The following is a 56435-nucleotide window of genomic DNA, read 5'->3' on the forward strand; positions in this document are numbered from 1 at the left end:
TACCACGCCGTGGCGGCCAAAGCTCGATGATCTCGACATGATCGTGGCCCATGCCCTGGCGTGGGAGCGCAAGCTGGCAAATCTTAGATGAGCTCTCAAACGCCGGGGCGCAGCGCGTCCGCCCTGCTTGGCTTTGCGCCAATAGGGCGCGGCGGCCGTTCGGCCGCTACTCGGCTGCGCCTCGCCGGCACGAAGCCAGAGGAGTTCGAACAGACAAGCGCGTGCAGCGCGTCCGACCCCGGACTCGATCCGGGGGAGGAAGCCAAGACCAGCGAATGCTGGCCGCCCAGGGTTTGAGGGCTAGCAAACGGCTTAAAATTCGGCGTCGAGTTCTTCGACTTCTTCGGGTTCGGCCAGCGCCGCCTTGGTCCATTCGCGCATCAGCTGCCACTCGCTGATGGTCGCGCAATAGCCACGGCAGACGGGATCGAGCGGGATTGCATAGGTGATGAAGCGGGTGGCGACCGGCGCGAACATCGCGTCGGCAACGCCGGGTTTGTCGCCGAACAGCCACGGCCCGCCATAGCGCTGGAGGCAGTCGCGCCAGATCGCCTGGATGCGTTCGATGTCAGGCCGCGCCCCGGCGAACAGGCGGAAGCTGTCGTGACGCGCCCGCAGGTTCATGGGCAAGGCCGAGCGAAGATTTTGGAAGCCGGAGTGAATCTCTCCGGAAACCGAGCGGCAGTGCGCCCGGGCAAGCTTGTCCGCCGGATACAGGCCCGCGCCGGGAAAGCTCTCATGGAGATATTCGGCGATCGCCAGCGTGTCCCATACGCTGGCGCCCTGGTGGGTCAGCCGGGGTACGAGGACGGAGGGCGAGAGCAGCAGCAGTTCGGCCCGTTGCCCAGGGGCGTCGATCGGCACTGCTTCCTCGACGAGTTCGAGGCCCGCCAGCTTGCAGAGAAGCCAGCCGCGCAGCGACCAGGATGAGTAGTTGCGGCTCGAAATCGTCAGGATCGCTTCGGGCATCAATGTCCCCCTTCGGCACGATGATGACATTAATTCAAGCAAAGCGTCAAAATTTTATGGCGGCGCAGCATAAGGCCGCTAACATATGTGAAGTGAGCAGATTATCTTCCACTGCTCGGGGGACAAGTCGGTCATGCTGTATCAGTTTTATCAAACGATGACTGACCTGGGCGAACCCTTCCGCATGCTTGCGAGCGCAGGGCTGAGCGCCCGGCCGCTGATGGGCGGATTCGGCCGGGCGCCGCTCGCCAATAGCATGTTCGCCGCGCTCGACATGGTCGCTCACACCAAGCTCATCGCCGAGCGGCCGGCCTATCGAATCGACAATGTGCTGTCGGGCAACATGGAGGTGGCGGTGCGCGAGGAACTGATCGCCGCCACGCCATTCGCCGATCTGCTCCGTTTCGCCAAGGTCGAAGGCTCGGTCGCCCAGCCCAAGATCCTTCTGGTCGCGCCGATCTCCGGCCATTTCGCGACCTTGCTACGCAACACGGTGCAGACGCTGCTGCGCGATCATGACGTCTATATCACCGACTGGAAGAACGCTCGCGACATACCGGTATCGGCCGGTCGCTTCGGGTTCGACGATTATGTCGATCACGTCATTCACTTTCTCGAGGAGATTGGTCCTCCGGTCCACCTAATGGCGGTGTGCCAGCCTTGCGTGCCGGCGCTGGCCGCCGTCGCGCTGATGTCGAAGGGGGACAACCCGGCAACGCCACTGAGCCTGACGCTGATGGGCGGTCCGGTGGACGTCCGGATCAATCCCACCGCGGTCAATGATCTGGCCAACCAGCACGATTTCAAATGGTTCGAGCAGAATCTCATCTCGTCGGTGCCGTGGCGCTACGAAGGGCGTGCGCGGCGGGTCTATCCAGGGTTCCTCCAGCTGACCGCCTTCATGGCGATGAACGCGGCGCGCCACCAGGAGCAGCACCGCGCGCTGTACCAGCATCTCGCCGATGGCGAGGAGGAACAGGCCAAGGTGATCCGCGATTTCTATGACGAATATTTCGCGGTGCTCGACCTTACCGCCGAATTCTACCTCGAGACGATCGATCGGGTGTTCCAGCGCGCATTGCTCGCCAAAGGCGAACTCGATTATCGCGGAGAGCGGGTCGACTGCGCCGCCATCAAGCGCACTGCGCTGCTCACCATCGAGGGCGAGCGCGACGATATCTGCGCGGTGGGGCAGACCTCTGCAGCGCATGATCTGTGCTCGGGACTGAGACCGCACATGAAGCGCCACTATCTCCAGGCGGGTGTCGGCCATTACGGCGTGTTCAGCGGGAGCAAGTGGGACAACCAGATCTACCCGCAGGTCCGGAACTTCATTCTCGGCGCGAGCTGAGTTCCTCGACCAGCCGCCGAGCCTGCTACGGCCGTCATCACCCGGCCGCCGGCCAAACCCGATTTGCGATCAGATTGATCTGCTCCGCCTGGCTACAGGCCGAGTTCGGGGGGATACCCGCGGCACCAGCTGGGAGCGCCATCGAAAATCCACAAAAAAAGGGGCCGGTCCACTGGGGGCCGGCCCTTAAAGTTTTAGGAGAGGATGCCTGAAAGGCCCATTCTTTGTGCATGTGCGAACAAAAAAATGCAAGAGAAAAAACGGTCGCCCTCAAAAAAAATCTTCAAGCTCTTGGAAATGCATAGAATATTACATTCATCGATGTAAGCCTGTTGCAACTGCGCCCAATGTGCTTCGCACCTGCAAGATCGCAGCTGCGATGGATTGCCAGGGCCGGCTGCGGGGGCCAAGCTGATGGTTCGGCGGCGAGGAAACGGAAATGGCGGAAAAGGGCGCAACCGGTCCGAACGTGCGGGAGCTTACGGTCCGAGGGCTGTTGCTCGGCACACTGATCACCGTCGTCTTCACTTCGGCTAACGTCTATCTTGGCCTCAAGGTCGGCCTCACCTTCGCGACGTCGATTCCCGCGGCAGTGATCTCCATGGCGATCCTGCGACTCGTGCGCACCAGCAACATCTTCGAAAACAACATCGTCCAGACGGTCGCTTCGGCGGCGGGCTGCATCGCCTCGATCATCTTCGTGCTGCCGGGCCTCGTCATGGTCGGCTGGTGGCAGGGCTTTCCCTTCTGGCAGAGCTTCCTGCTGTGCGCATCGGGCGGGATGATGGGTGTGGTGCTGTCGGTGCCGTTGCGCCGTGCGCTGGTGACCGGATCGGACCTGCCCTATCCCGAGGGTGTCGCGGCCGCCGAGGTGCTGCGTGTCGGCACCGGGACGCGCGAGGGCGCCGCCGAAGCGGGAGCGGGGCTCAGGATCATCCTCGGCGGCTCGGTCGCCTCGATGGGTTTCGCGCTGCTTGCGGCGACTCGCCTGGTCGCGGCCGAGGCGTCGACCTGGTTCCGCATCGGCACCAGCTATGCCGCGACCGGATTGTGGACCTCGCTGTCCTTCGCGCTGCTCGGAGCGGGGCATCTGGTCGGCCTTTCGGTGGGGCTGGCGATGGGCCTCGGCCTGGTCATCGCCTTCGGCATCGCGGTACCGGTGCTGAGCGCGCTGGCGGCGGTACCCGGATCGGCCGAGGACGCCGCGCTGTCCGTCTTCGGCAGCGACGTGCGTTTTCTGGGCGCCGGTGTGATCGGTGCGGCCGCGATCTGGACGATGGGCAAGCTCGCGCGCCCGCTATGGCGCCGCATGGCCGGTGCGATGGCGGCCTCGAAGGCGCGCAAGGCGTCCGCCGAACTGCTGCCGGTCGAGGAGCGCGACATCCCGGTTGCATGGCTCGCGCTGATCGTCGTGGCGATGGCGCCGCCGATCATCGGCCTGCTGTGGTACTTCGCCGGCGAAGGCCCGCTCGCCGCTTTCGCACTGCCGCTGTCGCTCGGCTTTTATGTCTATGTGCTGGTCATGGGTGCGTTCGTAGCCGCGATCTGCGGCTATATGGCGGGCCTGATCGGCTCGTCGAACAGCCCGGTATCGGGGCTGGCCATCCTTGCGGTGCTGGGATCGGCGCTGCTGCTGGCGCTCGCGGTCAAGCCGCTCGCCGGCTCGGGCGCGGCGCCGCAGCTGGTGGCCTTCGCGCTGTTCGTTACCGGGCTGGTGCTCGCCTGCGCGGTGATCGCCAATGACAATCTCCAGGATCTCAAGACGGGGCAGCTGATCGGCGCGACGCCGTGGAAGCAGCAGGTCGCGTTGATGGTCGGCGTGCTCGCCGGCTCGGCGGTGATCCCGCCGATCCTCGATCTGCTCAACGCTGCCTATGGCTTCGCGCCGCTGCCGGGCATCGGCCTGCCGACGCCCCAGGCGCCGCTGCCCGCCCCGCAGGCGACGCTGATTGCGACGCTGGCGCGGGGCATATTGGGCGAGGGGCTCGATTGGCGGATGATCTTCATGGGCGTCGGGGTGGGGCTGCTGCTGGTCGCGCTGGACGCCTGGCTGGGGCGGCGAGGCTGGCTGCGACTGCCGCCGCTCGCGGTGGGCATCGGCATTTACCTGCCGATGTCGGCGACGCTGCCGGTCGTGATCGGCGCGGTGATCGGCTATTATTACGATCGCCGCCGCCCCGATCCGGTATCGCAGCGCATGGGCGTGCTGCTCGCCTCGGGTTTCATCGTCGGCGAAAGCCTGTTCGGCGTGCTGCTCGCAGGCCTCATCGTCGCGACCGGCAGCGGGGCCCCGCTCGCGCTGATCGGCGAGGGGCATGAGCGCGTGGCGATGGCGGCCGGCACCGCGCTGGTGATCGCGATGCTGGTCTGGCTGTACGGTTGGACGGCCAGAACGGCGGCTGCGGTCGGATAGCCGTTCCCCGGCGAGATTGCCAATCCGGTCGGGTGCCGCTATGGCCCGCGCCGGCTCTTTCAAAACCTCATCACCAGGTGACACCCATGAAGATCAGCGGCGTGGACATTCGTCCCGGCAATATCATCGAATATGAAGGCGGCATCTGGCGCGCGGTCAAGATCCAGCACACGCAGCCCGGCAAGGGCGGCGCCTATATGCAAGTCGAGCTGAAGAACCTGATCGACGGGCGCAAGAACAATGTCCGCTTCCGCTCCGCCGAGAGCGTCGAGCGCGTCCGCCTCGACACCACCGATTTCCAGTTCCTGTTTGCCGATGGCGAGTCCCTGACCTTCATGGACAAGGCGACCTACGAGCAGATCACCCTGCCGCGCGACCTGCTCGGTGATGCTGCCGCCTTCCTGCAGGACGGCATGGACGTGGTGATGGAGCTTTATGACGAGCGCCCCATCTCGGTGCAGCTGCCCGACACCGTCGAGGCGACCGTGGTCGAGGCCGACGCCGTGGTGAAGGGCCAGACCGCTTCTTCGAGCTACAAGCCTGCGATCCTCGACAATGGCGTGCGCGTCATGGTGCCGCCGTTCATCGGCTCGGGTACCAGGATCGTCGTCGACGTCTACAGCCAGGAATATGTCCGCCGCGCGGACTGAGATCTTTAGCCCCTCCCTGCCAAGGGAGGGGTTGGGGTGGGTCACGCCGGTTGCTGGAGCAACCCCGTTTGCCACCTCTAGCGGACTGACCCACCCCCCAGCCCCCTCCCTTGGCAGGGAGGGGGGGAGAAGAACATGGTAGCCCATTCAGGCCTCATCACCGTCATGGACCGCGCGGCGCGCAAGGCGGCGCCGCGGCTGCGGCGTGACTTCAACGAGGTCCAGCAGCTCCAGGTGAGCCGCAAGGGACCCGCCGATTTCGTGTCCATGGCCGACCGGCGCGCCGAGGAGACGCTTTATGAGGAACTCAAGCGGGCGCGGCCCGACTGGGGCTTCGTGATGGAGGAGGCCGGCATCGTCGAAGGTGATCCGTCGAAGCCGCGCTGGATCGTCGATCCGCTCGACGGCACCTCGAACTTTCTCCACGGCCTGCCCCATTTCGCGATCTCGATCGCGGTCGAGGAGCCGCGACCCGGGCAGGTGCGGGGCGAGGTGACGCAGGGGCTGATCTACCAGCCGCTCACCGATGAGAGTTTCTGGGCGGAAAAGGGCCGCGGCGCCTGGCTGCAGGACCGACGCCTGCGCGTCTCGGCACGGCGCGACCTCAGCGAGGCGCTGGTCGCGACCGGCATTCCTTTCCTAGGCCATGGCGATTTCCGTGAGTGGACCTCGATCTTCGCCTCGGTCGCACCCGAGGTGGCAGGAATCCGGCGTTTTGGCTCGGCTGCGCTCGATCTCGCCTGGGTCGCGGCGGGGCGCTACGATGCCTTCTGGGAAGCCGATCTGCAGATCTGGGACGTGGCGGCGGGAATATTGCTGGTGCGCGAGGCCGGCGGCTTCGTCAGCGATTTCCGCGGCGGCGACCGGATGCACGAACGCAACGAATATCTGGTGACCAACGACGGGCTGGCTACCAAGCTGCACAAGCTGGTGGCGCAGGGGCTGAAGGGGCTTTGAGAGGCGCTTCGCCGACCCCCTTCGTCATTCCAGCGAAAGCTGGAATCTCGTGAGACAGGGGCTCGCGCTAGCCGCCTGAGATTCCAGCTCTCGCTGGAATGATGGACCAGATAGAAGCCGGCAAACTCCACCCCTTATTGCGATTCATTCTCACCGATCCGCTGTCTTGCTTAGCAGGTGCAGCGGGCCTAAACGTCCCGCCAAAGGCCGCATTTCCCGGCCCGTTGCTCGGAGCTTCCTCATGGCGACAGTCGCCGCCGGATATTTGCCGATCCTGCTGTTCCTGGGCGTGGCGCTCGTCCTATCGAGCGCCTTCGTGTTCCTGCCGATGGCGGTTGGCCGGCTGACCGGCGCGCACAAGCCGAACCCCGAGAAGCTGACCGAATATGAATGCGGCTTTCCCGCCTTCGAGGATAGCCGCGCTCAGTTCGACGTGCGCTTCTATCTCATCGCGATCCTGTTCATCGTCTTCGATCTCGAAGCCGCCTTCCTATATCCGTGGGCGGTATCGCTCGGCGGGATCGGGTTCGTCGGCTGGCTGTCGATGATGATCTTCCTGGTCGAGCTGCTGATCGGCTACATCTACGCATGGAAGAAGGGAGCGCTGGAATGGGAGTGATCCTCGATCCGGCTCGGAATCCGCACCCGACCGAGAATTCTGACGTCAGTATCGCGCCCGACGCCGATTATTTCAAGGCGCTCCAGTCGGAGGTCAACGACAAGGGTTTCCTGGTCACCTCGACCGAGGAGCTGTTCCAGTGGGCGCGCACCGGTTCGCTATGGTGGATGACCTTCGGCCTCGCCTGCTGCGCGGTCGAGATGATCCACGTCAACATGCCGCGCTACGATCTCGAGCGCTTCGGCGCCGCGCCGCGCGCCTCACCGCGCCAGTCCGACGTGATGATCGTGGCCGGTACGCTGTGCAACAAGATGGCGCCGGCGCTGCGCCGGGTCTACGACCAGATGTCCGAGCCCAAATATGTGATCTCGATGGGCAGCTGCGCCAATGGAGGCGGCTATTACCACTATAGCTACTCGGTGGTGCGCGGCTGCGACCGGATCGTGCCGGTAGACATCTATGTGCCCGGCTGCCCGCCGACCGCCGAAGCGCTGCTCTATGGCATCATGCAGCTGCAGCGGAAGATCCGCCGGGTCGGGACGCTCGAACGGTGAGGGGTTATTGATGGCGACCTCGCTCACCTTTCCCCGTTACGCGTCCGGCGAGGGCGTGGTCGAAGCCGCCACCGCCGCGCTCGGCGACCGGCTGCTCGACGTCCGCACCTGTGTCGGCGAGATCGCGCTGCATGTCCGCCGCGACAGCGTCGCCGACGTGCTCAGGATCCTGCGCGACGAGTTGGAATATCAGCAGCTGATGGAGATCGCCGGGGTCGACTATCCTGATCGTCCCGAGCGGTTCGAAGTGGTCTATTGCCTGCTCAGCCTCACCAAGAACCACCGCATCCGCGTCCATGTCGGCACCGACGAGACGACGCCGGTGCCGTCGGTGACCGGGCTGTGGCCGGTCGCGGGCTGGCTCGAACGCGAAGTGTTCGACATGTATGGCGTGCTGTTCGACGGCAATCCCGACCTGCGCCGCATCCTCACCGATTACGGCTTTCGCGGCCATCCGCAGCGCAAGGATTTCCCGCTGACGGGCTATGTCGAACTGCGCTATTCCGAAGTCCACAAGCGCGTCGTCTATGAGCCGGTCAAGCTGGCCCAGGATTTCCGCAGCTTCGACTTCATGAGCCCGTGGGAAGGAGCGGACTATATCCTGCCGGGCGACGAGAAGGTCTCGGCGACCCAGCCCGGCGCGCCGACGCCTGCACCGGCGCCGGCCGGCACGGCGCCGCAGCCGGTGGCCGCCACGCCGCCGCCCGGAACGCCGAAGACGACCGACAGCGTCGCCCAGACCGGCGAGGGCAAGGCCGATCCCAAGGGCGACGGGGCGAAGAAATGATGGTGAACCTTACCTCCTTCTCCGTCATCCCAGCGAAAGCTGGGATCTCTCTTTTCTTCGGCGCTGGCAAAGGCAATGAGATCCCAGCTTTCGCTGGGATGACGTGTCTTGATGGAGCGAGCGCATGAGCGATCTCCGCGCCTATCCCGAAGCGGGTACGAACGTGCCGCCGTCGCAGGGCGTCACCGACGCGCCGGCGTCGCCTGACGTTCAGATCCAGAACTACACGATCAACTTCGGCCCCCAGCATCCGGCCGCGCACGGCGTGCTGCGGATGGTGATGGAGCTCGACGGCGAGATCGTCGAGCGGGTCGATCCGCATGTCGGGCTGCTCCATCGCGGCACCGAGAAGCTGATCGAGTACAAAACCTATCTCCAGGCGCTGCCCTATTTCGACCGGCTCGATTATTGCTCGCCGCTGGCGATGGAGCACAGCTATGTGCTCGCGATCGAGAAGCTGCTCCAGCTCGAAGTGCCGCTGCGCGCGCAATATCTGCGGGTGCTGTTCGCCGAGCTGACCCGCATTTGTAACCACATGCTCAACCTCGGCAGCCACGTCATGGACGTCGGCGCGATGACGCCGAACCTGTGGTTGTTCGAAGTCCGCGAGGATTGCCTCAACTTCTTCGAGCGCGCGTCCGGCGCGCGCATGCACGCGGCCTGGTTCCGCCCCGGCGGCGTCCACCAGGATGTGCCGCTCAAGCTGCTGACCGACATGGCCGACTGGCTCGACACCCGCCTGCCGCGGCTGTTCGAGGACGCGATCAGCCTGGTCGCCGACAATCGCATCTTCAAGCAGCGGAATGTCGACATCGGCGTGGTCAGCCGCGACGATGCGATCGCCTGGGGCTTTTCCGGCCCGATGATCCGCGCCGCCGGCATCCCCTGGGATATTCGCAAGAGCCAGCCCTATGACGTCTATGACCGGATGGACTTCGAGATTCCGGTCGGCACCCGTGGCGACTGTTACGACCGCTTCATGGTCCGGGTCGAGGAAGTGCGGCAGTCGGCGCGCATCATGAAACAGTGCCTGACCGAAATGCCCGAGGGCCCGGTCGCCAGCCTCGACCGTAAGGTCGTGCCGCCCAAGCGCGGCGAGATGAAGCGCTCGATGGAAGCGCTGATCCACCATTTCAAGCTCTACACCGAGGGCTTCCACGTGCCCGAAGGCGATGTCTATGTCGCGACGGAAAGCCCCAAGGGCGAGTTCGGCGTCTATCTCGTCTCCGACGGCAGCAACAAACCCTATCGCTGCAAGATCCGCCCGACCGGCTTCAGTCATTTGCAGGCGATGGACTTCATGATGAAGGGTCACATGCTCGCCGACACTACCGCGGTTCTGTCCGCGATCGATATCGTGTTCGGGGAGGTCGACCGGTGAGCAAGCTCAAGACCGCCGAGCAGATGATCGCGCATTACAACGCGCAGGACGCTGACGCCTATGTCGCGCTGATGACCGACGATGCGGCCGAGGCTGGCTATCGCGGGGCTGTGGTGCGCGACGGCAAGGAGGGTGTGCGCTCGGGCCTGAAGGCGATGTTCGCGCAATTCCCGGAGAACCGCGCCGACATTCTGACCGGCTATGAGCTCGGCGACTATGTCGTGCTGCACGAGAAGGTGTTCCGTTCGAACGACGCCGAGCCGTTTGAGGTGATGAGCATCTACAGTTTCGAGGGCGACAAGGTGTCGCGCGTGGAGTTCGTGCGCTAATGTCCGACGCAGCCCATATCCCTGACGAGGCCGAGACCCGCGCGCGCTGGGGCGGGTTCGCCTGGACGGCCGAGAACGCCGAGCAGGCGCAGAAGATCATCGCGCGCTATCCGCCCGGGCGGCAGCAGTCGGCGGTGATGCCTTTGCTCGATCTGGCGCAGCGCCAGGTCGGCGTCGAGACCGATACGCAGGGCTGGCTGCCGATCCCGGTGATGGAATATATCGGCAAGCAGCTCGGCATGGCCTATATCCGCGTGCTCGAGGTCGCCAGCTTCTACACCATGTATAATCTCGGGCCGGTTGGCCGCTACCATGTCCAGGTGTGCGGCACGACGCCGTGCATGCTGCGCGGCTCGGACGACGTGCTCGACGCCTGTTACAGGAAGGGCCTGAAGAAGGGCGCGACTACGCCCGACGGGTTGTTCACGCTCACCGAGGTCGAGTGCCTCGGCGCCTGCGCCAATGCGCCGATGGTCCAGATCAACGACGATAATTACGAAGACCTGACCTTCGAGACGACGACCGCGATCCTCGAGGCGCTGGCCAAGGGCGAGCAGCCGAAGATCGGTCCGCAGATCGACCGCCAGACGAGCTGCCCCGAGGGCGGCCCGACCAACCTGGTCGAGATGGTATCGGAAAATCATGATTATCGCGACCGCTGGGGAACGCCGGCATGAGCGGCCTCCTCGCCATCATCGTCACGATCATCGCGGCGGTCATCCTGATCAAGGTGACCTTCAAGCTGCTCGGCATCGCCATCGCCCTGGCGATCGGCGTGGCGGTGTACATGATCGCGTCGAAGCTGTTCGGGAAGTCGGCATGATGACCACCGCGCTTTGCGTCATCCCGGCGAAGGCCGGGACCCATATACGCAGCTTTTCAGAATCCTGTGGGAAGGTCGCCGCAATCGACGCTTATTCAGCGTTCATGGGTCCCGGCTTCCGCCGGGATGACGATCTGGAGGGCGCGGCCCGTGCTTGACGACAAGGATCGCATCTTCACCAACCTCTACGGCTTCCAGCCGTGGAACCTAGAGGCTGCGCGCAAGCGGGGCGACTGGGACGACACCAAGGCGCTGATGGCGCGCGGTCAGGACCAGATCATCGAGGACATCAAGGCGTCCGGCCTGCGTGGCCGCGGCGGCGCGGGCTTCCCGACCGGCATGAAGTGGAGCTTCATGCCCAAGGAGCCCAAGCCGGGCAAGCCGAGCTTCCTGGTGATCAACGCCGACGAATCCGAGCCGGGTTCGTGCAAGGACCGCGAGATCATCCGCCACGATCCGCACAAGCTGATCGAGGGCGCGCTGATCGCCGGCTTCGCGATGCGCGCGCGGGCGGCCTATATCTATATCCGCGGCGAGTTCATCTACGAGGCGAAGGTGCTCTTCGCGGCGGTTGAAGAGGCCTATGCCGCCGGCCTGCTCGGCAAGAACGCCGCCGGGTCAGGCTATGACTTCGACGTGTTCGTCCATCGCGGCGCGGGTGCCTATATCTGCGGCGAGGAAACCGCGCAGATCGAGAGCCTCGAGGGCAAGAAAGGCCAACCGCGCCTCAAGCCGCCCTTCCCGGCGGGCGCCGGCCTCTATGGCTGCCCGACGACGGTCAACAATGTCGAATCGATCGCGGTCGCGCCCACCATCCTGCGGCGTGGCGCGGCCTGGTTCGCCGGCATCGGCCGCGCGGGCAACCAGGGCACCAAGCTGTTCCAGATCTCGGGCCATGTGAACAAGCCCTGCGTCGTCGAAGAGGCGATGGGCATTTCGTTCGAGGAGCTGATCGACAAGCATGCCGGCGGCATTCGCGGCGGCTGGGACAACCTGCTCGCGGTGATACCCGGAGGCTCCTCGGTGCCGCTCGTCCCCGCCGCGCAGATCAAGGACGCGCCGATGGACTTTGACGGGCTCAAGGCGCTCGGCTCGGGCCTCGGCACCGCCGCCGTGATCGTCATGGACAAGTCGACCGACATCGTGCGCGCGATCAGCCGGCTGTCCTATTTCTACAAGCATGAGAGCTGCGGCCAGTGCACGCCGTGCCGCGAGGGCACCGGCTGGATGTGGCGGGTGATGGAGCGGCTGCGCACCGGCGAGGCGGCGGTCGAGGAGATCGACATGCTGCTCGACGTGACCAAGCAGGTGGAAGGCCACACCATCTGCGCGCTGGGCGATGCTGCGGCCTGGCCGATCCAGGGCCTGCTGCGTCACTTCCGCCCCGAAGTGGAGCGGCGCATTGCGGAGAAGAGCGGCGACTTCGCGGAGGCTGCCGAGTGAGGACCTCTTATCCGCCGTCATCCCAATCGTCATCCCGGCGAAAGCCGGGACCCATATCCGCCGCCGTCTGTCATCATGGGGCAGCGTCACCACAGGAATGGATTATACGGCGTTCATGGGTCCCGGCCTTCGCCGGGATGACGGCTGCGATCATGGGATGGAAGCGGCGGGAAGCCGAGCATCGTCACGGCGAGATCGTCCCACAGCGGATTGTCGCGCTCGATCAACGCGATCTTCCAGTCGCGCTTCCATTCCTTGATGCGTTTCTCGCGGGCGATCGCGTCGCGGATATCGTCATGGCTCTCGAAGAACACGAGCCGCTTCACGTTATATTCCCGCGTGAAGCCCGGAACCGCGCCGTCGCGATGCTCGCCAACGCGCCGCGCCAGGTCGCTCGTGACGCCGGTGTAGAGCGTACCGTAGCGACGGCTCGCAAGGATGTAGACATGGCCTCCCATTGGGCGTCAGCCTATCAGATCATGACGGATACCGCCCATGCCTAAGCTCACCGTAGACGGGATCGAAGTCGAAGTCCCGGTTGGCGCCACCGTGCTCCAGGCCTGCGAAGCCGCGGGCAAGGAGATTCCGCGCTTCTGCTATCATGAGCGGCTGTCGATCGCGGGCAATTGCCGGATGTGCCTGGTCGAGGTGAAGCCCGGCCCGCCCAAGCCGCAGGCGTCGTGCGCGTTGCCCGCCGCCGACAAGCAGGAGGTGTTCACCCAGACGCCGATGGTGAAGAAGGCGCGTGAAGGGGTGATGGAGTTCCTGCTCATAAACCACCCGCTCGATTGCCCGATCTGCGATCAGGGCGGCGAATGCGACCTGCAGGACCAGTCGATTGCCTATGGCAAGGGCGCGAGCCGCTTCCATGAGAACAAGCGCGCCGTCACCGACAAATATATGGGCCCGATCGTCAAGACGACGATGACCCGCTGCATCCAGTGCACGCGCTGCGTGCGCTTCGCCGAGGAAGTCTCGGGGATCGAGGAGATCGGCGCGATCTATCGCGGCGAGAATATGCAGATCACCTCCTATCTCGAGCAGGCGGTGACCAGCGAGCTTTCGGGCAATGTCGTCGACCTGTGCCCGGTCGGCGCGCTGACCAGCAAGCCCTATGCATTCGAGGCGCGGCCGTGGGAGCTCAAGAAGACCCCTGGCATCGACGTGATGGACGCAGTCGGCACCAATGTCCGCTTCGACAGCCGCGGCCGGCAGGTGCTGCGCGTGCTGCCGCGGATCAACGAGGACGTGAACGAGGAATGGGCGTCGGACAAGACGCGCCACGCCATCGACGGACTGGTCCGACGCCGGCTCGACAAGCCTTATGTGCGCAAGGGCGGCAAGCTGGTCGAGGCGAGCTGGCCGGAGGCTTTCGCCGCGATCAAGGCGGTCAAGGCGGGGTCTTCGGTCGCCGCGGTGGCCGGCGACCAGCTCGACTGCGAGACGATGTACGCGGCCAAAGCGCTGCTCGCGAAGATGGGCTCGACCCTGCTCGAAGGCCGCCAGACCGGCATGGACTATGACGTGTCGAACACCGCCGCGGTCAATTTCAACAGCACGATCGCCGGGATCGAGACCGCCGACGCGATCCTCATCGTCGGCTCGAACCTGCGCTGGGAAGCGCCGCTGATCAACACCCGCGTCCGCAAGGCGTTCAAGCGCGGCGCGAAGGTCTTCGCGATCGGCGAGGAAGTGAACCTCACTTATCCGGCGACCTGGCTTGGCAACGATCTTGGCCTGCTCGGCAAGCTGCCGGGCGAAGTCACCGAGGCCTTCGCAGGAGCGCAGCGCCCGGCGCTGATCCTCGGCGGCGGTGGGCTCAAGGCGGGTGCGCAGGGCGCGACGCTGGCGCTGGCCGGCTCGCTCGGCCTCATCAAGCAGGGCTGGAACGGCTATAATGTCGTGCACCTCGCCGCCGCGCGCATGGGCGGGCTGATGCTCGGCTATGGCCAGAAGGGCGGCCTCGCCGATCTGGTCGCGGCTGCGCCCAAGCTGCTGTTCCTGCTCGGTGCCGACGACGTCGACACGGCCAGGTTCGACAAGAGCTTCAAGGTCTATGTCGGCCATCATGGCGATGCCGGTGCGGCCGCAGCCGACGTGATCCTGCCGGGCGCCGCCTATACCGAGAAGGCCGGCACCTATGTGAATACCGAAGGCCGCGTCCAGCGCAGCGACCGCGCCGTCTTCCCGCCAGGCGATGCCCGCGAAGACTGGGCGATCCTGCGCGCGCTGAGCGAGGTGCTCGACCACAAGCTGCCGTTCGACAGCTTCGATCAGCTCCGCGCTGCAATGGCGGCGGAGGTTCCGGCGCTCGGCATCGAGGGCCTCGCCGACTATGCTTGGGCGCCGCCGTCGCTCGCCGCCGAAGCGTCGGGGCCGGTCGGCTACCCGATCAAGGACTTCTACCTGACCAACCCGATCGCCCGCGCCAGCGAGACGATGCAGCGCTGCTCGGCGGAACTGCTCCACGGCGAAAGCTTCGCGGAGGCGGCGGAATGAGCTTCAGCGCTACCATCCGTCACCCCGGCGAAGGCCGGGGCCCAGACGCGCAAAGTCGCGCTGGAAATCGGGCGTTGCGTCTATGGGTCCCGGCTTCCGCCGGGATGACGAGAGAAGGAACCGCCGCATGACCGCGCTGTTCCAGACCTGGGGCCTGCCGTTCGAGTGGGCGTGGTTCACCTCGACGATCATCGGCATCCTCATCATCGCGCTGCCGCTGATGCTGGCGGTGGCGATGATCATCTATGCCGATCGCAAGATCTGGGCGGCGATGGCGCTGAGGCGCGGCCCTAACGTGGTCGGTCCCTGGGGACTGCTGCAGAGCTTCGCCGACGGCGCCAAGGTATTCCTCCAGGAAACCATCATCCCGTCGGCCGCGAACAAGGGGCTGTTCCTGCTCGCGCCGATCATCACCTTCACGGTGGCGCTGGTCGTCTGGGCGGTGGTGCCCTTCTCGCCGGGCGTCGTGCTTGCGGACATCAATGTCGGCCTGCTTTACGTGCTCGCCGCCTCGTCGATCGGGGTCTATGGCGTGATCATTGCCGGCTGGGCGTCCAACTCCAAATATCCCTTCTATTCGGCGCTGCGCGCAGCCGCGCAGATGGTATCCTACGAGGTGTCGATCGGCTTCGTGCTGATCTCGGTGGTGCTGTGGACCGGCAGCTTCAACATGTCGGCGATCATCGAGGGCCAGCGCGCCCACATCTTCGGCTTCATCAACGGCTATGGCTTCAATCCGCTGCTGTTCCCAATGGCGGTGGTGTTCCTGATCTCGTCGATGGCGGAGACGGCGCGTGCGCCGTTCGATCTGACCGAGGCGGAGAGCGAACTCGTCGCCGGCTATCAGACCGAATATTCGTCGATGGCGTTCGCGCTCTATTGGCTCGGCGAATATGCCAATGTCATCCTGATGTGCGGCCTGAACGCGATCCTGTTCTGGGGCGGCTGGCTGCCCCCGGTAGACTGGGCGCCGCTGTACATGGTGCCCGGCATCATCTGGTTCTTCGCCAAGCTGATGTTCTTCTTCTTCGTCTTTTCCTGGGTGAAGGCGACGGTACCGCGTTACCGCTACGACCAGCTGATGCGGTTGGGCTGGAAAGTCTTCCTGCCGCTGTCGCTGTTCTGGGTCGTCCTGGTCTCGGGCTGGCTCGAAGTAACCCGCTACGGAGTGTTCTGATGAGCGTCTCGCACATCATCAAGTCGTTCACGCTCTGGGAGTTCGTGAAGGCGCACTGGTTGACCTTGAAATATTTCTTCAAGGCCAAGGCGACCATCAACTACCCCTATGAGAAGAACCCACTGAGCCCGCGCTTCCGCGGCGAGCATGTGTTGCGCCGCTATCCCAATGGCGAGGAGCGCTGCATCGCGTGCAAGCTGTGCGAGGCGGTGTGCCCGGCGCAGGCGATCACGATCGAATCCGAACCGCGCGAGGATGGCTCGCGCCGCACCACGCGCTACGATCTCGACATGACCAAGTGCATCTTCTGCGGCTTCTGCCAGGAAGCATGCCCCGTCGATGCGATCGTCGAAGGCCCGAACTTCGAATATTCGACCGAGACGCGCGAGGAGCTTATCTACGACAAGGCCAAGCTGCTCGCGAACGGCGACCGCTGGGAACCGGCGATCGCGGCCAACCTTGCCGCCGATGCACCGTACCGGTAATGGCGCGCATGTTTTCTGCCGGACTGATCAGGGGGCTGAGTTTCTGACGTGATCCAGACCATCGCCTTCTATCTGTTCGCCACGCTGGTGATCGCCTCCGCGACGCTCACCATCCTGGCGCGCAATCCGGTGCATAGCGTGCTGTGGCTGATCCTCGCCTTCTTCAACGCGGCCGGACTGATGGTGCTCGTCGGCGCCGAGTTCATCGCGATGCTGCTCGTCATCGTCTATGTCGGCGCGGTCGCGGTGCTGTTCCTGTTCGTGGTGATGATGCTCGACATCGACTTCGCCGAGCTGCGCGCGGGCTTCGCGCAATATCTGCCGTTCGGTGTGCTGCTGGTGATCATACTGGCCGCCGAGATGATCTTCGCCGTCGGCGCATGGAAGGCGGGCGGCATCGACATGGCGAGCCGCATCGCGCCGACGCCGGCCGAAGTGCCTAACATCGAAGCGCTCGGCATCCTGATCTACACGCGCTACCTCTATATCTTCGAGGGCGCCGGGCTGGTGCTGCTGGTCGCGCTGATCGGCGCGATCGTCCTGACCCACCGCGTCCGCGGCGGCGTGAAGGCGCAGAACGTAAACGCGCAAAACATGCGCCGGCCGGAAGACGCGATCCGCAACGTCAAGCCGGCCATCGGCCAGGGGGTGGAGCTGTGATCGGTCTCCAGCATTATTTGGTGGTCAGCGCGATCCTGTTCGTCATGGGGGTGTTCGGCATCTTCCTCAACCGGAAGAACGTGATCATCATCCTGATGGCGATCGAACTGATCCTGCTGTCGGTGAACATCAACATGGTCGCCTTCTCCGCCTATCTCGGCGATCTGGTCGGCCAGGTATTCGCGATGTTCGTCCTCACCGTCGCGGCGGGCGAGGCCGCGATCGGACTAGCCATCCTCGTCATCTATTTCCGCGGCCGCGGAACGATCTCGGTAGACGACATCAACCGGATGAAGGGGTAATGGTGCGTTCCATTTACGTCATGCCAGCGAAGGCTGGCATCTCGTGCGTCGTGAGCGCGCGCTACTCTCCTGAGATCCCAGCCTTCGCTGGGACGACGCTAATGGCGCGCGCGGAATGATCACCGCCATCGTCTTCCTGCCGTTGCTCGCGGCGATCGTCGCGGGCCTGGGCAACCGCATGCTCGGCAATGTCGTCGCCAAGACGATCACCACCGGCGCGCTGTTCGCGTCCTGCGCGATGAGCTGGCCGATCTTCATCGGCTTCCTCACCGGCAGCATGACCGCCGGTGTCCATCCGGTGCTCACCTTCATCCAGTCGGGCGACCTGTCGGTCGACTGGGCGCTGCGCGTCGACGCGCTCACCGCGGTGATGCTGGTGGTGGTGACGAGCGTCTCGAGCCTCGTCCATCTTTATAGCTGGGGCTATATGGCGGAGGACGACAGCCAGCCGCGCTTCTTCGCCTATCTGTCGCTGTTCACCTTCGCGATGCTGATGCTCGTCACCGCGGACAGCTTGGTGCAGATGTTCTTCGGCTGGGAAGGCGTCGGCCTCGCCTCCTATCTGCTGATCGGTTTCTGGTATCAGAAGCCGTCGGCCAACGCCGCCGCGATCAAGGCCTTCGTGGTCAACCGCGTCGGCGATTTCGGCTTCTCGCTTGGCATTTTCGGCACCTTCCTGGTGTTCGGCACGGTGTCGATCCCGGCGATCCTGGCGGCGGCGCCCGGCTATGCCGACGCCACCATCGGGTTCCTCGGCTACCGCGTCGACCTGATGACCTTGCTCTGCCTGCTGCTGTTCGTCGGTGCTATGGGCAAGTCGGCGCAGCTCGGCCTGCACACCTGGCTGCCCGACGCGATGGAAGGTCCGACCCCGGTGTCGGCGCTGATCCACGCCGCGACGATGGTGACCGCGGGCGTGTTCATGGTCTGCCGCCTGTCGCCGATGTTCGAGGTCAGCCCGACCGCGATGCACGTCGTCACCTTCGTGGGCGCCGCGACAGCCTTCTTCGCGGCCACGGTCGGCACCACGCAGACCGACATCAAGCGCGTCATCGCCTATTCGACCTGCTCGCAGCTCGGCTACATGTTCATGGCGGCCGGCGTCGGCGCCTATGGCGCGGCGATGTTCCACCTGTTCACCCACGCCTTCTTCAAGGCGCTGCTGTTCCTGGGGGCGGGATCGGTGATCCACGCGATGCACCATGAGCAGGACATGCGCTATTATGGCGGTCTGCGGAAGCATATCCCGATCACCTTCTGGGCGATGATGGCGGGCACGCTGGCGATCACCGGCGTCGGCGTAGCGGGCCTGTTCGGCTTTGCCGGCTTCTATTCGAAGGACGCGATCATCGAGGCGGCGTTCGCCAGCGGCTCATCCTCAGGCGGCATCGCCTTCGCGGTCGCTGTGTTCGCGGCGCTGCTGACCAGCTTCTACTCATGGCGGCTCATCTTCCTCACCTTCTTTGGCACGCCGCGCTGGGCGGGTTCCGAGCATATCCAACATGCGGTCCACGATGCGCACGGTCACGGCCATGACGGCCATGGTCAGGAAGCCCATCCCGACGAGGAGGGCGCCGGCCACGAGCCCTCGACGCACGAGGCGCTGCATCACCACCCGGTCGAGGGCGATGCCGGCTATCACCCGCACGAGAGCCCGGCAGCGATGCTGATACCGCTGGCGCTACTGTCGATCGGTGCGATCTTCGCCGGCTGGTCCTTCGCGCCCTTCTTCCTCGATCCCGAGCGTGGTGCGGCCTTCTGGGCGGGCAGCGTCGCCTTCAACGAGCATCTGATGCACGCGATGCACGGCATCCCCGAGCTCGCCAAGCTGTCGGCGACGATCGTGATGATCCTCGGCTTCCTGATCGCCTATTGGGCCTATATCGCGGATCGCACGATCCCGGCGCGCTTCACCGCGCAGTTCCGGGTGCTGTACGATTTCCTGCTCCACAAATGGTATTTCGACGAACTCTACCATGTGCTGTTCGTCGTCCCGGCCTTCTGGCTCGGCCGCGTGCTGTGGAAGAAGGGCGACCAGGGCACGATCGACCGCTTCGGACCCAACGGCATCGCCGCGGTGGTTTCGGGCACCGGCGCTCTCGCGCGCCGCGCCCAGTCTGGATATCTCTATACTTATGCGCTGGTGATGTTGCTCGGCCTCGCCGCCGCCGCGACCTGGGCGATGGTGGGCTGACGCATGGATTTTCCGATCCTTTCCCTGATGATCGCGCTGCCGCTGCTCGCGGCCTTCGCCTGTCTGTTCGCGGGCGCGAAAGCCGCGCGCTGGATCGCGCTGATCGCAACGATGCTCGATCTGCTGCTCGGCCTGATCTTGTGGACACGCTACGAAGTCGGCGGGCCGCAATGGCAGTTCACCGAGCATGTCGCGCTGTTCGGGCGCTTCGCCTGGGCGCTGGGCATCGACGGCATCGCGCTGCTGCTGATCGTGCTGTCGGTGTTCCTGATGCCGATCTGCATCGCTGCATCCTGGGATGCCATTGAGAAGCGCGTTCCCGAATATATGGCGGCCTTCCTGCTGATGGAAACGCTAATGATCGGCGTGTTCGCGGCGCAGGACCTGTTCCTGTTCTATATCTTCTTCGAAGCGGGTCTGATCCCGATGTACCTGATCATCGGGATCTGGGGCGGCGCCGACCGGATCTACGCGAGCTATAAATTCTTCCTCTACACGCTGCTCGGCTCGGTGCTGATGCTGATCGCGATGCTGTGGATGGCGAACCAGGCTGGCAGCACCGACATCCCGACGCTGATGGCCTATGATTTCCCGGCGTCCGCACAGACCTGGCTGTTCCTCGCCTTCTTCGCATCATTCGCGGTCAAGATGCCGATGTGGCCGGTCCACACCTGGCTGCCTGACGCGCACGTCCAGGCGCCGACCGCTGGCTCGGTGATCCTGGCGGGCGTGCTGCTCAAGATGGGCGGCTATGGCTTCGTCCGCTTCTCGCTGCCGATGTTTCCAGTCGCGAGCGCCGAGCTGATGTGGCTGGTGATGGGCCTGTCGATGGTCGCCGTCGTCGCCACCTCGCTGATCGCGCTGGTCCAGGAGGACATGAAGAAGCTGATCGCCTATTCGTCGGTCGCGCACATGGCGTTCGTCACGATCGGGCTGTTCGCGTTCAACCGGCAGGGCCTCGAAGGCGCGCTGATGGTGATGCTGGGCCACGGCCTCGTCTCGGGCGCGCTGTTCCTGTGCGTCGGCGTGATCTACGATCGGCTGCACACCCGCGAGATCAGCCGCTATGGCGGGCTTGCCAACAACATGCCGAAATATGCGCTGCTGTTCCTGCTGTTCACCATGGCGTCGGTCGGGCTGCCGGGCACCAGCAATTTCGTCGGCGAGTTCCTGGCGCTGGTCGGCGCCTACGGGATTTCGAGCTGGGTCGCCTTCGTCGCGACCACCGGCATCATCCTGGGCGCCGCCTATATGCTCTATCTCTACCGCCGCGTCGTCTATGGCGCGCTGACCAAGGCCGATGTCGCGGCGATGCCGGACCTGACTGCGCGCGAGCTGGCGATGCTGGTGCCGCTCGGCCTGGCGGTGTTGTGGATGGGCGTCTATCCGGAGAGCTTCCTTGCCCCGATGCGCAACGATGTCGGCGCCATCCTCGCGCGGCTCGCGCCGACCGCGCCGCAGAGCGACGCCAAGGTCGCGATCGGCACCCCCCATCCTGCTGCCGCTGGGCACGCGGAGGCCCATTAGATGATCCCGATGACCGCCTCGCTCGCGCTGACCCTGCCCGAGCTGATACTGTCGCTCGGCGCGATGGCGCTGCTGATGGTCGCGGCGTTCGGCGGCGACGGCCTGTCGCGCGCGATTGGGTGGGGCGCAGTCGCGCTGTTCGCTGCCGCCGGCTTCTCGCTGCTCGGCCCCGCCGGCAATGGCGGACCCGGCTTCGACGGACTCTATATCGCCGACAGCTTCGCGGCCTTTTCCAAGCTGCTCATCTACATCGCTGCCGCCGTGTCGGTGATCATTGCCCCCGGCTTCTTCGGCCGGGCCGGGCAGCTGCGCGCCGAATATCCGATCCTGATCCTGCTCTCCGCGGTGGGCATGGGGATGATGGTGTCGGCCGGCGACATGCTGACCCTCTATGTCGGGCTCGAACTGCAGTCGCTGTCGGCCTATGTTCTGGCGAGCTTCATGCGTCGCGACGGGCGCTCGGCCGAGGCCGGCCTCAAATATTTCGTGCTCGGCGCGCTGGCGAGCGGCATCCTGCTCTACGGCATATCGCTGCTCTACGGGTTCACCGGGACGACGCTGTTCGCCGGCATCTCGGATGCGCTGGCAAAGGGCATCACCACCGGGCAGCTGTTCGGCATCGTGTTCGTGTTCGCCGGCCTCGCCTTCAAGATCTCGGCGGTGCCGTTCCACATGTGGACGCCCGACGTGTACGAAGGCGCGCCGACGCCGGTCACCGCCTTCTTCGCCTCGGCCCCCAAGGTCGCGGGCATGGCGCTGCTGATGCGGGTCGCGGTCGAGGCGATGGGATCGGGCACCGACAGCTGGCGGCAGATCGTGATCTTCTCGGCGCTGGCCTCGACGATTCTCGGCGGCGTCGCTGCGATCGGGCAAAGCAACTTCAAGCGGCTGCTTGCTTATTCGTCGATCAACAATGTTGGTTTCGCATTGTTCGGCCTCGCCGCGGGCACCGCCGAAGGCGTTGCGGCGACGATGACCTACATGGCCGTCTATGTCGCGATGACGCTCGGCAGCTTCATCTGCGTGCTGCAGATGCGCACGCCCGATGGCGAGCCGATCGAGACGATCGCCAGCCTGTCGGGACTGTCGCGCTCGCGCCCCGGTCTCGCCGCGGCGCTGGCGATCTTCATGTTCAGCCTCGCCGGCATCCCGCCGCTGTTCGGCTTCTGGCCGAAATTCCTGGTGTTCGACGCGCTGGTGCGCGCCGGCTTCTGGCCGCTGGCGATGATCGGTATCGCCACCTCGGTGATCGGCGCCTTCTATTATCTCAAGATCGTCAAGACGATGTACTTCGACGATCCCGCCGCCGACGACTATGCTCCCTCGGCCTCGAAGATCGAAGGCGGGCTGATCGTGCTGTCCGCGCTGGCGGTGTCGCCGCTCGGCTATCTCGCGATCCCGCTGCTCGACGCCACCAGCATGGCGGCAGCGCGGTCGCTGTTCTGAGCATGAGGATCCTCCCCGGGACGGGGAGGGGGACCGCCATTGGCGGTGGAGGGGGGCTGCCGCAAGCGGTGTCCTCGCGGACATCCCCCTCCACCATGCAGCGCATGGTTCCCCTCCCCCTCCCGGGGAGAATCTAGTGACGCCGATCCGCCACGTCGCCAGCACCGTCTCCACCAATGACGACATGGCCGCACTCGCGCGCTCAGGGGCGGCCGAAGGCACATGGCTGCGCGCCGACAGTCAGGCGAGCGGGCGCGGGCGGCAGGGGCGGCATTGGGTTTCGCCGCCCGGCAATCTCTACGCCAGCACGCTGGTGCGGCGGATGGCGAGCGATCCGCCCGCACCGACGCTTGCGCTGGTCGCGGCGGTCGCGCTCGATGCGCTGCTGCAAGGATGGCTCGGCGCGGACCGGCTGATGATCAAATGGCCGAACGACCTCCTCGCCGACGGCGCCAAGATCTCCGGCATTTTGCTCGAAGGCGTGGACGATGCGGTAGTTGTCGGCATCGGCGTGAACCTCGCCCACCATCCCGAGGCCGTCGATCGTCCGGCGACCAGCCTGGCGGCGCTGGGACTGTCCGCGCCCGATCCGGGCGACTTTGCGGCGGACCTGGCGGCGAGCTTCGCCGGCTGGCTGGCGCGCTGGCGGAACGAGGGCCTGGGCGTGGTGCTCGCCCGCTGGCAGGCCCGTGCCCATCCGCCGGGAACGGCGCTCAGCGTCCGCGCACAGGAGGGCGTGCTCGAAGGCCTCTATGACGGGCTGGAGGCCGACGGAGCGCTTCGCCTGAAGGCCGCCGACGGTCGAATCCATGTTGTGCACGCAGGCGACATTTTCCTGCTATAGGCGCCACCGAACAGGGGACTCGACGACCATGTTGCTTGCGATCGACGCGGGAAATACCAATATCGTTTTCGCGCTGCTCGACGGAGACGGAGCGATCAAGGCGCGCTGGCGGATCGCGACCGACGCTCGTCGCACGGCCGACGAATATGCGGTATGGCTCCACCAGCTGCTGAGCCTCGAAGGCTATGACCGTTCGGTGATCGAAGCGGTGATTATCGCCACCGTGGTGCCGCGGGCGCTCCACAATCTCGAAGTCCTCGCCTCCAAATATTTCGGGGTGGAGGCGCTGGTTGCCGGCCGCGCGCCGGTCGAATGGGGAATCACCCTCGACGTTGACGAACCGCAGAGCGTCGGTGCCGATCGCGCGGTCAATGTGATCGCGGCGCACACGCTCTATCCCGGCGACCTGATCCTGATCGATTTCGGAACCGCCACCACGTTCGACGTGGTCGATTATAGCGGCGCCTATAAGGGCGGGATCATCGCGCCCGGAATCAACCTGTCGCTCGACGCGCTGGTCGCTGCGGCCGCGAAGCTGCCGCGTATCGCGATCGAGGCGCCGGAGAGTGCCAGCGTCGTCGGCCGGACGACGCAGGACCAGATGCAGATCGGCATCTATTTCGGCTATGTCGCGATGATTGAAGGCCTGGTCGCGCGGCTGAAAGTCGAGGTCGGCCGACCGGTCAAGGTGATCGCCACCGGCGGCCTCGCCAACCTGTTCGAACGGCATAGCCACGTGTTCGACAGCGTCGAGCCCGACCTGACCATCCAAGGGCTCGGCCTATTATATCTTCGCCAGAAGATCAGAAAATAACAAGATCGGACAAATATTTACGTGACAAAACCCGGTAACGAACTGCTTTTCCTCGCACTTGGCGGCTCCGGCGAGATCGGCATGAACGTCAATCTCTATGGTACTCAGGGCAAATGGGTGATGGTCGACCTCGGCCTGACCTTCGCCGATCCCGGCTATCCCGGCGTCGAGCTGATCCTGCCCGACCTCGCCTTCATCGAGGAGCGCGCGGACGATCTGCTCGGCATCGTGCTGACCCACGGCCATGAGGATCATATCGGCGCGATCCCCTATCTTGCCGCCGATCTCGGCGTGCCGCTCTATGCGACGCCGTTCACCGCCGAGCTTATCCGCGGCAAGCTCGAGGAAGAGGGCATCGCCGGCAAGGTCGAGCTCAACATCATCGACAATGAGGGCAGCTTCCAGCTCGGGCCGTTCGGCTTCACCTATGTGCCGCTCGCCCACTCGATCCCCGAGGGCAACGCGCTGCTGATCGAGACGCCGCATGGCCGCATCTTCCACACCGGCGACTGGAAGATCGACGAGCAGCCGTTGCTCGGCGTGCCGTCGACCGCGGAGGAGCTGACCGCGATCGGCGACAAGGGCATCCTCGCGCTGGTCTGCGATTCGACCAATGTGTTCAACGAGGAAGCCGCAGGTTCCGAGGCCGATGTCCGCAAGGGCCTCGACGAGGTGATCGGCGCCTGCGAGGCACGCGTGCTGGTCACCACCTTCGCGTCGAACGCGGCGCGGGTGCAGACGCTGGGCGAGGTCGCCAAGGACACCGGCCGGAAGCTGTGCGTCTCTGGCCGCTCGCTCGACCGGATCATTCGCGTCGCCAAGTCGAGCGGCTATCTCAAGGGTTTCCCGCCGACGATCAGCGTCGAGGAAGCGATGAAGCTGCCGGGCCGCGAGGTGATGATCATCGCCACGGGCGGGCAGGGCGAGGCGCGCGCCGCGCTGTCGCGAATCGCCTTCGACAGCCATCCGATCAAGCTGTCGGCGGGGGACACGGTGGTGTTCTCGTCGAAGCAGATTCCCGGCAACGAACTGGCGATCGGCCGCATCCAGAATGCACTGGCCGCCAAGAAGGTCATCATGGTGACGGAACGGCAGGCCGAGGTCCATGTCTCGGGCCATCCCGGCCGGCCCGATCTTGCCCAGATGTACAAGTGGATCCGTCCGGAGATCATGCTGCCGGTCCATGGCGAGCTTCGCCACATGGCCGAGCAGGCGCGGTTCGCCAAGGCGCAGGGCATAGCCAAGGGCATCGTCCAGTCGAACGGCACGGTGGTGCGGCTGGCCCCGAACGGGCCGCGCGCGATCGGTCAGGAGCGCGTCGGCCGGCTGGTGCTCGACGGCGACGTCATCCTGCCGGCCGATGGCACGACGATCAACGAGCGGCGGCGGGTCGCGCAATATGGCCTTATCGGCGTGACCGTCGCGATCGACGGGCGCGGCAACCTGAAGGGCGATCCGGCGATCCTGCTGCAGGGCCTGCCGGTGGAGGAGGACCGCGCCGACTTCCTCGAGGAGGCGCGCGACGCAGCGGCGGAAGCGGCGGCCAAGGGCGGCCGCGACGAGGCCAAGCTGCGCGAATCGATCCGCCTCGCGGTGCGCCGCCGCGCGACCGCCTGGACGGGGAAGAAGCCGGTGGTCGAGGTGTCGATCATCCGGGTTTGATAGCGGACGGAATATTGGTGCCATGAAACTCAGCTCGATCGCCGCGATCTACATTCTCTTCTGGTGGGGTTGCCTGTTCCTGGTGCTGCCGTTCCGGCTGCGCTCCAGCGCCGAACCCGAGGCGCATGTGCCGGGCCAGGTCGAGAGCGCGACGCCGCGCTTTTCGGTGGGCCGGACGGTGTTGTGGACGACGATCCTGTCGGCCGTGCTGTTCGTGCTGTTCTTCATCAACTATTCGAACGGCTGGATCACTGCCGACGATTTCGACCTGACGCTCTGGGCAAGATGAATCGAGATCGGTGAGATCGCCCACGCCGGGGCGGCCAATCTACCGCCTCAGCAAGAACACCGCATGTTCGGCGCGCAGATTTGCCGCCGCGTCGCCGCGCCGGCGCGTTCCGGTCAGGAACCAGGCCTGCTCGACGGTGATGCCGCGCTCCTTAACGAAGGCGCGGAAGTCGTCGATCGTCAGCTGATGGATGTTCTGGGTTTCGTACCAGCTGACCGGCAGCGCCGGCGTCACCGGCATGCGTCCGCCCCAGGCCAGGCTGAGACGCACCCGCCAATAGGCGAAATTGGGGAAGGACACGAAGGCGTGGCGGCCGATCCGCATCAGTTCGGTCAAGACCTTGTCGGGCGCGCGCGCGGTCTGCAGCGTCTGGCTCAATATCGCGTAGTCGAACGCCTTGTCGGGATAGTTGACGAGGTCGGCATCGGCATCGCCCTGCACGACCGACAGCCCGCGCCCGACCGCCAGCGACACATTGGCCGGATCGATCTCGATGCCGCGCGCATCGCAATCCTTGGCGCGCAGCACGTCCATCAGCTCGCCGTCGCCGCAGCCGACATCGAGCACGCGCGCGCCGCTGCGCACATGATCGGCGATGATCGCGAGATCGGGACGGAGCGTGCTCACGCGCCTTCTCCTGCGCGCAGGAAACCGTCGACGACGCGGTTGAGTTCGGGAACGTCGAGCAGGAAGGAGTCATGGCCGAAGGGCGAGCTCAGCTCGACGAAACTGACCGCCGCACCTGCGGCGTTGAGCGCATGGACGATCGCGCGGGATTCGGCGGTCGGATAGAGCCAGTCGGTGTCGAAGCTGACCAGACAGAAGCGCGTCGCCGCGCCCCTGAAAGCGTTGGCGAGCAGCCCGTCATGCTCCTCGGCAATGTCGAGATAATCCATCGCGCGGGTGATGTAGAGGTAGGAGTTGGCGTCGAAGCGGTCGACGAAGCTGATCCCCTGGTGGCGCAGATAGGACTCGATCTGGAAATCGGCGTCGAAGCCGAAGCTCTTGACGCCATTCTTGTTGTTGGCGCGTGCCTGGAGTCGGCGGCCAAACTTCTCGGTCAGCCCAGCTTCGGACAGATAGGTGATGTGCGCCGCCATGCGCGCGACCGCGAGCCCCGCCGCCGGCGGGTCGTTATCGGCGTAATAGTCGCCGCCGCGCCACTTGGCGTCGGCCATTATCGCCTGGCGGCCGACCTCATGGAAGGCGATGTTCTGCGCCGAATGCCGCGCCGCGCTGGCGATCGCCACCGCCGAGCGGACGCGGTCGGGATAGGTCGCGGCCCACTGCAGAACCTGCATCCCCCCCATCGAGCCGCCGACGACCGCGCTCAGCGTCTCGACCCCGAGATGATCGAGCAGCATTGCCTGCGCGCGGACCATGTCGCGGATGGTGATCACCGGGAAGCGCATCGCAAAGGGCGTGCTGGTCTTGGGATCGACGCTGGCGGGTCCCGAGCTGCCCAGGCAGGAGCCGAGCACATTGGCGCAGATGATGAAGTGGCGCGCCGGATCGATCGGTTTGCCCGCACCCACCATGCGCGTCCACCAGCCGGGCTTGCCTGTCCTGGGATGGGTCGATGCGACATGCTGGTCGCCGGTCAGCGCGTGGCAGATCAGTATTGCGTTGGAGCGGTCGGCGTTCAGGACGCCATAGGTTTCATAGGCGATCTCGACCGGCGCCAGCCGCGTGCCGCCGTCCAGCCGCAGCGGGCCGGCCAATGTCACGGAACGGGCAAGGCCGAAACGGCTGTCGTCTGTCATCGGTCAGGGGGCTAGGACGCGGCGTGGGGCGCTGTCAACGGGAAGCCCGAGAGGGGATGGGAAGCATTGCGACAACGCTGCATCGCCCCTAAAGCGCAGCCATGACACAGATGCTCGCGCCCAAGCCCTGGATCGATGCGATCGCGCCTTATGTTCCGGGGCGGTCGACCACCGACGACGGCCGCAAGGTGGCCAAGCTTTCGTCCAACGAAAATCCGCTCGGCACCAGCGCGGCAGCGCGCGAGGCCTTTCTCGCCGGCGCGGCCTCGCTGGACCGTTATCCCGATGCATCGGCGGCCGCGCTGCGCGAGGCGATCGCCGCCGCGCATGGGCTCGATCCCGCGCGGGTGATCTATGGCACCGGCTCGGACGAGATTCTCCACCTCGCCGCCGGCGCCTATGCCGGCCCGGGCGATGAGGTGCTGTTCGTGCGCTACGGCTTCTCGGTCTATCCGATCGCCGCGCGACGGGTGGGCGCGGAACCGGTGGTGGCGCCGGACCAGGACTATGCGACCGACGTCGACGCGCTGATCGCCCATATCACGCCGCGAACGCGGGTGATCTTCCTCGCCAATCCGAACAATCCGACCGGCACCTATTCGCCGGCAGCGGATATCGCGCGGCTGCACGCGGCGACACCGGCCGATTGCCTGCTGGTCATCGACCAGGCCTATGCCGAATATCTCGAGCCCGAGGACGACGACGGCGCGTTCGCGCTGGCGCAGCACGCACCCAACGTGCTCGTCACTCGCACCTTCTCGAAGATCTACGGGCTCGCCGCCGAGCGGATCGGCTGGGGCTATGCCGACGCCGGGATAATCGAGGCCATGCACAAGATCCGGGCGCCGTTCAACGTGACGACGGCTGGCCAGCTTGCGGCTATCGCCGCGCTCGGCGACACGCGGTTCGTCGAGGAGAGCCGTGCCCACAACCTGCACTGGCGCGCCTGGTTCGAGGGCGAGATCGCCAGCCTGGGCAACAAGGGCCTGCGCGCGGTGCCGAGCAAGGCCAATTTCTCGCTGGTGCTGTTCGAGGGCAGGCTGACCGCCGACGCCGCCTATCATGGGCTGATGGAGGCGGGCTATATCGTGCGCTGGCTGCCGGGACAGGGCCTGCCGCACGGCCTGCGCATCACGATCGGCACCGAGGCGGAAATCACAGGCCTGACCGCGGCGCTACGCCGGCTCGTCGAGGGTGCGGGCTGATGCTGCCGTTCGCGCGGGTCACCATCATCGGACTGGGGCTGATCGGCTCGTCGATCGCACGCGCGGTGCAGGCGACCATGCCGACCGTGCGGCTGACCGGTCATGATGCCAGCCCGGACGTGCGCGAGTGCGCCCTCGAGCTCGGCTTCGTCGACGATGTCACCGACACCGCCGGCGCTTCCGTGGTCGATGCCGACCTGGTGATTCTGTGCGTGCCGGTCGGCGCGATGGGCGCGGTCGGCGCGGAGATCGCCGACGATCTGCCGCCAGAGGCGATCGTCAGCGATGTCGGTTCGTCCAAGGCAAGCGTGCTCGCGGCGCTTGCCGAAGCCCTGCCGGGCGCGACGATCATCCCCGCCCACCCCGTCGCTGGCACCGAGAACAGTGGCCCCGAAGCGGGCTTCGCCAGCCTGTTCAGCGGCCGCTGGTGCATCGTCACCCCACCTCCGGGCGCGGATCCGCTCGCGGTGCAGCGGGTCGAGGAGTTCTGGCGCAGGATCGGCGCCAATGTCGAGACGATGGACCCGAAGCATCATGACCTGGTGCTCGCGGTGACCAGCCATCTGCCCCACCTGATCGCCTATACCATCGTCGGCACCGCGTCGGACATGGAGGAGGTCACCCAGAGCGAGGTGATAAAATATTCGGCCGGCGGCTTCCGCGACTTCACCCGCATCGCCGCATCCGACCCGACGATGTGGCGCGACGTGTTCCTGTCGAACAAGGATGCGGTGCTCGAAATGCTCCAGCGCTTCTCCGAGGACCTGACCGCGCTGCAGCGCGCGATCCGCTGGGGCGACGGCGACGCGCTGTTCGAGCTGTTCACCCGCACCCGCGCGGTGCGGCGCTCGATCATCGAGCAGGGCCAGGACGACGCGGCGCCCGATTTCGGGCGGTCGCATTAGGCAGTGCGGCAAGCCGTACGGGCCCATCATCAAGTCAGCACGTCATGCCAGCGGAGGCTGGCATCCATGTCTGTTTAATCCGCGCGAAGGCACCTCGTGAGGAGAAAGACATGGGCCCCAGCCTCCGCAGAAGCGGCTGTACTCTCCTCCCCGAACGGAGAGATTTATAGTCTTTCATTCTCCAGCGCATTGATCGCGGCATGTACGCGCGCCTCGATCTCGACGCGGGGCAGGCCGGGCGGGATCGGCTCGCCGAAGCGCATCGTCACCACGCCGGGGCGCTTCAGGAAGCGGTTGCGGCCCCAGAGGCGCCCGCTGTCGAGAGCGATCGGGACGACCGGGATCTTGAGCTGCTTGTAGAGGCCCGCGAAGCCCGGCTGGAGCGCGGGCTGCTCGCCCGGCGCAACGCGGGTGCCTTCGGGGAAGATCAGGATCGAGCGGCCGCTGTCGCGTGCGTCGATCGCCGCGCGCATCATCCGGCGCAGCGCCTTGGCCGATCCCGACCGGTCGACCGGGATCACGCCCGCGCGCCTGGCGACCTGGCCGAACAGCGGCATGTCGGCCAGCTCGCGCTTCAGCACCACGGCCGGATCATCAATGATCACCAGCAAGTCGAGCGTCTCGAACATCGACTGGTGCTTCGCGGCGAACAGATAGGGCCCCGACGGCACCTCGCCCTCGATGCGGGTGCGGATGCCCAGCAGCAGGCGCGCGCACCAGCGATGGAAGCCGCCCCACAGCATCGCGTGGCGGCGCAGCACCCGCGAACCAGCCGGCACCAGCGGGAAGGCGCTCAGCACCGCGATCAGCGTCCCGGGATAGAAGATGAGCGCGAACAAGGCCGAGCGCAGCGCCATGATCATATTCCGATAAGCCCCGCGATCCGCCGCAGCAGATATTTGTTATATTCCCGGACCAGGTCGACCAGCCCAGGCTCGGTCGGCACCGCATCGGCCACGACGCTGAGATCGTCGCCCGTCATCGTTTCCAGGTCGTAGCGGGCGCGTACCATGTGCCAGTCGGAGGTGACCAGACGGATCGACCGGTAATGGTTGCGCGCGATCCAGCCGGCGGCCTCCTCGGCATTGGAACGAGTGTCGACCGACTCGTGGCCGAGATCGACGCAACAATCGACCAGCGCAGGCGCCGCCTCGAACTGGGCGGCGATCTCGTGCGGCTTGACCCGGCGGTCCACCCCCGAGATCAGCAGCCGCTTCGCGCGCTTCTCGGCCAGCAGTGCGAGGCCGCGCTCCACCCTGCCGCGCCCGCCGGTCATCACCACGATGCCGTCGGTCGCGATGCCGTTGGCGGCCGGCTGGGGCAGGAACAGCGCGAAGATCATGAATCCGGCGATCCAGAGCAGCAGGCCCAGGGCGAAGGTGCGGACGATCATAGCCGGCGCCTCAGGGCGACGATGATCGTCAGCCGCGCTGCGAGCATCGCCAGCAAGGTGCCGGCGATCGGCAGAAGTCCCAGCATCGCCCACGCGACCGGCGGCAGCTCGACCGATCCCAGCAGGTCCGATCCGACCTCGGCGATGCGATCCCCGACCGCGTAGATCACCAGGCTGGCGAGCAGCAGGCCGATCAGGCTCCCGAACAGCGCATCGGTGGCGATCCGGCGCTGGAACAGGCTCGCGATCTGCGCATCGCTCGAGCCGAGATGGTGCATCACATCGATGGTCGCCTGATGCGTGTTCAGCGCGGCGCGCGCGGCGAGCACCACGGTAAAAGCCGCCGCCGCCGCCATCAGCAGGACAAGCACGCCGGCGAGCCAGCGCAGCGATGCGATCAGCCCGGCGAGCGGCGCGAGCCACTGCGCATGCGCGTCGATCCGTGCGCGCGGGCTGATCGCGCGGACCACCGCCCCGGCCTTTTCGATGCCGCGATCCGAGCCGGGCGCGAAGGCGACGTCGATCATCGCCGGCACCGGCAGATCGTTATCGGCAAGACCGGCGCCCAGCCATGGCTGGAGCAGCTCGGTGATCTCCTCGTCGCCGATCCGACGAATCGAGACCACGCCGGGCAGCTTGCCAACGGCAGCGGCAATGCGCGCGGCGGCATCGTCGCGCCGCGGCTTGTTCGCATCGACGATCTGGATGGTGATCTGGCCCGACATATGATCGTCGAGATCGCGCGCGGCGAAGCCCAGCGCCAGCCCGGCGGCAGCGGCCAGCACCATCAGGAACATCATGATCGCGATCACCCAGGGCATCGGCCCCGAGAGCCAGCCCTCGGGCAGCAGCCGCCGACCGGCGGCGCTGGTCAGCCAATGGCCCGATCCCCTGCCGAACAGAGCCATCAGTCGCGCTTCGGCGGATAGCGCAGCGCGCCGGTGGGATCGGACAGCCGCCCCTTGTCGAGCCGGATGATCTGGGCATCGTCGACGCGGGGAACGAGGTGAAGGTCGTGGGTGGCGACCAGGATGGTGGTGCCGAGCTTGTTGAGCGCCTCGAACAGATAGAGCAGCCGCTCCGCCATCTCCGGGTCGACATTGCCGGTTGGCTCGTCGGCGACGAGGATCTCGGGCCGGCCGATCACCGCGCGGGCGATCGCGACCCGCTGCTGCTCGCCGCCCGACAAGGTCGCGGGCCTGGCATGGGCACGGCCCGACAGGCCGACCCATTCGAGCATCTCGCGCACCGGCGTGTCGATATCGGCCTCGGCCACCCCATTCACGCGCAGCGGCAGCGCGATATTCTCATAGGCCGACAGGTGCGGGATCAGCCGGAAGTCCTGAAAGACCGTGCCGATCCGGCGCCGGAAACCGGGGATGCGCGCGCGCGGCAGGGTCACGACATCTTCGCCGAACATCCGGATGAGCCCGCGGCTCGGCCGCTGGGCGAGATAGATCAGCCGCAGCAGCGAGCTCTTGCCCGCGCCCGAGGGGCCGGTGAGGAAGTAGAAGGCGCCTGCCGCCAGGCTGAAATTGATGTCGCTGAGCGTCTCCGCGCCGACGCCATAGCGCAGCCCGACATTCTCGAACTGGACGATGTTGGCGGCCCCCGGCCTCATCGGATCCGCTCCTTCCGCATGCCCTCGCAATGGCACAGCCGTCGCGTGCCCGCAAATGCTTGCAGCGGGAGTCCGGTCGGGGTTAGGGTCGGCGCCAATGATCCTGTCCTGCCCCGCCTGCCAGACCCGCTATCTCGTTCCGGACTCGGCCGTCGGCGCGTCCGGACGCCAGGTGCGCTGCGCCAATTGCCGGCACAGCTGGTTCCAGGAGCCGGCGCCGCTCGATCCCGCTACAGCCCGGGACCTGTTCGATGTTTCGGCAGCAGCGCCGCCGGCGACCACCGTCGAGCCGGTGCCGCCGCCCGCGGTCCCGGGAACCGAGCAGCCGGAGAACCAGGTCCAGGCGCGCTATGACGGCCCGGAGGAAGTCGCACCGATCCACGACATCGTCGTGGCGCGTCCCCGCCGCAATATCGGCAAGCTGCTGACCATCCTTTCGGTAATCGTGGCGTTGCTGCTGGTCGCCGCGATCGGCGCAGTGGTCGCGGTGGGACCCGACAAGCTGGCCGAGCGGCTCGGCATCACCCCGGCGCCGGTGCCGCTGGTGATCGAGATGACCCGCAAGCCCGATCGGCGCGAAACCGCGAGCGGCAACGAGTTGCTGGCGGTGACCGGCCGGATCGTAAACCCCACCGACATTCCCCAGACCGTTCGGGACATTCGCGCCGAGCTCCGCGATACCCAGGGCCGCACCGTCTATAGCTGGACGATCACCCGTCCGGTACCGATGCTGGCCCCGGGCGCCTCGGCTGAGTTCGACAGCGCAGCGGTCGATATCCCGCGCGGAGCCAAGAACCTTCATCTGAGTTTCATAGGGCCGACCGGCAGCTGAGGATGAACCGTCACCCCGGCGGAGGCCGGGGTTTCGGGCGTCGAGTGCGCGCCTTATCCTCACGAGATCCCGGCCTCCGCCGGGATGACCTCACGATAGGAGCAACCATTGCGCATCGGAGTGCTGACCGGCGGCGGCGACGTGCCGGGCCTCAATCCCTGCATCCGCTCGATCACGCTGTCGGCGCTCGATCGCGGCTGGGAGGTGATCGGCTTCAAACGCGGCTGGCAGGGCTTCCTGGAGATCGACCCAGCGGATGCCGAGAGCATAGCCACGCACAGCGTCGTGCTCGATCGCGAGGCGGTGCGTGGGATCGATCGGGTCGGCGGCACGATGCTCCACACCTCGCGCACCGATCCGCGCACTGCGGCCGGCGGCGACCGGACCGCGCATGTCCTCAACGTGCTCGATGCGCTTGGCGTGGACGCGCTGATCACGCTCGGCGGCGACGGCACGCTGCGCTTCTCGGCGCATTTGTCGGCTCAAGGCTTCCCGGTCGTCTCGATTCCCAAGACGATGGACAACGATGTGTTCGGCACAGACTATTGCATCGGCTTCTCGACGGCGATCAGCCGCTCGGTCGACGCGATCAACGCATTGCGCACTACGGCGGAAAGCCATGAGCGGATCGCCATCATCGAGCTGTTCGGCCGCCGCTCGGGCGAGACCGCGCTGCTGGCCGGCTTCCTCGCCCAGGTCGATCGCACCGTGATCGCCGAGGTGCCTGCCGATCCGGACCTGTTGCTGCCGCTGCTGGTCGAGGATCGCCGCAGCCGCCCCGGCGCTTATGCGATGTGCGTGATCTCCGAGGGCGCCGCTCTGGTTGGCGACACCGCGGCTGCCGCCGAGCGCCAGCTGTCGGCGACCCAGCGCAGCGAGCCGGCGGTCAGCCGGCGGCTGGCGTTGCTGATCGAGGAGCAGGCGGGGCAGGGCACCATCGTCCAGCAGCTCGCCTATCTGATGCGCTCGGGCGATCCCGACGCGCTCGACCGGATGGTCGGCTTCGCCTTCGGCGGCCTTGCCATCCGCAAGATCGAGGCCCGCGAGACGGGATGCATGCTGGCGCTGCGGGACGGCAACTATGCCAGCGTGCCGATCGATACGCTGCTCGGCGGCGCCAAGACGGTGGACGTCGCGGCGCTCTACGATGTGGCGCGCTATCGGCCGAAGCTCACGCATGTCGAAGGCATGCCGATGTTTCTCTACTGACGGCAGCGGCGATCGGCCAAGCTGCGCAAAGATAGCCCATTGCGCGCGCCTATCCGCTTTGCTAGTGGCACGCGCCTACCAGCATCCCGGCCCGCCGGGATTCTACTCGGTGTGCGGTCGTGGCGGAACTGGTAGACGCGCAACGTTGAGGTCGTTGTGGCCGAAAGGCCGTGGAAGTTCGAGTCTTCTCGACCGCACCACCCTGTCTTGATTAACTGCAATTGCTCGATGATCCCTTCGGGGATCTGTTGAAACCGGGCAGTCGCGCGGTTGCCGGATGACGTCGCTCGGCCGAACGCAGTTTTGCACCGGCGCCGGATAATAGCTCCGGAATGGCGCCTTCTTCTGTGGTCGATTAGCAACGGCCCGCCTACCCTTCGTGGGCGAGGTGCGATGTGGCGAGATTTACCGGGACGAGCAGTGGAGACATTTATACTGGGGGTGTCGAAAATGACGACATCACCGGAAATGGTGGCGATGACCGGCTGAGCGGCAACGCGGGCAACGACACGATCGAAGGCGACGGCGGTGCCGATAACCTGGCCGGAGGCGATGGCGACGACCAACTTTTCTCCCACACCCGCTACGTAGCCAATCTCTTCGTCTCGGTACCCGGTATATCCTATGACGTGTTCGGCGAGTCGGACACGCTTATGGGGGGGAACGGCGACGACTATATCTTCGCTGGCTATGGCGACGTCATCGATGGCGGCGCCCAAGGTTCCTACGGCAACCGGCTTTTCATCTCGTTCCAAGGGTCACCGGATGGCGTAACGGCCGATTTCCGCGCGCTGCGGGACGGCGCCACGGTCACCGTCGGAACGACGCAAGTCAGTAATATCCAAACCGTCGGCTATCTCGAAGGCAGCAATTTCGATGACGTGCTGGTGCCGATCGATACCTATTATCCGACGGGGCCCAACGTCTATGGACGGGGCGGAAACGATAGCATCACCGCCGACTATTATTCGGGCTGGGGAGGCTCGGGCATCTGGGGCGGCGACGGCAACGACACGATCGACGGCACCACCGCACAATATGGACCGAAGCTTTATGGGGAGGCCGGCGACGACGTCATTCGCATGCGATCCGCGCTGGGCGTCGCCTATGGCGGCGACGGCAACGATACTATCTCGGCCGGTGGCGAGGTGCATGGCGGAAACGGCAACGACCGCATCGATATGCTGTCCACTTATTATACGGCCCAAGTCTATGGCGATGAAGGCAACGACGTCATCATCGGTGTCGCCGAGGGGAATCCGAATGATTACGGCAACACCATCGCCGGCGGGTCTGGCGCCGATACGCTGAGTGGTGGCGCGAACGGCGATATACTGGCGTCCGGCGACTTCCTCGCCAACAGTTCCACCGCCACGCCTGATATGGGCGTCGAACATGATGTACTAAACGCATTAGCGGGCAACGACAGCTTGTCCGCCGGCATCGGTGACGATGTCGATGGCGGCGATGGCAACGACGTCTTGAGCTTGTCGCTCGGCGGCGCCGCCTCCGGAGTGACGATCGATCTGACCGGCATAGCTCTATCGCTTCCCTATAGCTTTGCCGGTGGTACGATCCAGCACATCGAGACGCTCGACCGAGTGACCGGCAGCGCTTTCGCCGACGCGATCACAGTCGGCAGACAAGAGTCGCTGGTGACGATCGACGGCGGCGATGGCGCCGATATGGTGACGTCTGCCGACAGTTCAGTCGCTTTTAATGGCGGAACTGGAGATGATCGCTTCGTGAGCGGGATCGCTGGGGATCGCTTCGATGGCGGCAGCGGCTTCGACACGGTCGATTATGGGGCCTATTCGACGGGAGTCACCGTTGCCCTTGGCGCGACGTCGGGCGCGCAGGGGGCGGGAGCGGGCGGCGATGTGCTGATTTCCGTCGAAGGGGTCATCGGAACCCCGAGTGCCGACATGATCGTGGGCGGTCAGTCTGCCGAGCTCCTGAACGGCGGAGGCGGCAGCGATACGCTCGACGGTGGTGCGGGCGCCGACACAATGACCGGCGGCTCGGGCGACGATGTTTTCATTGTCGACAACGCTGGCGATCGGGTGATCGAAGCCGTGAGCGGCGGCGCTGATAGTGTCACTGCGAATGCAAGCTGGGCGATGGCGAGCGGCCAGGAAATCGAGACGCTCATCGCCGGCGGATCCGCGCAGCTCAGCCTTACCGGCAACGAGGGCGACAACAGCCTCGTCGGCAATGATGCCGCCAATGTGCTGATAGGCCTCGGCGGGGCCGATGTGCTGACTGGTGGCGGCGGCAATGACCACCTGTTCGGCCAGTCGGCAAGTGGGGGCGTCGATGGTGCCGACTCGCTCGATGCCGGCGACGGTTCCGATTATCTCCAGGGCAACGCCGGCAACGACACGCTCGATGGCGGGCTGGGATCGGATCGGATCAACGGCGGTGCAAATGACGATGTCATTCGCGGCGGCTCCGACAATGGCAACGACACGATCAACGGCAACCTTGGCAATGATGCTATCGATGGAGGAGCAGGTAATGATTCGCTGCGCGGCGGGCAGGGCCATGACTCTATCCTCGGTGGCGACGGCAACGACGTGCTTTCCGGCGACCTTGGCGTAGACACCGTGGCAGGCGGCGCCGGCAGTGACCTGTTCTTGTTCGGCGGCAATGCCTCTTTGTTCAACGGCGCGGCGCCCGATCAAATTTCAGATTTCCAGGATGGCAGCGATCGTCTCTCTGTCGGCTATTCGGTGCAAGCGCTGCTGGTCGGCCCCGAACAGTCGAGCTTTGCATCCGCGGCGACCGCGGCCCAGCTGCTATTCGACGGCCGTGTCGGCACCGGCGGCGAGGTCGCGGCGATCAGGGTCGGCAACGACACCTATCTGTTCTATTCGAGCAACAACGGGGCGGTGGTCGATTCGGCCGTCCAGCTCGTCGGGTTGGGATCGACCGCGCTTTCAATGGCCGATTTTCTGTAAGGCTCAGAACCGCCGGCTCCGCTGCACATTGTCTAGTGCCTCTCCGGCACAGCTTCGGCGAGGCATCGCCGGAGCACATGCTCGGGGGTGCCTTGTCGCAGATATTCGGCCGGCACAGAACTGCTCTTGCCCAGGCTTCACCTCGAATGAGAGTGAATATGCTCTAAGCCGCGCCCGTGGCGACTAAGCAAGGTCGAGCGGGCCAGATTGGAAGCGCTCGGTATCGCCGCGCCAGCCGGCCCACCACCTGCTCAATAGGACAGGCGTGATAACAAGTCACGCAAGCTAGTCTTCTCCCCACCAAAACGGCACGCATATCCGACGACAGTCCGGCGCGCGAGGCCTAGGGAGAGAGACGATGATCCGGCATGTAGTCATGATCAAGTTCAAGCAGGATGCCCCGCAGGACAAGATCGATACCTTTATCGAAGAGGTGAAGAAGCTGTCGCATCTCAATCGCGAAGTGCGCGATTACAGTCATGGGCTTTGCGTCAAGACACGCTATCATTCGGGCGATTTCGATTTCGCAAATTGCTGCGACATCGACAGCTACGAAGCGATGGACCGCTACATGTCGCACTGGTCGCACCTGCGCATGACGCCGTATCTGCCCGATATATTGGAAAACATGATCTCGTTCGATTGGGAGATCGACTATCACGGCCCGGAATTCGATGAGAAACTGGCCGCCGAGGAAGCCGAGCGGGAAGTCGCGCGCGTCCTGCCCATCCATGCCGATCCCGCGAAGGCCTATGTCCCCGAACTGCGCGGACAGACGCGCGAGCGGGCCCGGGAAATGTGCGAAGCGGTCGGCCTCGTCCTGTCCGGCGATGAGGAAGAGATCATAGGCTCGGTCTGGGCTCCCAACCGGATCATGTTCCTGACTCCCGAGACCGGGACCGAGCTGTCTAAAGGCAGCGCGGTGAAGATCGGCATCACGGGAAACTGGCTGACTGGCCCGGCCGTGCCCGCTGGCGACGGCCCCGCCTGGTAAATACGCCGGTCGGTCGGCTGGTCCTTCGCGGTGCCTCGCCGAAGGCGCTCTGCCCGCACCAATGCTGCGCGACATGCGCTGAGGAGAGACCCTGTCATGATCATTCTTGCCGGCCACCTGAAGACCAGTCCCGACCTTGTCGAGGAGCTTTCCGCCGCGCTTGGTTCGCTGGTTGCCGACACGCTGCAGGAAGATGGGTGCCTCGATTATCACTTTGCCATCGACGACAGGGCTGGGGGCAGGATCCTCGTTTATGAGCGCTGGCGCGATGGCGATGCGCTGAACACGCACCTTGCGCTGCCCGCCGTCGGCGCGGTGCTGGGCGGCTGGGCCGACCGCATCGAGATCGCCGTACGCAAGTTCGATGCCGCCAACGAACGCGGCTTCACCGACTGATACGGGAGATGAAAGATGACTGACGATTTCATATGGGACCTGGAGGCCGACGTCGTCGTTCTGGGCTCCGGCGGGGCGGCCATGACGGCGGCGATCGCCGCGCATGATTTCGGCGCCAGGGATGTGGTCATCCTGGAAAAGTCCGGGATGGTCGGCGGGACGACGGCCATGTCCGGCGGCATGCTCTGGATTCCCAACAACCATTATCAGCGCGAAGCCGGCATCGAGGACTCCGACGACGACATCGTGGCCTATCTCGACGCACTCGCTCCAGGCGCGCTCGACCCGGATACGCTGGGGGCGTTCATGGAGAGTGGTCCGGAGATGATCCGCTATTTCGCGGACAAGACCCCCGTCCGCTTCCATCCCTTTGCCGATTTTCCCGATTATCAACCCTACCTGCCTGGCGCCAAGGCCGACGGCGGGCGCTCGCTGGACAACGAGGCCTTCTCCTTCGAGCAGCTTGGAAAATGGGCGACCCGGGTGAACCCCACCAAGATGGCGTACCCGGTGCGCGGCAGCCTGATGGAGGCGATCAACGGCACACTGGACGAAGCCACCCTCGCCGAGCGCGAAAAGCACGATTATCGCGGCCTGGGGCAGGCGCTGGCCGGCTCGCTGTTCAAGGCCGTGCTGGACCGCAACATCCCGGTCGAATTCGAAAAGCGCGCCCGCAAGCTGGTGAAGGACGGCGAACGGGTGATCGGCGTCGTAGCCGGAGATGCCGAGGGCCGCGATTTCCGCGTGCGTGCGCGCCGCGGCGTCGTCATCGCCACCGGCGGCTTCGAGTGGAACGAGAATCTGGTCAGGACCTTCCTGCGCGGCCCGCTCACCGGTCCGGTCAGCGTGCCGGAGAATGAGGGCGATGGCCTGGTGATGGCCATCGAGGCCGGCGCCCAGTTGGGCAATATGCAGAATGCCTTCTGGCAGCAGAGCGTGCTTGAGTTCGAGCCGCAGCACCGCTCCGCCAAGCCCAACTACATGCTGGGTTCGGACGAACGGGCCCGCCCGGGCGCCATCCTGGTCAACCGTGCCGGCAAGCGGTTCGTCAACGAGGCGGCCAATTACAACGCCATGGGCAAGGCGCTGCATGCCTTCGACGCCGGGACCCACAGCTACGCCAATCTGCCCTACTGGCTGATCATCGATCAGCGCTACAAGGACAAGTATCCGACCTTCAACTCCCAGCCGGGGTCACCTGTCCCGTCCTACATGATGCAGGCGGAAACCCTGGAGGAACTGGCTGCAAAGGCGGGGATCGACGGCGAAGCACTGAAGGCCACCGTGGCGCGGTTCAACGACATGGTCCGTAACGGCCATGACGACGACTTCAATCGTGGCGACAATAGCTACGACAATTTCTACATGTGGGGCGATCCGGCCTTCGATCCGCCGTACCGCACCCTCGGCCTGATCGATCAGGGCCCCTACTACGCAGTGAAGATGGAATCAGGCGCTTTGGGCACTGCCGGCGGTCCGAAGACCAACGGCGATGCCCAGGTGCTGGATTGGCACGGCAACCCGATCCCGGGCCTCTACGCGGCGGGCAACGCGATGGCGGCAGTGCTGGGCGAAGGCTATGGCGGTGCCGGTGGGACGCTAGGGCCGGGCATGACCTTCGGCTACATCGCCGGACGTCACCTCGGTACCCATATATCCAACCACTGATTTTGATTCCGCCGGGCGCGTCCGGCATCTTGCCGGGCGCAGCCGTAGAGACGCGCCAGCGCCGGAGGCCGCGTCCTCGGGCGGGAACTCCGGCGCTTCAACCTTTACCGCAGATCTTCGACCGACACCCAGCCCTTGCTGCCATAGGCATCGCTGACCTCGACGAACAGGCCTTCGCGAACACCCGTCGGCTTCAGCACCGTGCCGCTGCGCAGCGCCCGGACCGTCTGGCCGATAGAGGGCTGGGCATAGAGCTTGGTATCGATCGCGGTGGTGTAGCCCGGCGCCGTCGATACCGCCGTGGCGCCAGCGGCTCCGGCGGCGGGCTTCACGCTCACCAGCGCCGCCCGCTGTGCGACGACTGCGTTGAACGCGACCACAAAGGCGCTCGCCAGCATCTGGCCGTCCTTCGAAGTGGCGTAGCCGCTGCCGACATAGTCGCCATAGCCCCGGGCGATGATGTTCGCGCGGGCGGCGTCGGCATAGGGATTGCCGCCGAAGCCGCCGAGGCCGCCGATCGAGACCTGGGTCTTGCTCTGCTCGCCCGATCCGTTGACGATCGTCTGGCCCGTCGCGGGGCTGATCACCCGCAGTCCTGCGGCGACCGTCTTCTTCTTGCCGCCGAAGCCGCCCAGCATGCCGAGCGCCTGGCCTCCGAAGGGGATGCCACCCATCATCCGACCGGCGGCGCCCGAGCGGACAAGGCCCTCGGTCAGCGCGGTCTGGGCCAGGCCGATGCCCTTGTCGACCTCCTCCTTGTCGCCGGCGATGGCGTTGACGAGGAAATCGGCGGGCGCGCCGCTGCCGTTCGCCTGCAGCGTGAAGCAGCCGCTCTGCACCGCCATCGCCGCGATCAGGTCGCGTGGGCTGCTCAGTCCATATTTGGTCCAGCCCTGGGTGTCGCCGTCGACGACCGCGATGCTGCCGATCGCCGCATCGCATTTCGCCAGCGTCACCGGCGCGTCGGCGGCGATCACAGGCGTGGAAGACAGCGCGGCCGCTATGGCCGCCGGAATGACGTATTTCATGATCGTGAACCCCCGTTCCTCTCCAGGCCGAAGCGAACGCTTTCCGTTCCCCCGAATCGCGTTTCGGCCGCAGGCAGGATTACCGAAGCGTCCGGCCTTGGCTATGCTCTAATGCAGTGGGGCGCGGCGACGGGCGATGGCCTTTTGCGTCGCGCGCCATGCGTTGCTATGGCGCGCGCGACTTCCTCTCTTCGTGATTGAGATTTTCGTGACCGTTCCGATCGACCGCATCCGCAATTTTTCGATCATCGCCCATATCGACCATGGCAAGTCGACGCTGGCCGACCGGCTGATCCAGCAGACCGGCGGGCTCACCGAGCGCGAGATGTCCGCGCAGGTGCTCGACAATATGGATATCGAGAAGGAGCGCGGCATCACCATCAAGGCGCAGACCGTCCGGCTGGATTACACCGCGAAGGACGGCAAGACCTATGTCCTGAACCTGATGGACACGCCGGGCCATGTCGACTTCGCCTATGAAGTCTCGCGCAGCCTGGCCGCCTGCGAGGGCGCGCTGCTGGTCGTCGACGCCGCGCAGGGCGTCGAGGCGCAGACGCTCGCCAATGTCTATCAGTCGATCGAGCATGATCATGAGATCGTACCGGTCATCAACAAGATCGACCTGCCTGCCGCCGAGCCCGACAAGGTGAAGAAGGAGATCGAAGACATCATCGGCCTGCCCGCCGACGATGCGGTGCTCGCCAGTGCCAAGTCGGGAATCGGCATCGTCGAGGTGCTCGAGGCGATCGTCATTCGCATCCCGCCCCCCAAGGGAGATCGCGAGGCGCCGTTGAAGGCGATGCTGGTCGACAGCTGGTACGACCCCTATCTGGGCGTCGTCATCCTGGTCCGGGTCGTCGAGGGGATGCTCAGGAAGGGCCAGCAGATCAAGTTCATGCAGCATGGCACGCTGCACCTCGTCGACCGCGTCGCGTGCATGCGTCCCAAGCTCGAGCAGCTCAGCGAACTGGCGGCGGGCGAGATCGGCATCATCACCGCGCAGATCAAGGAGGTCAGCCAGACCCGGGTCGGCGACACCATCACCGATGCCAAGAAGCCGACCGCCGAGGCGCTGCCGGGCTTCAAGGAAGTCCAGCCGGTGGTGTTCTGCGGGCTGTTCCCGGTCGACGCCGCCGACTTCGAGAAGCTGCGCGACAGCCTCTACAAGCTGCGCCTCAACGACGCCTCGTTCAGCTTCGAGGCGGAAAGCTCGGCGGCTTTGGGTTTCGGCTTCCGCTGCGGCTTCCTGGGACTGCTCCATCTCGAGATCATCCAGGAGCGGCTGACCCGCGAATATGACCTCGACCTGATCACTACCGCGCCGTCGGTGGTGTACCGGATCAAGCTCGCGCATGGCAAAGGCGAGATCGAGCTGCACAACCCGGCCGACATGCCGGACGTGATGCAGATCGCCGCGATCGAGGAGCCCTGGATCGAGGCGACGATCTACGTCCCCGACGAATATCTCGGCTCGCTGCTCAAGCTGTGCCAGGACCGGCGCGGCATCCAGAAGAACCTCACCTATGTCGGGGGACGCGCGCAGATCACCTATGAGCTGCCGTTGAACGAGGTGGTGTTCGATTTCTACGACCGGCTCAAGTCGATCAGCCGCGGCTATGCGAGCTTCGACTATCACCAGATCGGCTATCGCGAGGGCGACCTCGTCAAGATGACGATCATGGTCAACAGCGAGGCGGTCGACGCGCTGAGCATGATCGTCCATCGCGGCACCGCCGAAACGCGCGGCCGCGGCATGTGCGAGCGGCTGAAGGACCTGATTCCGCGCCACCTGTTCAAGATCCCGGTCCAGGCCGCGATCGGCGGCAAGGTGATCGCCCGCGAGACGATCGCGGCGATGCGCAAGGACGTGACGGCGAAATGCTATGGCGGCGACGCCAGCCGCAAGCGCAAGCTGCTCGACAAGCAGAAGGAGGGCAAGAAGCGGATGCGCGAATATGGCAGCGTCAGCATCCCGCAAGAGGCCTTCATCGCCGCGCTCAGGATGGGCGACGAGGGCTGAGACCAGGCCGGTCTGCTGCGCCGGCGATCGAGATGTGCCCAGGTCGGGCGGCGGACCGCAACGCCCCTTGTCAATCCGCCGCCCTTGGGGGGCTGGAAGTCTTCTCCCTGTGTGTCCCCGGCCGGCTGGATCGGGGGGAGGACAGCCGACCGGGTACTCGTTTCAGCTTGCGCCGATTTTGTTACAAACCTGCCCGCGCGCCCTTCAATGACGGCTGCGGGGCGTATGTTCGCGCGGCATGCGGAGCCGCTCGATCTCCGAGGCCACCGCTTTCCAAAGACCCACGCCGTAGCTGTCGCCATCGCGGATCAGCACGCCGATGCGGCTGGCGACATAGCTGTCGGTCTGATCGCCGAAATCGTCGATCACCCGCTTTGCGAAGTCCTGGATCATGCTGGTCTCCATCACGCTACTACTCTTCTTCTCCGACTGCGACATTCCCTATATCAATCCTTCTGCACGCAGGCTGCGCCAGCCGGTGCGCGCGATGATAAGGTGGTCGTGAACAGCAATCTCCAGCGGCCGGGCCGCAGCGACCAGATGGGCCGTCGCCTTGACGTCCGCCTGGCAGGGCGTCGGATCACCCGAGGGATGATTGTGGACGATGATCAGCGCCGTGGCCCCGATTTCCAGCGAGCGCTTCAGGATCTCGCGCGGGTAGAGCGGCGCCTGATTCACCGTGCCGCGCGCCATGATCTCGTCGCGCAACAGCCTGTTGGTCGAGTTCAGGAACAGCACCCTCAGATGCTCGATGCTGTTATAGGCCATGCTCGCGAACAGATAGTTGGTCAGCGCCTCCGACGTGGATAGGATCGGGCTCTGGCCAAGCTCAGTCCGCAGCGAATGCAGCATCGCCACGCGGACCGAGAGCAGGAAGCCCACCACCTGGGGCTCTTCCGGCAGGCAGGCGTGCAGGGCGCTCGACTCGGCAGCGAGGATCGCGGGCATGCTGCCGAACTCATCGAGCAACTCGTCGACAATGGCGCCCATATGCGGCACGCCGAGCGGTTGCAGCAGATCCTCTAATACCGCGCGGCATTGCCCCTGGTCGGAAGGGAAGCCTGTCGCCGCCGGTGGTTCCACGTACCGATCGCTATGCCCACCAGCATTGGATAGGCCCAGAATTCCTGTGCACTCGCGTAGGCCAGCGACGCCACCGTAGGATCGGCGAGGCTGGCCACATGGATGGTCACTGCGATCAAATGGAAGGATGTTACCCATATTGGCCAGTATCGATCACTATAGAGTGTCAGGTTGACGAACGCCGCGAGCACCAGCAGGTCTATGATGAAGATGCCGAGCTCGGGCGATTGCCATTCCCGGTGGGATGCCACGACCAGCGACAGGATCGATCCTGTCACCATTATCGCGGCGCCTGCCCGCTCGGGCCAGCCTCCGATCCATCCCGCGTAGGAACAGGCAGAGACGAGCGCGAGCAGATAGATCAGCTGATATAGGAAGGGAGGCATGCCGGGACCGGATCACGAAGTGATGCTCCGATCAAGCATTAGGTGAAGGACCGCCCCGCCTATTCGACCAACGTCAGGCCGCGACGGTCGCCACTTCGGTGAGATGGGTGAACTGTGACGGCGGCTTGGGGACGAGGCCGCCCAGCGAAACCGTCCGAAGGCCGATCTGATCCTTGGTGACGGCAAGTTCGCGGTGGCTGGCGATCATCTGCGCCCGGGCCCGAACCAGTGCCGAGAAGCTTTCGGCCGCATATTCAAGCGCTTCCTGCCCGGTTTCGCACGGCAGCTCGGCTTCGACGCGTGCGGTCGGAAGGAAGCCGGTCAGATCCGCGGTGCGGGCGATAGCGATATCGATGGCGTGTTCCGCCGCCATCAGGCGGTCGGCTACATCCTGCGCAACTTCGCGACGCTTCATGATGGTCATGCGATTGAACATGTGAGTCTCCCTTCGCGCGGCCACCCTGGGGGCCAGCGCGTCCCTGCTGGACGATGCTGTGAAAACTAGATGAGCGCTTTAGGCTAGAAAGAGCCGCCTCAGCGCGTCGATTCCGGCGAGAAGGCCGCCGAAGGCCAGGGCCGAGGCTATAGCGATCGAAACGATCCAGCCCAGCCGTTGCACGATATTTAGGTCATTGCGCTCCCTCCCCGGCGTAGGGAAAGGCAGATTGACGAAGCCGCCGCCGGCGAATGCGGGTGTTCGGAACGCGATTTGTTCCTCCCGTACCGCTGTGCCTTGAAAGCCGATGTCATCCTGCCGAACCCCATGAATGTCGGACAACCCGACAGTGGCATGGACCGGCGCCGGAGCAACATGCGGCGATTGATATACGGCTGATTGATATGGATTCGGGCTCTCGTATTTCGCCAGGATTCGCGCCGCTTCGAAGCGGTTTGCGACGCCCAGGGCCTGGATCGCCATCCGCAGCCGCTGGTCGACTGTATGGGGAGAAATCCCCAGTTCCCGGGCGATATCCTTGGACGAAAGATGCATCAGCACCATGCGCAGGCAGGTGCGCTGCGCCTCGGTGAGTTTCTGGATGCGATCCGATTCCATGGCGTGGTTCATATCGCCAAACCTCGACTATGTAAAATCCGGTACTACCGCACTGATATGTCCTTTTTTTGTCGCGGCGGTCCCAACGCGCCGTCACGGCATGTAGTTTACGACATCGTAACGATTTTTCGGCGTGCGAGTCGCTGCTCGATAGCGCGGCGCCGAGCATTGCGGTGGCGGCGCCATGACCCTAGACTCGATGCATATGGCAGCGGGGGACCATCGCGGAGCGGCGCGAATCGCGATCGTGGGGACGGGCTATGTCGCCGACCTCTACATGCCGTCGCTGCGCAGCTTCCCCGCGCTTGAGATCGTCGGCGCGTGGGACATCGATCCGCAACGGCTCTCGGCCTTCGCCGGGCAGTGGAAGCTTCCTGCGGCGGCGAGCTTCGACGCACTGGCGGCGTTCGCGCCCGATATCCTGCTCAACCTCACCAATCCGCACGCGCACGCGACGGTGACGGCCGCCGCGCTGGACGCGGGCATCCATGTCTGGTGCGAAAAGCCGCTCGCCCTCTCGCTGGCCGACGCGGAGGCGCTGGCCGCGCGCGCCGCGGCGCGGGGCCTGCATCTCGCCTCGGCGCCGTGCAGCCTGCTCGGTCGGGCCGCGCAGACCGCGTGGGGCGCGCTGCGGGCGGGGCGGATCGGCAAGCCGAGGCTCGCTTATGCCGAGCTCGACGACGATTTCCTGCCGGCGGCGCCCTATCGCAGCTGGCGCTCTGCCAGCGGCGCGCCCTGGCCGGCGGCGGACGAGTTCGCGACCGGCTGCACGCTCGAACATGCCGGCTATTATCTCGGCTGGCTGATGGCCATGTTCGGCCCGGTGCGCCGGCTGGTCGCGGGATCGGCGCGGGTACTCGACGCGGCGCAGACCGGGGCTGGGCATTGCACGCCGGATTATAGCTCGGCCAGTCTGTTCTTCGACGACATGGTGGCGCGCCTGACCTGTTCGATCGTCGCTCGCCACGACCATCGGCTGCGCATCTTCGGCGACGATGGCGTGCTGGAGGTCGACGAAGCCTGGGCCAATGGTGCGGCGGTGCGGGTGCGCCGGCGCCATGTGATCCGGCGGCGGCTGATCAACAGCCCGTTCGCGGCCCGGGTTCGTCCGTCCGGCTCCGGTCATCCGATCGTGGGACGACGCGGCGCAGCCTCGATGAACTTCGCGCTGGGGGTGGCAGAGATGGCGCGCGCGATCGCGCAGGGCACCATGCCGCGGTTGGCCGGCGATTTCGCGCTTCACCTGACCGAAGTGTCGCTCGCGATCCAACAGGGCGGCGAGCATCAGATGCGCACCGGATTCGCACCGATGGCGCCGATGGACTGGGGCGGCTGATGCTGCCGCTGCGCTTCGCCGTGCAGGGCAGCGGCCAGATGGCTGCGACGATGCGCGGGTTGATCGGCGATGCCGGCGAAGGCGCTGCCGAGGCTGTCTATATAGCCGGGCGCAACCGTGATCATGCTGCGCGGTCTATCGCGGCGCTCGAAGCCGGCAAGGCGGTGCTGTGCGAGAAGCCCTTCGCCATGACCGCCGGCGAGGCCGAGGAGATCGTGGCGCTGTCCCGGCAAAAACGCCTTCTCTACATGGAGGCCGTGCCGACGCCGTTCCTGCCGGCGGTCGCCGCAGCGCTGGAGGCTGCCCGCGCGGGGCGGCTGGGCACGCTTCGCAAACTCGAAGCCAGTTTCGGCTACCCGATTTCAAGGCGGTCCCGCCCGCGCCTGTTCGAGGCCGACGGCGGCGTCCTGGCCGATCGCGCGGTCTATCCGCTGATGCTGGCATTGATCGCGCTGGGGCCGGTCGAGCGCAGCGAGGCGGCGGTCGAGCGGGATGGGCAGGGCGTCGACGTCGCCGCGCGCTTTGTTCTGCGCCATGCCGGCGGCGCACACTCGGATCTCGCCATTTCATTTGGCACGCTGCTCGACAACAGCCTGTGGATCGAAGGCGATGCCGGTGCGGTCGAAGTGCCGCCGCCGCTGTTGAGTGCCCAACGCCTCAGCGTCCTGCCGCCCCGGCGATCGGCACCGTCCCGCAGCTGGCGCCGGCTTCGGCAGAACCCGGTCGTTCGGCGGCTCTGCGACATCGCCAGCCGCACCAGCGGTGCCCATCTTCCCCATGCGGGGGCGATCCACGCACATGTGGTCGAGCATTTCTCGGCGCTGTTCCGCGCCGGGGCGCTGGAGAGCCCGGTCGTCAGCCATGAGCGCATGCTCGCGGTTGCGCGCCTGATCGAGGGAGCGCGGCGCGGATGAGGCTCGCCTATCTCCTCAACAGCTATCCGATGACCAGCACGACCTTCATCCGGCGCGAGATCGCCGCGATCGAGAGGGCTGGGGTGCCGGTCAAGCGCTTCGCGGTCCGCGCCTGGTCCGAACGGCTTGTCGATCCGCAAGATATCGACGAGCGCGGCCGCACCGAATATCTGCTGACCGGCAAGGCGGTGCGGCTGCTCGGCGGCATGACGCATCACGCGATGCGCGATCCGCGCGGCTTCGGCAAAGCACTTCGAGCGGCCGGCGCGATGCGACGCGCCGCGGGCGGCGGCTTCGTCCGTCATGCCGCCTATCTGGCGCAGGCGATTCGGCTGAAGTGGCGTTGCGCCGCCCTCGGCATCGATCATATCCACGCCCATTTCTCTACCAACGCCGCGGCGGTGGCGATGCTGTGCCGCCTGCTCGGTGGGCCTGCCTACAGCTTCACTGTCCATGGCCCGGACGAACTCGAGCAGTTTGCCGCGAACAGCGTTGCGGAAAAGGTCGGGCATGCCGCGGCCGTCGTCGCGATCAGCGGCTATTGCCGCGATCGGCTGCGGAGCCATTTGTCGGAGCATTTATGGGGCCGGATCAGCGTGATAGCCTGCGGCCTCGATCTGCGAGATTATCCCGCGACGCCCGGCCCCCCGTCGATGAGCGATCGGCTGCTCAGCGTGGGCCGGCTCTGCCCGCAAAAAGGCCAAGTGGAAATTCCTGCGGCGGTCGCCGCGGTGGCGCATGATCATCCCGGCCTGTCGGTGATCCTGATCGGCGACGGCGAAAGCCGTGCCGCCGTGGAGAGCGAGATCGCCAGCACGGGCACAGCCGGCCGGGTCGAGCTGCTCGGCTGGTGCAGCAATGCCGAGGTGCTCCGCCGGATCGGCGAGACCAGGGCGCTGCTGCTGCCCAGCCACGCCGAAGGTTTGCCGATCGCGATCATGGAGGCGTTCGCGATGGGCCGCCCGGTCATCACCACCAGCATCGCCGCCATCCCGGAGCTGGTCGACGCCCGCTGCGGATGGCTGGTTGCGCCGGGAGACGCCGAGGGGCTCGCAGCGGCGATCGCGGCGGTGATGGACGCCAGCCCCGCGGCTCTGGCGGATATGGGGCGGGAAGGGCGCAAACGCGTCGAAGCGCGGCACGACATCGCCAGGATCGCGCCGCAGCTGATCGCGCTGTTCGAGGGCGACGGTCTGGTGTGACCTCAAATCAGGCGGAATACCGATCGGTTCTATACTCGGATGACGTTGACTTGACCCACACCCTGGACCCGTTCGTGTCGAGCCCTTTGACTGCCTGCAAGGCAGGCGCTCAGGATGAACTTCATCCAATGGATGAAGTCGAGACATCGCCCGTACCGCGTGCGGACGTCCCTGGACTTCGCTCGGGACGAACGGATCAAGGTAAAGTCATTCCGCTCTAGGCGGCCCCCAGCAGGGCGAGGCGCGCGGCGATGCTGTCGAGCGGTGCGGCGCGGCTGGCGGCGTGCCGGTCCTCCGCGCGCAGGATCGCCGCTACCGAGGCGCAGCGCTGGCCGACATGATCGAGCGCCTGGAGGTGGCTGATGTGGCGCGCCGTAACGTCGCTGTCGGAGATGAGCGCGACGCCGAGCACCTCCAGCTGCTCACGCGCCGTCTCGAGTTCTTCGGCGAGCATCGCAAGCAAGGCATCGTGGCTGATCGAGCTCATCGAGCGGTTCCTCCGTCAGAGAGGTTCGGCAATGCGGTGGCGATTGTCGAGCGGTGCGCCGAGGGCGAGCGAACAGGGCTTCGTCAATGCGTTGCGTCGCGGATCGCCGAGACGAGCTTCGCCGGATCGAAGGGTTTGACGATCCAGCCCTCGACCCCGGCATGGGTGGCGCGCGCCATCTTCTCCGCGGAGTTCTCGGTGGTAAGCACGAGGATCGGCATGTCGCTGTGCGGTCCCTTGCTGCGCACCGTTTCGACCAGATCGAAGCCGTCCATGCGCGGCATGTTGATATCGGTGATCATCAGGTCGGGCCGCGCATTGGCGGCAAGCCATTCGAGCGCGGCCATCCCGTCCTCGGCTTCGGCGACAGCAAAGCCTTGTCCGGTCAGTGCGAAACGCAACAGCATCCTGATGCTGGGGGAGTCGTCCACCGTCAAAATTGTCTTGCACACGCGCGTCTTCCCGTTGCCGGGCGTCGCAGCCCGTGTCCTTCGGTACGCCTCGACCCGTTAACGGCGCGTTTCCATGACCGCCGGGCCGCACGAAAAGCTCCGGAACATGGGCCAACGCGCAGGTGGGGCCGCGATTTCGCACCGGGGCGAAAGGCGCGGGCGCGACGGACCTCCCATGCGGGAAGGACATGACCCTTCAGCGCGCAACAAATCCGACATCGCGATGAAATCAACATAAAATATAATTTCTGCATTCGGGCTCCTGCCAGCAGGCATACACTGGAACAGGAAAATCTGGATATCGGCCTACGCGCCTGCGCATTTTCTACTTGCCGCATAGCGGTAGACTTCGTTCCACGGCTGGCAGGCGTTCCGGAAAAGCTTCCCCTTCCGTCCCATCAGGCAATCCAGATACGTATAGTTTCGTAGACGGAATGACTATTTTCGTTTTCTTGTTGCGCTCCCGATAATTCAAGGTAACTCTCTAGAAAGTCGGGGGATTTAACACATGCATATGGTGCGAATGAGCGTGGGGCCGCCGTGACGCCACATCGCCTCGTTTACGTCCTCGACGATGAGGCGGTCGTCAGGGCGTCGGTTGTCAGCCTGATCCAGGCGCATGGCGGATATGAATGCCGCGAATATCGAAGCGGCTATGCCTTCATCGAGGCGCTCGACACGCTGCAGCCGGGCTGTGTCGTGCTCGACCTACAACTGGAAGGTGCCAGTGGCGGGGCGGCGATGCAGGCGCTGTCCCAACGCGCCGACCGGTTTCGCATGATTGTCGTCACCGGCTTCGGCGATGTGGGTGTCGCGATCGAGGCGTTCCGGGCCAGAGCCGTCGATTTCCTGTACAAGCCGCACGGAATGCGGCCGTTGCTGGACGCTCTCGCCCGTGGCTTCCACCTGCTCGAACGGGGCGTGGAGCCGCCGCACCTGGTGGCCGAAGCGAAGGCGCGAATCGCCCGGCTCAGCGATGTCGAGGCGGAAATATTCGCACGGCTGATCGCGGGCGAAACCAATCAGGAACTGGCGCACACGATGGACCTCGACCCGCGCGCCGTGCAAATCCTCCGTGCCCGGGCGCTGGCGGCGCTCGAAGCGCCCTCCATCCTCGCCGCAATGCGGACGGCGGCGATCGCCAGCTGGCCCGAGGCGGCCGCAGTCTGAAAGGGGACGATGTGCGGGGAGACGGCAACCCCGTTCCGGAGCGCATCGCTACCGAGCGAACCGCTCGTCCAAAGCCGGTCTGGGCCCCGCCTGAAGCACCCGCCGGCCCGCGAGGGCGACCGCCTATCCCGCGTGATGCGATAGGGGCTTTCCCGGATAGTAGATCAACGCAATGCAGGCGCCCGCCGGCAGATCCTATTATATGGATGCTGCACCGGCATCTGCGGTCAGGCTGTTCCGCTCCCCCAATCCGGAGCAGTCTCGCTACATCATATCCGCTCGATGCAGCTGACAGGACCGGCGTATCCCCCCTGCCGGTCCTGTCATCTTGTCAGTAGCGCAGTCGAACCCCGCCATAAGCGGCGCGGCCGGGCTGGCCATAGCCGCGGGCCGTCTCATATTGTTCGTCGAACAGGTTTTCGACCCGCGCGAACAGTTCGATCGCGTCTGTGACCGGCATGGCGGCGCGGACGTCGACCAGCACATAGCTGCCGAGCCGAGCCGTGTTAGCGGCGTCGTCGAAGCTGTTGGCGACATGGGTGATCGTCGCCCCGGTCCTCAGACCGAACGACCAGCTATAGTCGGCCGTGACGTTCACGCTCTGCCGCGGCCGGCGCGCCAGCTGCTTGCCGAAATTGGCATCGCCGCGCTGGCGATTGCGGGCATCGGTGAAGCTGTAATTAGCGGTCACCAGAAAATCGGTGGTAGGTGCGATCCGCAGTTCGAGCTCGACGCCCTCGGCATGGGCGCGTGCGATATTGGCGTAGGTGGAGGTGCCGAGATCGAAATCGATCTGGCTGGTCACCCGCCGATTGAACCAGGTCGCGCTGACGGCGAGGGTGTCGCCGATCAGCGACTGGCTGATTCCGGCGTCCCAGCCCTTGGCCCGTTCCGGTTGAAGGTGCTCGAACCCGAAATCTCCGTAAAGCTGGTACAGCGTGGGCGCCTTGAACCCCTCGCCATAGCTGGCTCGAACCGTCGTCCGGCCGCCATTGGGGCTATAGGCGGCATCGGCGCTCTTCGTGGTTGCGTGGCCGAACTGGCTATGGTCGTCATAGCGGATGCCGGCGCCGAGGTTCAGTCCCTCGAACGGCTTCGCATGCAGGTCGATATAGACGCTGTCGGTATTCGCCTTCTTGTGTGACAGCGGCGAATAGATGCTGACGATGCGGAAACGTTCCTGCTCATGCTCGGCACCGAAGGTCGCCTGCACCAGCCCGAGATCGGCGACGCCTTGATATTCGAAGCGCAGGTTGCGGCCGCGCGTATCGAAATTCTTGAGCGGGGTTCCGGCCGGATCGTAGGTGGCCTTGTCGACCAGCGTATAGGCCGTGGCGATGCGGTTCTTCAGCCGCCCGTCGAACAGCGCGGCGTTGATCCCGGCATAGCCGACCATCTGCTGCTGGCGCTGATATTCGGCGGTGTCGGCCAGCACCGCGAAAGTCGGCGGCGGGAAGCCGTCAAAGTCGACCTTGCTCTTGGTGTAATAGCCGCGCAGGTCGATCGAGACGCTGTCGCTGATCTCGGTCACCGTCTTCAGGTTCACGCCGAACAGGTGATAGCCGTCGCGCTCGGTGCCGCTGTCGGCCACCGAAATTCCGTCGGTGGTCAGATAGCCTGCGCCGGCGCTGAAGCCGACCGGCCCCGCCTTGCCGGTGACCGCACCGCTGACATGGCCGTGGTCGTAGCGGCCATAGTCGGCGCTTGCGCGAAAGCTCAGCGCATCCGTCGGTTCGCGCGTGATGATGTTGACGACGCCGCCGATCGCGCGGCTGCCCCACAGCACCGATTGCGGGCCGCGCAGCACTTCGATGCGCTCCAGATTGTCGGTCAGCAGGTCGGCGAAGTTGAACCCGCCGCCCGGCGACGCCGGATCGTTGATCTTGACGCCGTCGACCAGCGCCACGGTCTGCTCGCTCTGGGCGCCGCGGATGAAGATGCTGGTGAAGGCGCCGGCGCCGCCATTGCTCTGGATCGTAACGCCGGGCAGCGTGCGCAGCAGCTCGGCGACCGACAGCGTCTGGCGCTGCTCGATTTCGGGCAGGCCGATCACGCTGATCGACTTGCCGACTTCGGAGATTTTCTGGTCGTAGCGCGCGGCCGTCACCACAATCGTGTCGGCGCTATCGGCGCTGTCTTCGGCCTGTGCAGCGGCGGGCAGGAGCGCCAGCGCGGCGATGAGGCAGTTATTGAACGTCCGCATGGATGTCCTCCCTTGGATCAAGCCAATGGGGTCCTGCGCGACAGGAAATGAACGCCCCCCGCGCACGACCTCAGTCGAACGTCGTCACGCGAGGTTTCGCCTCGTTCATGTGGTGCACCCCGCCCGCATGATAGAACGACCGCGACGGGCAGGTTTCCTGGCTCTCGGGTCTCGGCGATCGCCCCGGCCTTCCCAGCCGCCCGAGGGCGGCCAGTGACGCGGATTGGGGCGATCGCTATCCGATCACAGTTGCGGGGGCAGCTTCGGCAGGCGGGGCAAGCCCCGCTTCCTAATTCCCTTTTCCCGTTGCCGGGATCCTGTCGCGTCAGCGCCCCTAGTCGCACTTCCCCGGTTTCGCAAGGATTTGGTTGCGGTGCAGCAACAAGCGGCCGTTACCGCGGAGATTTGCAGGGCACGAAATAAGCACCGCAAAACGCTGTACGACGAAGACCGGAAAGTCTGCGTGTGATCACGGTCACATGTCCTGCAAGTCGTTGTGCGGATGATGATTGTCCATGACAATCCATGTCAGCAAGAGTAAGTGCAGGTCTTCAGCGAAGGGGTTCGCTGCTCAGGGGCATATGGGGGGGTTTTTGCGTAGGTCGCTCTTCTCGGCAGCCGCCTCCACGGCGCTGCTTTTCACATTTTTGCCGAGCACGGCTGCCTGGGCTCAGGTCGCTCCGCCGCCGGTCGCGCCTCCCCCCCAGCAACTCGCGCCGACCCGCGAAGAAATCGACCGGCGTTCCCAGGATCAGGCCCCGCGCTCGGCCCGGCTGAAGATCGACGGCGACATAGAACGCGCGCCCTGCGCGCTCGACGCGCCCGCTTATGCCGATATCAAGGTGACGATCAGCGCTGCGGAATTCAACAACCTTCAGGGCATTACCCCCGAAGAGCTGAAGGACAGCTATGCCTCGCTGCTCGGGCCTGATCGCCCGATCAGCACGATCTGCACGATCCGCGACGCCGCGGCGACCGCGCTGCGCCGCAAGGGCTATCTTGCGGCGGTGCAGGTGCCGGTGCAGCGTATCGAGAATGGCGTCGTCAAGTTCGAGGTGCTGTTCGCCAAGATCGTGGCGATCCGGGTGCGCGGCAATGCCGGCAAGGCGGAACAGCTGCTGGCCAGCTATCTGTCGCACCTGACGGAGGAGAAGATCTTCAACCGCTACGTCGCGGAGCGCTATCTGCTGCTGTCGCGCGATCTTCCCGGCTATGAAGTCCGCCTCTCGCTCAAGCCGGCCGGCGGTGCCCCCGGCGAGCTGGTCGGCGATGTCAGCGTCATCCGTACGCCGTTTGAGGCGAGCGCCAACCTCCAGAATTTCTCGGCCCACAGCGCGGGCCGCTGGACCGGCGCGGTCTCGGCGCAGGCCTATGGCCTGCTGGGCGGCGACCGGCTGACCGCCTCGGTGTCGAGCACCGCCGACTTCAAGGAGCAGCAGGTCGCTCAGCTCGGCTATGAGACCAGGCTGGGCAGCGAAGGCCTGACCATTGGCGGCAACCTCACCTATGCGTGGTCGAAACCCTCGATCAATCCGATCGCCACGGCGCCTACCGCCAAGCTGACGGCGCGCACGCTCTTCGCCACTGGCGAGATACGCTATCCGGTGATCCGGACCCAGGGCTTCAGCCTCGTCAGTGCGGCGGGCTTCGATTATCTGAACCAGACCGTGAAGTTCAACAGGATCGATCTGACCCGCGATCATCTGCGTGTGGCCTTCCTGCGGCTCGACATGGATGCGGCGGATGTCGCCGAACGGAGGGTGCCGCGCTGGCGCGCATCGGGCTCGTTCGAGCTGCGCAAGGGGCTCGATGTCTTCAACGCGACCCAGCCGACCACTGCGGCAACCGTCGTCGGACCGAGCAGGACTCTCGCCGATCCAACCGCGACGCTGGTCCGCGCCTCGGCCTCGGTTGAGCTTAACCTGGGCGAAGGCTTCTGGCTCGCGGCGCTGCCGCGCCTGCAATATGCGTTCGATCCG

General features: G+C 65.4%; 56 protein-coding genes, 1 tRNA gene and 1 riboswitch (1 of these 58 running past the window's edge). Of the genes, 40 read left to right on the forward strand and 17 right to left on the reverse strand.

The window, feature by feature from the left end; genetic code table 11:
• Positions 1-312: 312 nt before the first annotated feature.
• Positions 313-969, reverse strand: coding sequence for a glutathione S-transferase (locus AAC645_RS12880; protein ID WP_340316552.1), 657 nt, complete (start codon positions 967-969; stop codon positions 313-315).
• Between the two features lie 133 nt (positions 970-1102).
• Here AAC645_RS12880 and AAC645_RS12885 point away from each other — a divergent pair, with 133 nt between their 5' ends.
• The 13 genes from AAC645_RS12885 to nuoF all read left to right on the forward strand — a co-directional run bounded on the left by AAC645_RS12885 (position 1103) and on the right by nuoF (position 12276).
• On the forward strand, positions 1103-2320 hold the full coding sequence (locus AAC645_RS12885; RefSeq protein WP_340316554.1) for a polyhydroxyalkanoate depolymerase: 1218 nt from the start codon (positions 1103-1105) through the stop codon (positions 2318-2320).
• 439 nt (positions 2321-2759) lie between these two features.
• On the forward strand, positions 2760-4733 hold the full coding sequence (locus AAC645_RS12890) for an OPT family oligopeptide transporter (RefSeq protein ID WP_340316556.1): 1974 nt from the start codon (positions 2760-2762) through the stop codon (positions 4731-4733).
• A gap of 86 nt (positions 4734-4819) precedes the next feature.
• Positions 4820-5383, forward strand: coding sequence for an elongation factor P (efp, locus tag AAC645_RS12895; protein WP_340316557.1), 564 nt, complete (start codon positions 4820-4822; stop codon positions 5381-5383).
• 135 nt (positions 5384-5518) lie between these two features.
• Entirely contained in the window at positions 5519-6340 is an 822-nt protein-coding gene (locus AAC645_RS12900) for an inositol monophosphatase family protein (protein WP_340316559.1), read from the forward strand.
• Between the two features lie 241 nt (positions 6341-6581).
• Positions 6582-6959 carry an NADH-quinone oxidoreductase subunit A gene (gene ndhC, locus AAC645_RS12905; RefSeq protein ID WP_340316561.1) on the forward strand — a complete coding sequence of 126 codons (378 nt, stop codon included), beginning with the start codon at positions 6582-6584 and terminating at the stop codon, positions 6957-6959.
• The gene (locus AAC645_RS12910; RefSeq protein ID WP_340316562.1) at positions 6950-7513 is read left to right on the forward strand and encodes a NuoB/complex I 20 kDa subunit family protein; all 564 of its coding nucleotides are present in this window, start codon (positions 6950-6952) and stop codon (positions 7511-7513) included. The genes ndhC and AAC645_RS12910 overlap by 10 nt, the downstream gene beginning before the upstream one ends.
• Before the next feature lie 10 nt (positions 7514-7523).
• Positions 7524-8300, forward strand: a complete 777-nt coding sequence (locus AAC645_RS12915) for an NADH-quinone oxidoreductase subunit C (RefSeq protein WP_340316564.1) — start codon at positions 7524-7526, stop codon at positions 8298-8300.
• A gap of 124 nt (positions 8301-8424) precedes the next feature.
• Positions 8425-9681, forward strand: a complete 1257-nt coding sequence (locus AAC645_RS12920; protein WP_340316565.1) for an NADH-quinone oxidoreductase subunit D — start codon at positions 8425-8427, stop codon at positions 9679-9681.
• 23 nt (positions 9682-9704) lie between these two features.
• Complete coding sequence (locus AAC645_RS12925) at positions 9705-10010, forward strand: nuclear transport factor 2 family protein (RefSeq protein ID WP_340316685.1); 306 nt, start codon at positions 9705-9707, stop codon at positions 10008-10010.
• Positions 10010-10687 (forward strand): complex I 24 kDa subunit family protein, encoded by a 678-nt coding sequence (locus AAC645_RS12930; protein ID WP_340316566.1) that lies wholly within the window; start codon positions 10010-10012, stop codon positions 10685-10687. The genes AAC645_RS12925 and AAC645_RS12930 overlap by 1 nt, the downstream gene beginning before the upstream one ends.
• Positions 10684-10833 carry a hypothetical protein gene (locus AAC645_RS12935; RefSeq protein ID WP_340316567.1) on the forward strand — a complete coding sequence of 50 codons (150 nt, stop codon included), beginning with the start codon at positions 10684-10686 and terminating at the stop codon, positions 10831-10833. The genes AAC645_RS12930 and AAC645_RS12935 overlap by 4 nt, the downstream gene beginning before the upstream one ends.
• Positions 10830-10991, forward strand: a complete 162-nt coding sequence (locus AAC645_RS12940) for a hypothetical protein (RefSeq protein ID WP_340316568.1) — start codon at positions 10830-10832, stop codon at positions 10989-10991. Before AAC645_RS12935 ends, AAC645_RS12940 begins: the two co-directional genes overlap by 4 nt.
• Positions 10960-12276 (forward strand): NADH-quinone oxidoreductase subunit NuoF, encoded by a 1317-nt coding sequence (gene nuoF / locus AAC645_RS12945; protein ID WP_340316569.1) that lies wholly within the window; start codon positions 10960-10962, stop codon positions 12274-12276. The genes AAC645_RS12940 and nuoF overlap by 32 nt, the downstream gene beginning before the upstream one ends.
• Positions 12277-12389: 113 nt before the next feature.
• On the opposite strand, the gene AAC645_RS12950 is transcribed toward nuoF, so the two are convergent.
• Entirely contained in the window at positions 12390-12734 is a 345-nt protein-coding gene (locus AAC645_RS12950) for a GIY-YIG nuclease family protein (RefSeq protein WP_340316570.1), read from the reverse strand.
• 37 nt (positions 12735-12771) lie between these two features.
• On the opposite strand from AAC645_RS12950, the gene nuoG reads away from it, so the two are divergent.
• The 12 genes from nuoG (at position 12772) to AAC645_RS13010 (ending at position 26175) form a co-directional block, all read left to right on the forward strand.
• Positions 12772-14775 carry an NADH-quinone oxidoreductase subunit NuoG gene (nuoG, locus tag AAC645_RS12955; protein WP_340316571.1) on the forward strand — a complete coding sequence of 668 codons (2004 nt, stop codon included), beginning with the start codon at positions 12772-12774 and terminating at the stop codon, positions 14773-14775.
• 127 nt (positions 14776-14902) lie between these two features.
• Positions 14903-15952: an NADH-quinone oxidoreductase subunit NuoH gene (nuoH, locus tag AAC645_RS12960; RefSeq protein WP_340316572.1), complete on the forward strand. Its 1050-nt coding sequence runs from the start codon at positions 14903-14905 to the stop codon at positions 15950-15952.
• Complete coding sequence (nuoI, locus tag AAC645_RS12965; RefSeq protein ID WP_422785833.1) at positions 15952-16437, forward strand: NADH-quinone oxidoreductase subunit NuoI; 486 nt, start codon at positions 15952-15954, stop codon at positions 16435-16437. Before nuoH ends, nuoI begins: the two co-directional genes overlap by 1 nt.
• Positions 16438-16485: 48 nt before the next feature.
• Positions 16486-17097: an NADH-quinone oxidoreductase subunit J gene (locus AAC645_RS12970; RefSeq protein ID WP_340316574.1), complete on the forward strand. Its 612-nt coding sequence runs from the start codon at positions 16486-16488 to the stop codon at positions 17095-17097.
• Positions 17094-17399 (forward strand): NADH-quinone oxidoreductase subunit NuoK, encoded by a 306-nt coding sequence (gene nuoK, locus AAC645_RS12975; protein ID WP_340316575.1) that lies wholly within the window; start codon positions 17094-17096, stop codon positions 17397-17399. Before AAC645_RS12970 ends, nuoK begins: the two co-directional genes overlap by 4 nt.
• A gap of 115 nt (positions 17400-17514) precedes the next feature.
• On the forward strand, positions 17515-19593 hold the full coding sequence (gene nuoL / locus AAC645_RS12980) for an NADH-quinone oxidoreductase subunit L (RefSeq protein ID WP_340316576.1): 2079 nt from the start codon (positions 17515-17517) through the stop codon (positions 19591-19593).
• A 3-nt stretch (positions 19594-19596) separates the two neighbouring features.
• On the forward strand, positions 19597-21120 hold the full coding sequence (locus tag AAC645_RS12985; RefSeq protein WP_340316577.1) for an NADH-quinone oxidoreductase subunit M: 1524 nt from the start codon (positions 19597-19599) through the stop codon (positions 21118-21120).
• Positions 21121-21123: 3 nt separating this feature from the next.
• Positions 21124-22566: an NADH-quinone oxidoreductase subunit NuoN gene (nuoN, locus tag AAC645_RS12990; protein ID WP_422785834.1), complete on the forward strand. Its 1443-nt coding sequence runs from the start codon at positions 21124-21126 to the stop codon at positions 22564-22566.
• Between the two features lie 184 nt (positions 22567-22750).
• The gene (locus AAC645_RS12995) at positions 22751-23410 is read left to right on the forward strand and encodes a biotin--[acetyl-CoA-carboxylase] ligase (protein WP_422785835.1); all 660 of its coding nucleotides are present in this window, start codon (positions 22751-22753) and stop codon (positions 23408-23410) included.
• Between the two features lie 28 nt (positions 23411-23438).
• Positions 23439-24224 (forward strand): type III pantothenate kinase, encoded by a 786-nt coding sequence (locus AAC645_RS13000; protein WP_340316579.1) that lies wholly within the window; start codon positions 23439-23441, stop codon positions 24222-24224.
• 81 nt (positions 24225-24305) lie between these two features.
• Positions 24306-25886: a ribonuclease J gene (locus tag AAC645_RS13005; protein ID WP_340316689.1), complete on the forward strand. Its 1581-nt coding sequence runs from the start codon at positions 24306-24308 to the stop codon at positions 25884-25886.
• A gap of 22 nt (positions 25887-25908) precedes the next feature.
• Positions 25909-26175 (forward strand): DUF1467 family protein, encoded by a 267-nt coding sequence (locus tag AAC645_RS13010; protein ID WP_340316580.1) that lies wholly within the window; start codon positions 25909-25911, stop codon positions 26173-26175.
• A gap of 39 nt (positions 26176-26214) precedes the next feature.
• Here the strand turns inward: AAC645_RS13010 and metW are convergent, their stop codons facing one another.
• The gene (gene metW, locus AAC645_RS13015) at positions 26215-26802 is read right to left on the reverse strand and encodes a methionine biosynthesis protein MetW (RefSeq protein ID WP_340316582.1); all 588 of its coding nucleotides are present in this window, start codon (positions 26800-26802) and stop codon (positions 26215-26217) included.
• Positions 26799-27938 carry a homoserine O-acetyltransferase MetX gene (gene metX / locus AAC645_RS13020; RefSeq protein ID WP_340316584.1) on the reverse strand — a complete coding sequence of 380 codons (1140 nt, stop codon included), beginning with the start codon at positions 27936-27938 and terminating at the stop codon, positions 26799-26801. The genes metW and metX overlap by 4 nt, the downstream gene beginning before the upstream one ends.
• Before the next feature lie 101 nt (positions 27939-28039).
• Here metX and hisC point away from each other — a divergent pair, with 101 nt between their 5' ends.
• Positions 28040-29143, forward strand: a complete 1104-nt coding sequence (gene hisC, locus AAC645_RS13025) for a histidinol-phosphate transaminase (RefSeq protein ID WP_340316585.1) — start codon at positions 28040-28042, stop codon at positions 29141-29143.
• On the forward strand, positions 29143-30048 hold the full coding sequence (locus tag AAC645_RS13030) for a prephenate/arogenate dehydrogenase family protein (protein ID WP_340316587.1): 906 nt from the start codon (positions 29143-29145) through the stop codon (positions 30046-30048). Before hisC ends, AAC645_RS13030 begins: the two co-directional genes overlap by 1 nt.
• Positions 30049-30212: 164 nt before the next feature.
• Here AAC645_RS13030 and AAC645_RS13035 read toward each other — a convergent pair whose 3' ends face one another.
• Genes AAC645_RS13035 through ftsE form a run of 4 tightly spaced genes read right to left on the reverse strand, consistent with a single transcriptional unit; the run spans position 30213 to position 33062 of the window.
• On the reverse strand, positions 30213-30911 hold the full coding sequence (locus AAC645_RS13035) for a lysophospholipid acyltransferase family protein (RefSeq protein WP_340316588.1): 699 nt from the start codon (positions 30909-30911) through the stop codon (positions 30213-30215).
• Positions 30908-31441, reverse strand: a complete 534-nt coding sequence (locus AAC645_RS13040) for a YdcF family protein (RefSeq protein WP_340316589.1) — start codon at positions 31439-31441, stop codon at positions 30908-30910. The genes AAC645_RS13035 and AAC645_RS13040 overlap by 4 nt, the downstream gene beginning before the upstream one ends.
• Complete coding sequence (locus AAC645_RS13045; RefSeq protein ID WP_340316591.1) at positions 31438-32349, reverse strand: cell division protein FtsX; 912 nt, start codon at positions 32347-32349, stop codon at positions 31438-31440. The genes AAC645_RS13040 and AAC645_RS13045 overlap by 4 nt, the downstream gene beginning before the upstream one ends.
• Entirely contained in the window at positions 32349-33062 is a 714-nt protein-coding gene (gene ftsE / locus AAC645_RS13050; protein WP_340316593.1) for a cell division ATP-binding protein FtsE, read from the reverse strand. The genes AAC645_RS13045 and ftsE overlap by 1 nt, the downstream gene beginning before the upstream one ends.
• 97 nt (positions 33063-33159) lie before the next feature.
• Between ftsE and AAC645_RS13055 the strand changes: the two genes are divergently transcribed.
• The 7 genes from AAC645_RS13055 to AAC645_RS13085 all read left to right on the forward strand — a co-directional run bounded on the left by AAC645_RS13055 (position 33160) and on the right by AAC645_RS13085 (position 41121).
• Complete coding sequence (locus AAC645_RS13055; protein WP_340316595.1) at positions 33160-33894, forward strand: zinc-ribbon domain-containing protein; 735 nt, start codon at positions 33160-33162, stop codon at positions 33892-33894.
• A 108-nt stretch (positions 33895-34002) separates the two neighbouring features.
• Complete coding sequence (locus AAC645_RS13060; protein ID WP_340316597.1) at positions 34003-35103, forward strand: 6-phosphofructokinase; 1101 nt, start codon at positions 34003-34005, stop codon at positions 35101-35103.
• A gap of 113 nt (positions 35104-35216) precedes the next feature.
• Positions 35217-35303 (forward strand) — tRNA-Leu (locus tag AAC645_RS13065).
• A 195-nt stretch (positions 35304-35498) separates the two neighbouring features.
• The gene (locus AAC645_RS13070) at positions 35499-38063 is read left to right on the forward strand and encodes a hypothetical protein (protein WP_340316599.1); all 2565 of its coding nucleotides are present in this window, start codon (positions 35499-35501) and stop codon (positions 38061-38063) included.
• A 358-nt stretch (positions 38064-38421) separates the two neighbouring features.
• Positions 38422-39057: a Dabb family protein gene (locus AAC645_RS13075; protein WP_340316601.1), complete on the forward strand. Its 636-nt coding sequence runs from the start codon at positions 38422-38424 to the stop codon at positions 39055-39057.
• A 96-nt stretch (positions 39058-39153) separates the two neighbouring features.
• Positions 39154-39453 (forward strand): putative quinol monooxygenase, encoded by a 300-nt coding sequence (locus AAC645_RS13080; protein ID WP_340316603.1) that lies wholly within the window; start codon positions 39154-39156, stop codon positions 39451-39453.
• Between the two features lie 15 nt (positions 39454-39468).
• A complete protein-coding gene (locus AAC645_RS13085; protein ID WP_340316604.1) occupies positions 39469-41121 on the forward strand; it encodes an FAD-binding protein in 1653 nt (550 codons plus the stop codon).
• Positions 41122-41225: 104 nt separating this feature from the next.
• Here the strand turns inward: AAC645_RS13085 and AAC645_RS13090 are convergent, their stop codons facing one another.
• Positions 41226-42149 carry an SH3 domain-containing protein gene (locus AAC645_RS13090; protein ID WP_340316606.1) on the reverse strand — a complete coding sequence of 308 codons (924 nt, stop codon included), beginning with the start codon at positions 42147-42149 and terminating at the stop codon, positions 41226-41228.
• 208 nt (positions 42150-42357) lie between these two features.
• Between AAC645_RS13090 and lepA the strand changes: the two genes are divergently transcribed.
• Positions 42358-44169, forward strand: a complete 1812-nt coding sequence (gene lepA / locus AAC645_RS13095) for a translation elongation factor 4 (RefSeq protein ID WP_340316608.1) — start codon at positions 42358-42360, stop codon at positions 44167-44169.
• 204 nt (positions 44170-44373) lie between these two features.
• Here the strand turns inward: lepA and AAC645_RS13100 are convergent, their stop codons facing one another.
• From AAC645_RS13100 to AAC645_RS13120, 5 genes are all read right to left on the reverse strand, one after another.
• Complete coding sequence (locus AAC645_RS13100) at positions 44374-44562, reverse strand: DUF6961 family protein (protein WP_340316610.1); 189 nt, start codon at positions 44560-44562, stop codon at positions 44374-44376.
• Between the two features lie 48 nt (positions 44563-44610).
• Positions 44611-45159, reverse strand: a complete 549-nt coding sequence (locus AAC645_RS13105; protein ID WP_340316611.1) for a JAB domain-containing protein — start codon at positions 45157-45159, stop codon at positions 44611-44613.
• 32 nt (positions 45160-45191) lie between these two features.
• Positions 45192-45638, reverse strand: a complete 447-nt coding sequence (locus AAC645_RS13110) for a hypothetical protein (protein WP_340316612.1) — start codon at positions 45636-45638, stop codon at positions 45192-45194.
• A gap of 73 nt (positions 45639-45711) precedes the next feature.
• Complete coding sequence (locus AAC645_RS13115; RefSeq protein ID WP_340316613.1) at positions 45712-46074, reverse strand: hypothetical protein; 363 nt, start codon at positions 46072-46074, stop codon at positions 45712-45714.
• A gap of 78 nt (positions 46075-46152) precedes the next feature.
• Complete coding sequence (locus AAC645_RS13120; protein WP_340316615.1) at positions 46153-46704, reverse strand: helix-turn-helix domain-containing protein; 552 nt, start codon at positions 46702-46704, stop codon at positions 46153-46155.
• 172 nt (positions 46705-46876) lie between these two features.
• Between AAC645_RS13120 and AAC645_RS13125 the strand changes: the two genes are divergently transcribed.
• The 3 genes from AAC645_RS13125 to AAC645_RS13135 are packed head-to-tail and all read left to right on the forward strand — an operon-like array spanning position 46877 to position 50144.
• Positions 46877-48028, forward strand: coding sequence for a Gfo/Idh/MocA family protein (locus tag AAC645_RS13125; protein ID WP_340316616.1), 1152 nt, complete (start codon positions 46877-46879; stop codon positions 48026-48028).
• Complete coding sequence (locus tag AAC645_RS13130; RefSeq protein WP_340316618.1) at positions 48028-48942, forward strand: Gfo/Idh/MocA family protein; 915 nt, start codon at positions 48028-48030, stop codon at positions 48940-48942. Before AAC645_RS13125 ends, AAC645_RS13130 begins: the two co-directional genes overlap by 1 nt.
• The gene (locus AAC645_RS13135) at positions 48939-50144 is read left to right on the forward strand and encodes a glycosyltransferase family 4 protein (protein WP_340316620.1); all 1206 of its coding nucleotides are present in this window, start codon (positions 48939-48941) and stop codon (positions 50142-50144) included. The genes AAC645_RS13130 and AAC645_RS13135 overlap by 4 nt, the downstream gene beginning before the upstream one ends.
• 217 nt (positions 50145-50361) lie before the next feature.
• Here the strand turns inward: AAC645_RS13135 and AAC645_RS13140 are convergent, their stop codons facing one another.
• The gene (locus AAC645_RS13140; protein WP_340316622.1) at positions 50362-50631 is read right to left on the reverse strand and encodes a hypothetical protein; all 270 of its coding nucleotides are present in this window, start codon (positions 50629-50631) and stop codon (positions 50362-50364) included.
• Positions 50632-50714: 83 nt separating this feature from the next.
• Positions 50715-51083, reverse strand: a complete 369-nt coding sequence (locus tag AAC645_RS13145; protein WP_340316624.1) for a response regulator — start codon at positions 51081-51083, stop codon at positions 50715-50717.
• Positions 51084-51623: 540 nt separating this feature from the next.
• Between AAC645_RS13145 and AAC645_RS13150 the strand changes: the two genes are divergently transcribed.
• Positions 51624-52253: a response regulator transcription factor gene (locus AAC645_RS13150; RefSeq protein ID WP_340316626.1), complete on the forward strand. Its 630-nt coding sequence runs from the start codon at positions 51624-51626 to the stop codon at positions 52251-52253.
• A 331-nt stretch (positions 52254-52584) separates the two neighbouring features.
• On the opposite strand, the gene AAC645_RS13155 is transcribed toward AAC645_RS13150, so the two are convergent.
• Positions 52585-54456 (reverse strand): TonB-dependent receptor plug domain-containing protein, encoded by a 1872-nt coding sequence (locus AAC645_RS13155; RefSeq protein WP_340316628.1) that lies wholly within the window; start codon positions 54454-54456, stop codon positions 52585-52587.
• Between the two features lie 130 nt (positions 54457-54586).
• Positions 54587-54792: riboswitch (cobalamin riboswitch) on the reverse strand.
• Between the two features lie 257 nt (positions 54793-55049).
• Between AAC645_RS13155 and AAC645_RS13160 the strand changes: the two genes are divergently transcribed.
• On the forward strand, positions 55050-56435 hold the 5' portion of the coding sequence (locus AAC645_RS13160; protein WP_340316630.1) for a ShlB/FhaC/HecB family hemolysin secretion/activation protein. 396 nt of this gene lie beyond the right edge of the window; the window shows 1386 of its 1782 coding nt (coding positions 1-1386); it begins with the start codon at positions 55050-55052; its stop codon lies beyond the right edge, outside the window.

Origin of the sequence: Rhizorhabdus argentea (genome assembly GCF_037861105.1) — a bacterium.
GTDB classification, from domain to species: domain Bacteria; phylum Pseudomonadota; class Alphaproteobacteria; order Sphingomonadales; family Sphingomonadaceae; genus Rhizorhabdus; species Rhizorhabdus argentea.

Coding starts and splice junctions, on each gene's coding strand:
- AAC645_RS12880 (WP_340316552.1), bottom strand. CDS start 969: ATGCCCGAAGCGATCCTGACGATTTCGAGCCGCAACTACTCATCCTGG.
- AAC645_RS12885 (WP_340316554.1), top strand. CDS start 1,103: ATGCTGTATCAGTTTTATCAAACGATGACTGACCTGGGCGAACCCTTC.
- AAC645_RS12890 (WP_340316556.1), top strand. CDS start 2,760: ATGGCGGAAAAGGGCGCAACCGGTCCGAACGTGCGGGAGCTTACGGTC.
- efp (WP_340316557.1), top strand. CDS start 4,820: ATGAAGATCAGCGGCGTGGACATTCGTCCCGGCAATATCATCGAATAT.
- AAC645_RS12900 (WP_340316559.1), top strand. CDS start 5,519: ATGGTAGCCCATTCAGGCCTCATCACCGTCATGGACCGCGCGGCGCGC.
- ndhC (WP_340316561.1), top strand. CDS start 6,582: ATGGCGACAGTCGCCGCCGGATATTTGCCGATCCTGCTGTTCCTGGGC.
- AAC645_RS12910 (WP_340316562.1), top strand. CDS start 6,950: ATGGGAGTGATCCTCGATCCGGCTCGGAATCCGCACCCGACCGAGAAT.
- AAC645_RS12915 (WP_340316564.1), top strand. CDS start 7,524: ATGGCGACCTCGCTCACCTTTCCCCGTTACGCGTCCGGCGAGGGCGTG.
- AAC645_RS12920 (WP_340316565.1), top strand. CDS start 8,425: ATGAGCGATCTCCGCGCCTATCCCGAAGCGGGTACGAACGTGCCGCCG.
- AAC645_RS12925 (WP_340316685.1), top strand. CDS start 9,705: ATGATCGCGCATTACAACGCGCAGGACGCTGACGCCTATGTCGCGCTG.
- AAC645_RS12930 (WP_340316566.1), top strand. CDS start 10,010: ATGTCCGACGCAGCCCATATCCCTGACGAGGCCGAGACCCGCGCGCGC.
- AAC645_RS12935 (WP_340316567.1), top strand. CDS start 10,684: ATGAGCGGCCTCCTCGCCATCATCGTCACGATCATCGCGGCGGTCATC.
- AAC645_RS12940 (WP_340316568.1), top strand. CDS start 10,830: ATGATGACCACCGCGCTTTGCGTCATCCCGGCGAAGGCCGGGACCCAT.
- nuoF (WP_340316569.1), top strand. CDS start 10,960: ATGACGATCTGGAGGGCGCGGCCCGTGCTTGACGACAAGGATCGCATC.
- AAC645_RS12950 (WP_340316570.1), bottom strand. CDS start 12,734: ATGGGAGGCCATGTCTACATCCTTGCGAGCCGTCGCTACGGTACGCTC.
- nuoG (WP_340316571.1), top strand. CDS start 12,772: ATGCCTAAGCTCACCGTAGACGGGATCGAAGTCGAAGTCCCGGTTGGC.
- nuoH (WP_340316572.1), top strand. CDS start 14,903: ATGACCGCGCTGTTCCAGACCTGGGGCCTGCCGTTCGAGTGGGCGTGG.
- nuoI (WP_422785833.1), top strand. CDS start 15,952: ATGAGCGTCTCGCACATCATCAAGTCGTTCACGCTCTGGGAGTTCGTG.
- nuoL (WP_340316576.1), top strand. CDS start 17,515: ATGATCACCGCCATCGTCTTCCTGCCGTTGCTCGCGGCGATCGTCGCG.
- AAC645_RS12985 (WP_340316577.1), top strand. CDS start 19,597: ATGGATTTTCCGATCCTTTCCCTGATGATCGCGCTGCCGCTGCTCGCG.
- AAC645_RS12995 (WP_422785835.1), top strand. CDS start 22,751: ATGGCCGCACTCGCGCGCTCAGGGGCGGCCGAAGGCACATGGCTGCGC.
- AAC645_RS13000 (WP_340316579.1), top strand. CDS start 23,439: ATGTTGCTTGCGATCGACGCGGGAAATACCAATATCGTTTTCGCGCTG.
- AAC645_RS13005 (WP_340316689.1), top strand. CDS start 24,306: ATGAACGTCAATCTCTATGGTACTCAGGGCAAATGGGTGATGGTCGAC.
- AAC645_RS13010 (WP_340316580.1), top strand. CDS start 25,909: ATGAAACTCAGCTCGATCGCCGCGATCTACATTCTCTTCTGGTGGGGT.
- metX (WP_340316584.1), bottom strand. CDS start 27,938: ATGACAGACGACAGCCGTTTCGGCCTTGCCCGTTCCGTGACATTGGCC.
- hisC (WP_340316585.1), top strand. CDS start 28,040: ATGACACAGATGCTCGCGCCCAAGCCCTGGATCGATGCGATCGCGCCT.
- AAC645_RS13030 (WP_340316587.1), top strand. CDS start 29,143: ATGCTGCCGTTCGCGCGGGTCACCATCATCGGACTGGGGCTGATCGGC.
- AAC645_RS13035 (WP_340316588.1), bottom strand. CDS start 30,911: ATGATCATGGCGCTGCGCTCGGCCTTGTTCGCGCTCATCTTCTATCCC.
- AAC645_RS13040 (WP_340316589.1), bottom strand. CDS start 31,441: ATGATCGTCCGCACCTTCGCCCTGGGCCTGCTGCTCTGGATCGCCGGA.
- AAC645_RS13045 (WP_340316591.1), bottom strand. CDS start 32,349: ATGGCTCTGTTCGGCAGGGGATCGGGCCATTGGCTGACCAGCGCCGCC.
- ftsE (WP_340316593.1), bottom strand. CDS start 33,062: ATGAGGCCGGGGGCCGCCAACATCGTCCAGTTCGAGAATGTCGGGCTG.
- AAC645_RS13055 (WP_340316595.1), top strand. CDS start 33,160: ATGATCCTGTCCTGCCCCGCCTGCCAGACCCGCTATCTCGTTCCGGAC.
- AAC645_RS13075 (WP_340316601.1), top strand. CDS start 38,422: ATGATCCGGCATGTAGTCATGATCAAGTTCAAGCAGGATGCCCCGCAG.
- AAC645_RS13080 (WP_340316603.1), top strand. CDS start 39,154: ATGATCATTCTTGCCGGCCACCTGAAGACCAGTCCCGACCTTGTCGAG.
- AAC645_RS13085 (WP_340316604.1), top strand. CDS start 39,469: ATGACTGACGATTTCATATGGGACCTGGAGGCCGACGTCGTCGTTCTG.
- AAC645_RS13090 (WP_340316606.1), bottom strand. CDS start 42,149: ATGAAATACGTCATTCCGGCGGCCATAGCGGCCGCGCTGTCTTCCACG.
- AAC645_RS13100 (WP_340316610.1), bottom strand. CDS start 44,562: ATGATCCAGGACTTCGCAAAGCGGGTGATCGACGATTTCGGCGATCAG.
- AAC645_RS13105 (WP_340316611.1), bottom strand. CDS start 45,159: ATGGGCGCCATTGTCGACGAGTTGCTCGATGAGTTCGGCAGCATGCCC.
- AAC645_RS13110 (WP_340316612.1), bottom strand. CDS start 45,638: ATGCCTCCCTTCCTATATCAGCTGATCTATCTGCTCGCGCTCGTCTCT.
- AAC645_RS13115 (WP_340316613.1), bottom strand. CDS start 46,074: ATGTTCAATCGCATGACCATCATGAAGCGTCGCGAAGTTGCGCAGGAT.
- AAC645_RS13120 (WP_340316615.1), bottom strand. CDS start 46,704: ATGAACCACGCCATGGAATCGGATCGCATCCAGAAACTCACCGAGGCG.
- AAC645_RS13125 (WP_340316616.1), top strand. CDS start 46,877: ATGACCCTAGACTCGATGCATATGGCAGCGGGGGACCATCGCGGAGCG.
- AAC645_RS13130 (WP_340316618.1), top strand. CDS start 48,028: ATGCTGCCGCTGCGCTTCGCCGTGCAGGGCAGCGGCCAGATGGCTGCG.
- AAC645_RS13135 (WP_340316620.1), top strand. CDS start 48,939: ATGAGGCTCGCCTATCTCCTCAACAGCTATCCGATGACCAGCACGACC.
- AAC645_RS13140 (WP_340316622.1), bottom strand. CDS start 50,631: ATGAGCTCGATCAGCCACGATGCCTTGCTTGCGATGCTCGCCGAAGAA.
- AAC645_RS13155 (WP_340316628.1), bottom strand. CDS start 54,456: ATGCGGACGTTCAATAACTGCCTCATCGCCGCGCTGGCGCTCCTGCCC.